At 61.3% G+C, this 56,110-nt stretch carries 55 protein-coding genes and 1 pseudogene (1 of these 56 cut by a window edge); 16 read left to right on the top strand and 40 right to left on the bottom strand.

Translation table 11 applies throughout. From position 1 onward, the window contains the following. From QO033_RS23175 to QO033_RS23155, 5 genes are all read right to left on the bottom strand, one after another. Positions 1-911, bottom strand: partial view of an ATP-binding protein gene (locus QO033_RS23175; RefSeq protein WP_284483205.1) — the 5' portion only. The gene continues 565 nt to the left of window position 1, outside the view; only the first 911 of its 1,476 coding nucleotides appear in the window; it begins with the start codon at positions 909-911; its stop codon lies off the left edge, out of view. Then, positions 869-2,224, bottom strand: coding sequence for an SIR2 family protein (locus tag QO033_RS23170; protein ID WP_284483204.1), 1,356 nt, complete (start codon positions 2,222-2,224; stop codon positions 869-871). The genes QO033_RS23175 and QO033_RS23170 overlap by 43 nt, the downstream gene beginning before the upstream one ends. Before the next feature lie 174 nt (positions 2,225-2,398). Then, a complete protein-coding gene (locus QO033_RS23165) occupies positions 2,399-2,947 on the bottom strand; it encodes a GNAT family protein (RefSeq protein ID WP_142494277.1) in 549 nt (182 codons plus the stop codon). Beyond that, positions 2,937-3,251 (bottom strand): type II toxin-antitoxin system TacA family antitoxin, encoded by a 315-nt coding sequence (locus QO033_RS23160; protein ID WP_142494278.1) that lies wholly within the window; start codon positions 3,249-3,251, stop codon positions 2,937-2,939. The genes QO033_RS23165 and QO033_RS23160 overlap by 11 nt, the downstream gene beginning before the upstream one ends. Positions 3,252-3,403: 152 nt before the next feature. Continuing rightward, positions 3,404-3,619 carry a hypothetical protein gene (locus QO033_RS23155; protein WP_142494279.1) on the bottom strand — a complete coding sequence of 72 codons (216 nt, stop codon included), beginning with the start codon at positions 3,617-3,619 and terminating at the stop codon, positions 3,404-3,406. Between the two features lie 1,018 nt (positions 3,620-4,637). On the opposite strand from QO033_RS23155, the gene QO033_RS25340 reads away from it, so the two are divergent. Together QO033_RS25340 and QO033_RS23150 are read left to right on the top strand one after the other, a co-directional pair. Beyond that, on the top strand, positions 4,638-4,994 hold the full coding sequence (locus QO033_RS25340; protein ID WP_133357971.1) for a helix-turn-helix domain-containing protein: 357 nt from the start codon (positions 4,638-4,640) through the stop codon (positions 4,992-4,994). Then, positions 4,994-5,557 carry an ImmA/IrrE family metallo-endopeptidase gene (locus QO033_RS23150; protein ID WP_204114544.1) on the top strand — a complete coding sequence of 188 codons (564 nt, stop codon included), beginning with the start codon at positions 4,994-4,996 and terminating at the stop codon, positions 5,555-5,557. The genes QO033_RS25340 and QO033_RS23150 overlap by 1 nt, the downstream gene beginning before the upstream one ends. 31 nt (positions 5,558-5,588) lie before the next feature. On the opposite strand, the gene QO033_RS23145 is transcribed toward QO033_RS23150, so the two are convergent. The 3 genes and pseudogenes from QO033_RS23145 to QO033_RS23135 all read right to left on the bottom strand — a co-directional run. Next, positions 5,589-6,530, bottom strand: a complete 942-nt coding sequence (locus QO033_RS23145; RefSeq protein WP_204114543.1) for a DUF2971 domain-containing protein — start codon at positions 6,528-6,530, stop codon at positions 5,589-5,591. Further along, positions 6,527-7,132, bottom strand: a complete 606-nt coding sequence (scpB, locus tag QO033_RS23140) for an SMC-Scp complex subunit ScpB (protein ID WP_204114542.1) — start codon at positions 7,130-7,132, stop codon at positions 6,527-6,529. Before scpB (QO033_RS23140) ends, QO033_RS23145 begins: the two co-directional genes overlap by 4 nt. After that, a pseudogene (locus QO033_RS23135) lies at positions 7,129-7,377 on the bottom strand (DUF1403 family protein); the annotation flags it as partial. The gene scpB (QO033_RS23140) and the pseudogene QO033_RS23135, both read right to left, overlap by 4 nt. Positions 7,378-7,535: 158 nt before the next feature. Between QO033_RS23135 and QO033_RS23130 the strand changes: the two are divergent. The 4 genes from QO033_RS23130 (at position 7,536) to QO033_RS23115 (ending at position 11,344) form a co-directional block, all read left to right on the top strand. Next, positions 7,536-9,149: a Mu transposase C-terminal domain-containing protein gene (locus QO033_RS23130; protein ID WP_107817728.1), complete on the top strand. Its 1,614-nt coding sequence runs from the start codon at positions 7,536-7,538 to the stop codon at positions 9,147-9,149. A gap of 12 nt (positions 9,150-9,161) precedes the next feature. Continuing rightward, a complete protein-coding gene (locus tag QO033_RS23125) occupies positions 9,162-10,043 on the top strand; it encodes a TniB family NTP-binding protein (RefSeq protein WP_067267035.1) in 882 nt (293 codons plus the stop codon). Then, complete coding sequence (locus QO033_RS23120) at positions 10,040-10,891, top strand: TniQ family protein (RefSeq protein ID WP_082852112.1); 852 nt, start codon at positions 10,040-10,042, stop codon at positions 10,889-10,891. The genes QO033_RS23125 and QO033_RS23120 overlap by 4 nt, the downstream gene beginning before the upstream one ends. A gap of 69 nt (positions 10,892-10,960) precedes the next feature. Then, positions 10,961-11,344, top strand: a complete 384-nt coding sequence (locus tag QO033_RS23115) for an enoyl-CoA hydratase-related protein (protein WP_067264167.1) — start codon at positions 10,961-10,963, stop codon at positions 11,342-11,344. Between the two features lie 18 nt (positions 11,345-11,362). On the opposite strand, the gene ugpC is transcribed toward QO033_RS23115, so the two are convergent. From ugpC to QO033_RS23085, 6 genes are all read right to left on the bottom strand, one after another. Beyond that, the gene (ugpC, locus tag QO033_RS23110) at positions 11,363-12,469 is read right to left on the bottom strand and encodes a sn-glycerol-3-phosphate ABC transporter ATP-binding protein UgpC (protein WP_067264170.1); all 1,107 of its coding nucleotides are present in this window, start codon (positions 12,467-12,469) and stop codon (positions 11,363-11,365) included. Beyond that, complete coding sequence (locus tag QO033_RS23105) at positions 12,466-13,209, bottom strand: tyrosine-protein phosphatase (protein ID WP_067267189.1); 744 nt, start codon at positions 13,207-13,209, stop codon at positions 12,466-12,468. The genes ugpC and QO033_RS23105 overlap by 4 nt, the downstream gene beginning before the upstream one ends. Then, entirely contained in the window at positions 13,209-14,072 is an 864-nt protein-coding gene (locus QO033_RS23100; RefSeq protein ID WP_067263926.1) for a carbohydrate ABC transporter permease, read from the bottom strand. The genes QO033_RS23105 and QO033_RS23100 overlap by 1 nt, the downstream gene beginning before the upstream one ends. After that, complete coding sequence (locus tag QO033_RS23095) at positions 14,062-14,997, bottom strand: carbohydrate ABC transporter permease (RefSeq protein ID WP_082852031.1); 936 nt, start codon at positions 14,995-14,997, stop codon at positions 14,062-14,064. Before QO033_RS23095 ends, QO033_RS23100 begins: the two co-directional genes overlap by 11 nt. Before the next feature lie 62 nt (positions 14,998-15,059). Next, positions 15,060-16,373 carry an ABC transporter substrate-binding protein gene (locus QO033_RS23090; RefSeq protein WP_284483203.1) on the bottom strand — a complete coding sequence of 438 codons (1,314 nt, stop codon included), beginning with the start codon at positions 16,371-16,373 and terminating at the stop codon, positions 15,060-15,062. A gap of 45 nt (positions 16,374-16,418) precedes the next feature. Next, positions 16,419-17,261 (bottom strand): metallophosphoesterase, encoded by an 843-nt coding sequence (locus tag QO033_RS23085; RefSeq protein WP_067264461.1) that lies wholly within the window; start codon positions 17,259-17,261, stop codon positions 16,419-16,421. 167 nt (positions 17,262-17,428) lie between these two features. Here QO033_RS23085 and QO033_RS23080 point away from each other — a divergent pair, with 167 nt between their 5' ends. Further along, entirely contained in the window at positions 17,429-17,767 is a 339-nt protein-coding gene (locus QO033_RS23080) for a TetR/AcrR family transcriptional regulator (protein WP_067264464.1), read from the top strand. Between the two features lie 59 nt (positions 17,768-17,826). On the opposite strand, the gene QO033_RS23075 is transcribed toward QO033_RS23080, so the two are convergent. The 3 genes from QO033_RS23075 to QO033_RS23065 form a co-directional block, all read right to left on the bottom strand. Next, a protein-coding gene (locus tag QO033_RS23075) for an IS3 family transposase (protein WP_371931096.1) occupies positions 17,827-18,953 on the bottom strand; the annotation gives its coding sequence in 2 pieces (ribosomal slippage) (positions 17,827-18,683 and positions 18,683-18,953; 1,128 coding nt in all). A gap of 32 nt (positions 18,954-18,985) precedes the next feature. After that, positions 18,986-19,231 (bottom strand): hypothetical protein, encoded by a 246-nt coding sequence (locus tag QO033_RS23070; protein WP_284483202.1) that lies wholly within the window; start codon positions 19,229-19,231, stop codon positions 18,986-18,988. A 106-nt stretch (positions 19,232-19,337) separates the two neighbouring features. Beyond that, a complete protein-coding gene (locus tag QO033_RS23065) occupies positions 19,338-19,619 on the bottom strand; it encodes a WGR domain-containing protein (RefSeq protein ID WP_284483201.1) in 282 nt (93 codons plus the stop codon). Between the two features lie 172 nt (positions 19,620-19,791). Between QO033_RS23065 and QO033_RS23060 the strand changes: the two genes are divergently transcribed. After that, a complete protein-coding gene (locus tag QO033_RS23060) occupies positions 19,792-21,246 on the top strand; it encodes a phospholipase effector Tle1 domain-containing protein (protein ID WP_284483200.1) in 1,455 nt (484 codons plus the stop codon). Here QO033_RS23060 and QO033_RS23055 read toward each other — a convergent pair. From QO033_RS23055 to QO033_RS23035, 5 genes are all read right to left on the bottom strand, one after another. Further along, positions 21,221-23,134: a type IV secretory system conjugative DNA transfer family protein gene (locus QO033_RS23055; RefSeq protein WP_284483199.1), complete on the bottom strand. Its 1,914-nt coding sequence runs from the start codon at positions 23,132-23,134 to the stop codon at positions 21,221-21,223. The two genes, QO033_RS23060 and QO033_RS23055, sit on opposite strands and share 26 nt — an antisense overlap. A gap of 14 nt (positions 23,135-23,148) precedes the next feature. Next, positions 23,149-25,089, bottom strand: a complete 1,941-nt coding sequence (locus tag QO033_RS23050) for a relaxase/mobilization nuclease domain-containing protein (RefSeq protein ID WP_284483198.1) — start codon at positions 25,087-25,089, stop codon at positions 23,149-23,151. Then, positions 25,082-25,702, bottom strand: coding sequence for a helix-turn-helix domain-containing protein (locus QO033_RS23045; protein WP_284483197.1), 621 nt, complete (start codon positions 25,700-25,702; stop codon positions 25,082-25,084). Before QO033_RS23045 ends, QO033_RS23050 begins: the two co-directional genes overlap by 8 nt. Before the next feature lie 411 nt (positions 25,703-26,113). Beyond that, positions 26,114-26,290: a hypothetical protein gene (locus QO033_RS23040; RefSeq protein ID WP_284483196.1), complete on the bottom strand. Its 177-nt coding sequence runs from the start codon at positions 26,288-26,290 to the stop codon at positions 26,114-26,116. A 635-nt stretch (positions 26,291-26,925) separates the two neighbouring features. Continuing rightward, entirely contained in the window at positions 26,926-27,264 is a 339-nt protein-coding gene (locus QO033_RS23035; protein WP_017470241.1) for a DUF736 domain-containing protein, read from the bottom strand. A 919-nt stretch (positions 27,265-28,183) separates the two neighbouring features. Between QO033_RS23035 and QO033_RS23030 the strand changes: the two genes are divergently transcribed. The 3 genes from QO033_RS23030 to QO033_RS23020 all read left to right on the top strand — a co-directional run bounded on the left by QO033_RS23030 (position 28,184) and on the right by QO033_RS23020 (position 30,749). Next, on the top strand, positions 28,184-28,765 hold the full coding sequence (locus QO033_RS23030) for a plasmid pRiA4b ORF-3 family protein (RefSeq protein WP_284483195.1): 582 nt from the start codon (positions 28,184-28,186) through the stop codon (positions 28,763-28,765). A 246-nt stretch (positions 28,766-29,011) separates the two neighbouring features. Beyond that, the gene (locus QO033_RS23025; protein WP_223118422.1) at positions 29,012-29,842 is read left to right on the top strand and encodes a type IV toxin-antitoxin system AbiEi family antitoxin domain-containing protein; all 831 of its coding nucleotides are present in this window, start codon (positions 29,012-29,014) and stop codon (positions 29,840-29,842) included. Further along, positions 29,832-30,749, top strand: a complete 918-nt coding sequence (locus QO033_RS23020; protein WP_284483194.1) for a nucleotidyl transferase AbiEii/AbiGii toxin family protein — start codon at positions 29,832-29,834, stop codon at positions 30,747-30,749. Before QO033_RS23025 ends, QO033_RS23020 begins: the two co-directional genes overlap by 11 nt. Before the next feature lie 178 nt (positions 30,750-30,927). Here QO033_RS23020 and QO033_RS23015 read toward each other — a convergent pair whose 3' ends face one another. The 9 genes from QO033_RS23015 to QO033_RS22975 all read right to left on the bottom strand — a co-directional run bounded on the left by QO033_RS23015 (position 30,928) and on the right by QO033_RS22975 (position 39,894). After that, the gene (locus QO033_RS23015) at positions 30,928-31,524 is read right to left on the bottom strand and encodes a DUF6088 family protein (protein ID WP_107817737.1); all 597 of its coding nucleotides are present in this window, start codon (positions 31,522-31,524) and stop codon (positions 30,928-30,930) included. Positions 31,525-32,065: 541 nt separating this feature from the next. Further along, positions 32,066-32,767, bottom strand: a complete 702-nt coding sequence (locus QO033_RS23010; RefSeq protein ID WP_078572358.1) for a VIT1/CCC1 transporter family protein — start codon at positions 32,765-32,767, stop codon at positions 32,066-32,068. Then, on the bottom strand, positions 32,764-34,677 hold the full coding sequence (locus tag QO033_RS23005; protein ID WP_088726623.1) for a heavy metal translocating P-type ATPase: 1,914 nt from the start codon (positions 34,675-34,677) through the stop codon (positions 32,764-32,766). Before QO033_RS23005 ends, QO033_RS23010 begins: the two co-directional genes overlap by 4 nt. Before the next feature lie 5 nt (positions 34,678-34,682). Next, positions 34,683-35,663, bottom strand: coding sequence for an FAD:protein FMN transferase (locus QO033_RS23000; RefSeq protein ID WP_038147442.1), 981 nt, complete (start codon positions 35,661-35,663; stop codon positions 34,683-34,685). After that, on the bottom strand, positions 35,644-37,851 hold the full coding sequence (locus tag QO033_RS22995; RefSeq protein WP_078572356.1) for a PepSY domain-containing protein: 2,208 nt from the start codon (positions 37,849-37,851) through the stop codon (positions 35,644-35,646). The genes QO033_RS23000 and QO033_RS22995 overlap by 20 nt, the downstream gene beginning before the upstream one ends. Before the next feature lie 12 nt (positions 37,852-37,863). Continuing rightward, positions 37,864-38,334 carry a DUF2271 domain-containing protein gene (locus tag QO033_RS22990; protein WP_078572355.1) on the bottom strand — a complete coding sequence of 157 codons (471 nt, stop codon included), beginning with the start codon at positions 38,332-38,334 and terminating at the stop codon, positions 37,864-37,866. A 38-nt stretch (positions 38,335-38,372) separates the two neighbouring features. After that, entirely contained in the window at positions 38,373-38,780 is a 408-nt protein-coding gene (locus tag QO033_RS22985; RefSeq protein WP_107817729.1) for a hypothetical protein, read from the bottom strand. A 171-nt stretch (positions 38,781-38,951) separates the two neighbouring features. Then, positions 38,952-39,620: a cytochrome b/b6 domain-containing protein gene (locus tag QO033_RS22980; RefSeq protein ID WP_078572353.1), complete on the bottom strand. Its 669-nt coding sequence runs from the start codon at positions 39,618-39,620 to the stop codon at positions 38,952-38,954. Further along, positions 39,613-39,894 (bottom strand): PepSY domain-containing protein, encoded by a 282-nt coding sequence (locus QO033_RS22975; RefSeq protein ID WP_078572352.1) that lies wholly within the window; start codon positions 39,892-39,894, stop codon positions 39,613-39,615. Before QO033_RS22975 ends, QO033_RS22980 begins: the two co-directional genes overlap by 8 nt. A 145-nt stretch (positions 39,895-40,039) precedes the next feature. Between QO033_RS22975 and QO033_RS22970 the strand changes: the two genes are divergently transcribed. The 3 genes from QO033_RS22970 to QO033_RS22960 all read left to right on the top strand — a co-directional run bounded on the left by QO033_RS22970 (position 40,040) and on the right by QO033_RS22960 (position 42,473). After that, on the top strand, positions 40,040-40,699 hold the full coding sequence (locus QO033_RS22970) for a response regulator (protein WP_078572351.1): 660 nt from the start codon (positions 40,040-40,042) through the stop codon (positions 40,697-40,699). Continuing rightward, positions 40,696-42,063 carry an ATP-binding protein gene (locus QO033_RS22965; protein ID WP_284483193.1) on the top strand — a complete coding sequence of 456 codons (1,368 nt, stop codon included), beginning with the start codon at positions 40,696-40,698 and terminating at the stop codon, positions 42,061-42,063. Before QO033_RS22970 ends, QO033_RS22965 begins: the two co-directional genes overlap by 4 nt. 281 nt (positions 42,064-42,344) lie before the next feature. Continuing rightward, entirely contained in the window at positions 42,345-42,473 is a 129-nt protein-coding gene (locus QO033_RS22960; RefSeq protein ID WP_274840669.1) for a hypothetical protein, read from the top strand. A gap of 223 nt (positions 42,474-42,696) precedes the next feature. Here QO033_RS22960 and scpB (QO033_RS22955) read toward each other — a convergent pair whose 3' ends face one another. Both scpB (QO033_RS22955) and QO033_RS22950 read right to left on the bottom strand, forming a co-directional pair. Then, the gene (gene scpB, locus QO033_RS22955; protein ID WP_284483192.1) at positions 42,697-43,311 is read right to left on the bottom strand and encodes an SMC-Scp complex subunit ScpB; all 615 of its coding nucleotides are present in this window, start codon (positions 43,309-43,311) and stop codon (positions 42,697-42,699) included. A 2-nt stretch (positions 43,312-43,313) separates the two neighbouring features. Next, positions 43,314-44,198 carry a DUF1403 family protein gene (locus QO033_RS22950; RefSeq protein ID WP_284483191.1) on the bottom strand — a complete coding sequence of 295 codons (885 nt, stop codon included), beginning with the start codon at positions 44,196-44,198 and terminating at the stop codon, positions 43,314-43,316. Positions 44,199-44,323: 125 nt separating this feature from the next. Here QO033_RS22950 and QO033_RS22945 point away from each other — a divergent pair, with 125 nt between their 5' ends. Further along, positions 44,324-45,421, top strand: a complete 1,098-nt coding sequence (locus QO033_RS22945) for a tyrosine-type recombinase/integrase (protein ID WP_284483190.1) — start codon at positions 44,324-44,326, stop codon at positions 45,419-45,421. 12 nt (positions 45,422-45,433) lie between these two features. On the opposite strand, the gene repC is transcribed toward QO033_RS22945, so the two are convergent. The 4 genes from repC to QO033_RS22925 all read right to left on the bottom strand — a co-directional run bounded on the left by repC (position 45,434) and on the right by QO033_RS22925 (position 50,023). Beyond that, positions 45,434-46,717, bottom strand: coding sequence for a plasmid replication protein RepC (gene repC, locus QO033_RS22940; protein WP_093455151.1), 1,284 nt, complete (start codon positions 46,715-46,717; stop codon positions 45,434-45,436). A gap of 160 nt (positions 46,718-46,877) precedes the next feature. Next, a complete protein-coding gene (gene repB, locus QO033_RS22935) occupies positions 46,878-47,873 on the bottom strand; it encodes a plasmid partitioning protein RepB (RefSeq protein WP_093455150.1) in 996 nt (331 codons plus the stop codon). 103 nt (positions 47,874-47,976) lie between these two features. Next, entirely contained in the window at positions 47,977-49,188 is a 1,212-nt protein-coding gene (gene repA / locus QO033_RS22930) for a plasmid partitioning protein RepA (protein WP_093455149.1), read from the bottom strand. Between the two features lie 496 nt (positions 49,189-49,684). Further along, positions 49,685-50,023, bottom strand: coding sequence for a DUF736 domain-containing protein (locus tag QO033_RS22925; RefSeq protein WP_103911892.1), 339 nt, complete (start codon positions 50,021-50,023; stop codon positions 49,685-49,687). Between the two features lie 578 nt (positions 50,024-50,601). Between QO033_RS22925 and QO033_RS22920 the strand changes: the two genes are divergently transcribed. After that, entirely contained in the window at positions 50,602-50,958 is a 357-nt protein-coding gene (locus QO033_RS22920) for a hypothetical protein (RefSeq protein ID WP_093455092.1), read from the top strand. Positions 50,959-51,079: 121 nt separating this feature from the next. Here the strand turns inward: QO033_RS22920 and QO033_RS22915 are convergent, their stop codons facing one another. The 3 genes from QO033_RS22915 to QO033_RS22905 all read right to left on the bottom strand — a co-directional run. Beyond that, the gene (locus QO033_RS22915) at positions 51,080-51,991 is read right to left on the bottom strand and encodes a DUF2493 domain-containing protein (protein ID WP_093455093.1); all 912 of its coding nucleotides are present in this window, start codon (positions 51,989-51,991) and stop codon (positions 51,080-51,082) included. 299 nt (positions 51,992-52,290) lie between these two features. Continuing rightward, positions 52,291-53,337, bottom strand: a complete 1,047-nt coding sequence (locus QO033_RS22910; protein WP_093455094.1) for a DUF7146 domain-containing protein — start codon at positions 53,335-53,337, stop codon at positions 52,291-52,293. Then, on the bottom strand, positions 53,334-56,110 hold a 2,777-nt coding region (locus QO033_RS22905), incomplete at its 5' end, for a strawberry notch family protein (protein ID WP_284483189.1). The genes QO033_RS22905 and QO033_RS22910, both read right to left, overlap by 4 nt.

Genomic DNA, 56,110 nt, shown 5'->3' with positions numbered 1-56,110 from the left:
TCGTCGGTTTTGGGGAAGTGCGCCCGGCGACGATCCTCGTCAACAACCAGGCCGATTGCCCTTAGGTGTTCGTTCAACAGCTCATGCAGTAGCCTACGCATGATGTTCAAACCATTTCCCTGCTCAAAGAGCTCTGGGATTGTCAGTTCTTCGATGTCTCCATCGTCAAATGGCGTTACATAGTCACTTGTGATCCGCTCCAGATCGTAAAAACTAAAGAAGCGCCCATCTTGGACATATCCTGGAGGAACTGGAAGATCTCCGGCGCTTTTCCGAAGCCCTGATGCTGATCGCGCGGATGTACCGGCGTGCCAAATCTTTTCCGGCAAACCAACAAATTCCAAAAGATTTGTCGTGAACCGTACTGTTTCAGACTGATCTGCTACCGCCGTGCGAGTAATTTCATCTACTGCTTCTGGTCGGGCAAAAATCAGTACCTTAAACGCAGAATTCTGCTCCATCGGATAGAAATGCACATCACCATTATTGTCGATTGTGTATTGAAGCATGTCGGCTAGGCCTGAGCCGCGCCTTTCCATTTCGTTGCTACCGTAAAAGAAACTCGAAATGACTGGGTTTCGATAGCCCTTCAAAACACCCCGCGAACCTCCGCGTACAAGGCTCTCAATCGACTCTGCGCCGGTCCGTAGCGCGACTTCATCTATGAGACCCCCTGGACTTACCGTTTCAATCTCAGTCGGTGAAATCCTGATTTCTATTGGCGCTTCAACCGCATAATCCCGATGCACTAGTGCATTCACAATCATTTCATGGATAGCCAACGGATGATAGGGAGTTACTTGGCGGGATTTTCCATCTTTCAAGAGAAACGGCGAATTGAGGAGAGCGATCGTCTCCTCAAGTGTGTTTAGCTGGTTCCAAAGAGTACCACCAATTTCTCGCTCAACCAAAAAACGTCAGCCTCGCCGGTGTCGATGAGATCAGCGTCATCGCCGAAGGCTCCGCGCAGCCATGATTCCGGACCTACAATGGTTAATTTGACCATTGCCTGGGCGAGGCGCTTGTTAGGAGTTCGAGCGAACATGACCCAAGCAGCGAGCGTAGGCGCCGAACTTTCCGGATCACCTTCAGTTTGATGCAGGAGCTTCTTAACAACCGCGCGTTCTTTGACCCAATCAGAGTTAAAGCGCTCAGGATAAGGTTCGTAGTGCTTGTCGGCGTACTGCTTCAACCGCTGGAAAAGAACCTGTTCATCCAGATCTTCGAACCGCCCGGATTGAAAAGGGCGCATGTCCAAAGGAAGAGAACTCGGGGCGCTGACCGGCCCAAGTTGTTTCAAGGGAGTCTGCCGAGCAACGAGTTGCTCCAGCAGGTCCGTCTTCAATAGTTGATCGAAGCCATCAATTGGAACCCGATTGAAGTTTGAACCAATCTTGTCCGCAAAAGATTGTACCAGAGGCGAGAGGGATTCGCCTATGCTGCGCTTCATATCGCACCAGAAGACCCCGTTTTTGAACCCATTTGCATAGTCAATTTGGTTTTCAAGAAGGTCTTTCATGACCGATGGCTCCATTCCGCGATACCCAACTACAATCAATGGGTGATCACGCAAAAGAGGCTTGATATGCTCGACGGTCTCTTGGTCCAACTTCAATACATCTTCGGCCAAATTCTTGTCGGAGTAGTGCTCAACCGATCCATGGATGTGGATTAACTGCGGGTTTGCTGGCGACGTTTTGAACTGGACCCAATCCGACGCAGTGCGGATCTTGACCAAGAAGGGCGGCACTGCTTCAAGAACGGCCGCTCGATCAATGCAATGATCAAAGTTTGTCGTTAGAACCGTTGCAACCCAACCGTTGTCTAAAATCCGTGCTAGCGCCCGATACCCCTGTCCGGGCTTCACACCACGGCTGATAAGTTGCTCGAAGAACTCTCTTCGATCCTGTCCAATTCCCAAAAGGTTGTCGATCGCAACAGGGTATTGGTCGGGGAGACCAACCCCCCGTTTGAACCAAGACTGCTGTTCAAGCCAAGGTATCCAATCAGAATCAACGACGCCTGGGTCCATCGGAGACCGACCATGCGACTTACAGTATGCCCACTTCGCTGCGCGGTTCACTGTTTCACCGGCCGCTGGCACACCGGATGTAACGGAAGCCCCTGCTCCTAGCAACAGAACCGGCTGGCGGTGCTCGGCGAGCAGTGTTTGCAGGCGTCCAACCTCTGCATGTCTAATTGATGATAGAACCTTGCTGTCCATCTGCTCGAATCGTGTTGTTTTGGTTTTGTTAGTTTATTATGCGGAACAAATTCAGAACATGCTAGACTGTTCACTGTCGCAAACCATAGGGTCAGAATGTCTTAGTCACTTTCCTTTGAGTTCAGATTTTTTGCATTCGCGTCATGCACATGACTTTCGGCGCCCAATGAGCGATCAACCGGACAGCGCCCGCACTGTCTGGATCGGCATGAACAGGCGCAACGGCTGATCTGGCAACGGGGTAAAACCGAACGCCTCGTAGTATGCTTTTCGGCGCGCCACGATTTCGGGGTTTCCGCAGTCGAACACATCGAGAAGGACGGCACAGGTTCCAATTTCGTCTGAGACGCGCCCAATCCGGTTGAGCGCATCGGCAAGCAATGCGCTGCCCAAGCCCTTTACCTGCATCGTTTGATCGACGCCGATCATGGAAATGAATGCAGCTGGCAGCATGCCATGCCTTGGCGCCTTCCTGGCCAGCTCATCAGGCATGTCTTCCGCAACAACCGCATGCATGTTGATCCCGTAGAACCCAAGGGTTCTACGGTCATCGTCTAGCACGACCCAGATCCGGACGACATCAGCCTTGGACCCCTTCTTGGCCGTCAACTTCAGGTAATTGTCGATCTGGGGGACACCACAGGAAAAAGCCGTTCGATCCTGGCTCTTGGCATCGAACGGCTCGATTGTGAACTTGGCGTCTACGGCGGCGTCAGTCGGCATTCGCGATCAGCGTCTCGCGCAATGCAAAAGCCTGCTTCAGCCGATTATTCGGCTTCGGAGGATTTTCGAGCGCGCCAAAGAACGCAGCACGATCCGCCTCGCTCTCCAACGCCGTCAACTTATGAGCTTCAATCGTCGTCTGCGCGGCCTTGTATGCAGCGCTCACAACAAAGGAGCTTACCTCAACACCGCTCAAGGTTGCTGCGCGACTGATCGCATCCTTCACCGAAGGCTGTGTACGCGCTTCCAGCCGAGCGCTCTTGGGCTCGTCGACAGCGACAGTGCTATCCTCAAACGCCAACATGGTTGCCTCCTTGATCCGAAACGACGTCAAGCGGCAAGATGCCACTCACACGCAGCTATGTACGGCATATCGTCGTACATGTCAAGTGTACGGCGAATTTCCGTACGCTAAAACAAAGCCTGACTAACACGTTCTCTGGGCGAGAGGCAAACTCACTTTTCTCGAACGGTCGTACCCGGGTTCGCCTTGCCATGCTTTGCCGTCACGAAGCGCCCGGAAATTGCGCTCCGATAGCTGCCACCGGTAGAACCACTCTTGCCAGGCGCTTCTTTTACCGTCGTGCGCGGATGTGACTTCCCATAAGCCTTTGTCACGTACCGCCCCGATTTCGCGCCGCGATAGCTCCCGCCGTTGCCTTTGCCTGCCATCTGAATTCTCCTTCTCAAGTCTGGCGTGTTATTGGGTCCCTCCGAGGCGGAGGGCTGGTTGGGTTCCAAACAAACCGAAGAACCTCCGCTGGAGGCCTGCGGGTCTTCATTGCAAAATCCAGTAGCTCAGAACCGGAGGTGTTCTTCTGGTCAGATGACCGACAGCACTGGGCGTATTTCCCGAATGGATGTTCACATCCGCAAAACTCATCGTCGCCGAGTTCGAGCAGTCTCTCAGCTGCAATCGGCACAGATTGCCGGCCGGGCCATTTTCCGTATTTCTCGAGGTAGAGATGCCGCACGGCCCAGAGGCTATATAGGTCGAGCAGTCCGGTCACCGAACCGCCGGGAAGCCATGTCTTGTCTCGCGGCTCGAATGCGCAAATCGAGCCATCGGGAAAATTCGTATGCCTCGGCCCGATCCATGTTTTACTGACAGCAGTGGTCCAAAAGCCCCAGGCTTGAACCGGCCTTCTGGTGGTATAGGGAAGTTGAATGGCAAATGCGGCTCTTCTACCTAGGCCTTCGATCAGATCGCTCTCAGCGAAGAGCCACATCTGCCTTTCTTGAGGAAACGCGAGCAGACCCGGGTACGCGTCCCGGCATTCCCCTATGCCTTCCGCATAGCGAGACCGTAGTCCTGGCTGGACGAACGGTGCTCCGGAATCGGGCGCCCGGGATTGTCCGGTCGTCCCTTGCCCTCCGGCGGTCCGTTCCCACGGTCGGGTTGCGGATCGTGTCGATTGGTGCCGTGCATCAGCTATCTCCTGGCCCGAAGGTTTCAAGACAACCGAGGAGCTGTCGGGCCGAATGACCCCCCGATTGAACACGGTCGGCAGGATGCCAGCGTCGAGGCCCAAGCCGATGGCCTTCAGGTCGTCCTCGATGCTCTTCCTCATATTGAACCGCCCCATTTGCCGCAGTGTCTGTGCTTTACGGATTCGCAACAGCGTTGCTATAATGAAATCCTGAAACAACACATACGGGGCCAAAATGAAAATTGCAAGAGTCGAACACCATGCCTAGTGTGCAATTCGACGGGAACGGCTTCTACGCCGCGTTGGACGCGGTACGGGAGGAACGGAAGCTCACCTGGAGAAAGGTTGCAGAACAGTCGGGGGTGAGCGCTTCATCGCTCACGCGGATCTCGCAAGGGAAGAGACCGGATGTAGACAGCCTAGCATCTCTGTGCTCATGGGCGAAACTGAGCGCCGACGATTTCATGCGCGCGCACGACAGCAGTCAGAATGGCGAGCCCTCGTCGTTGACCAAAGCACTGATGTTGTTCCGCGCAGACCCAAACTTAGGAAAAGAACAGGCAGACGCTCTCGAGCGCATCATTCAATCCGCATATGAGGGCCTGAGGACGCACTGATGGCACTAAGGCGGGGCTTCAAGACCGATGCGGAATGGTACGCTCAGGATGTTCGACGCGAACTCGGCATCCCTGAAACCGGAAAACTGTGCCCATGGAGCCTCGCAAAACACCTTGAGCACATCGTTGTTGATCTTTCGTCATTCCAGAAAGAGCACCCACTCGACGTCGCACGCCTTCGGCAATGCACAGGCGCAAAGGGATTTTCTGCAGTCACCATTCACAAGGGTACTGCACGGCTTGTGATCTTGAACGATGGCCACGAGAAGCCACGTCAAACGGCGGATCTTGCTCACGAACTGGCACACGGACTCCTTCATCACGTCCCGCTGCCTTTGAGTGATGAAACTGGTGTACGCATGTTCAATGCCCGAGATGAAGAGGAGGCGCATTGGCTGGGACCAACCCTGTTGGTTCCAGGTCCCTCCGCCCACGCGATTGCGAGACAACGCCTTTCGATTGAAATGGCGGCAGCGCAGTATGGTGTGAGTAAGGAGTTAATGCGTATGCGGTTGAACATATCTGGCGCGTTTAAGCGTGCTAAAGCGGCAGGCTGGCGTTGACGTCTTATCACGTCCTCGCATAAACCTCCGCCTAGCTCGAGCTGTCTCGATCGAGGCTTTCAAATGCCTCGTATAAGGATAGGGATCGCCTGGGCAGGGTAGCCAACATCTCATCGACATCGAGCGCATATCGGTTCAGTAGGAAGGTGTCAGGTTTTCGGCGGATCTCGTAAAATTTCACCGTCGTGGGCCGATCTTCCAACGCCCTAACGACAGCATATTTGACTGCCAGCGGGCACCTCATCCCGAAGACAACCTCCTCCAATTCGATCGGAGAGTCCTGTGCACCACGTCGACCGATAAGCCGCCATTCTTTCTCGTAGCGCCAGTCCTGAGCTTTCTTCAGAAGCACAGCGTCGTCGACGACCTGGCGGGCGCCGCGATCACCATCTAACATCGCGAGAACCATACTGGCCGCGACCATACTGCTGCCACCGTACTTGATCTTGAAGACCTTGTTGGCGGCTTGTTCGGGCAGCGAGTACCCTATGGCGAGGCCTCGGTGCTGATCGCCGTAGTGGCTCCACATCAATGGACAATTATTGCGTTCGGCAAGGGACACGATGCCACCATCGTATCGACGGAGCAGTTCTTGCTGGATGGCTTGACCGAGAAGGAAGGCAACCGGGTTCTCCAATCGCAGATCGGGATCTGTCGCGTTGTACCGGATATTAGAAATGATCTGCTCCGCCTGACGCCGGCTAAGCTTTAAGATGTGATCACGTGTCTTCGGCCCCCTGTATCGTATCGTCGAAGCTGCCGCACTCAACTCGCCGTGCACGCGATGCTCGATCAGTTTGATCAGCATGGTTTCCAACTGATCTTCAGCCAAATCGATCTCGATGCTTGGCTTCGTGTCCAAAGGATCGTTGAAGGTACTGGGGTCAGCGAAATAGAGTTGGTCTTCGACCAAGCCGCTGAGCGTTCTGTCCGAAAACGCCCGATACTTGTAGAGTCGACGGGGGGTTTTCAACTACTTTCACCTCCTAGTTCGAGCTCCGGCAGGTCCCGTAAACTCTGCAGGTCGAACGTCACCAGAAACGTTTCGGTCGTCACGAAGGTATGCGGCGCTCCGGGACGCGGCGACCTGGGTCCGCTCGTAATCAGATCCTTGTAGCGCAGCCGGGCCAGCAGATCGCGGCTCACCTCCTTGCCGAAGATATCCGCCAGGCCCGCCCGGTCGATCGGCTGGTGATAGGCGATGGCGCAGAGCACCCCCATTTCCATCTCGGTGAAGGCCAGCGACTGCTCGCCGAGATCGGCCGCCGCCTTGATCGCCTCGGCGAACTGCGGTCGCGTCCGGAACATCCAGCCACCGGCTACCTGCGTGAGTTCATAGGGGCGGCCTCCCAACTCGGCCTGAATATCCTCGATCAACAACTCGACCGAGGCCCCCTGCCCCACCACGCGCGCCAGATCCTCGCGCCCGACCGGCGACGCACTTGCGAACAGAACCGCCTCGATCCGCCCCATCCATTCGCGCCAGCGCAACTCCGGCGGCAAGTCGTCCAGCTCCCGGTCAAAGGCAGCGCCGCCCTCATCCGCCGGTTTCCGTTTCCTGGTCGCTGTCGTCATGATGCGATCCCGTAGAGTCGGAAACTCGGCCGTCCGGTCAATTCCCGGGCCACGCCCAGCTCGACCAGCCGGTCGCAAAACCGCCGCGCGGCGCGATCGGTCATCGGAATCGAGGTCCCGCGAATTCTTGGAGACAGCACCGACGCCGGGGCCACGGCATCCTCGGTCAGGAACAGGTCAACCGCTGCATCTGACCCTTTCGCCCGCAGCTTCGGCGCAACGGTGCGAAGCGTGTACGCACGACGGGTGTCACTTAGCACTTAAAGATGATAATCTGATCTTCCTTATTTCAATGACTTAGCTTTGCCCCTAAATGTGAGAATTGGCACTTAAATTAATAATGGAGACTGGACTTTAGCCCTTAATTCGATAATTGTGGCTCCGATTTTGTCGGGTTCTCATTGTGACCGAACCACTTCTATACGAGATAGACGACGCCGTGTGGGCAGAAGCCTGTCGCCGTGCGGCTGCGATCCGCAGATTCCTGGAATCCAGTTCCGGTGAGTCAACAGTGGCCGCTATTGCCGATCTTGCCTCCGAACTGCAGGTCAGCCAAGCGACGACCTACCGTTTGCTGAGGCGGTTTCGGGCGGACGGAACTGTCATGTCGCTCGTTGAGACCAAGCGCGGACGCCCGACGGGCCATCGCGCTTTGGATGCTCGGCGCGAGGAGATCATCGAGAAGGCAATCCGCACGTACTATCTGAAACCGACCCGGCCACCGGTCTCGCAGCTGGTGCGGGACATTGAAACGGATTGCGCTTCGGCAGGATTGAAGTCGCCGCATCGCCGAACGATCGAGCGGCGGCTGGGCGACCTGGACCTGCGCCACCGGGCGCAGCGTCGGGGCGAAACGCGGACCGTAAAAGCAACGACGGCGGTCCCGGGAACACTGAGCACCTCCCGACCCCTCGAGATTGTTCAGATCGATCACACGAAGGCCGACATCTTTGTCGTCGATGAGGAAACCCGCGAACCAATCGGACGACCGTGGCTGACCCTGGCCATGGATGTCTTTAGCCGTATGGTGACGGGCTTCTACTTGACCATGGATGCGCCATCCCGGCTTTCGACGAGCCTATGCCTGCTGCATTCGGTCTATGACAAGACGGCCTGGCTCAAAGCGCGCGAGATCGAAGAGCCCTGGCCCGTGGCCGGCCTTCCCGACCGGGTGCATGTGGACAATGGCGCGGATTTCCGGAGTCGCGCGTTCAAACGTGGCTGCGAGAATGCAGGCATTGCGATCGACTGGCGACCGCCGGGTACGCCGCGCTTCGGCGGACATATCGAGCGTTTGATCGGCACCCAGATGGGACGGCTGCACCTGTTGCCCGGTACGACCTTCAGCAACGCTCAGGACCTCGCGGAGTATGATTCAAGAAAACATGCGGCGCTGACCCTGCGCGAGTTGGAGCGCTATATCGCCCTCGACATTGTCGGGTCCTATCATCAATCCATCCACAGCTCGCTGAGCCGCCCTCCCCTCGCCGTCTGGTGGGACCATGAAGGCGAGATCCCTCTGCGGCTGCCTGAGGATCGATTGCAGTTCTGGGTCTCTTTCCTGCCGGAGCAGGAACGGACCTTGCGTCCAACCGGCATTCACCTGTTCGATCTGCGCTACTGGTCAGCCGCACTCAGCGCCGATGTCGGCCGGACTGAGCGGCGGCTTCTCGTGAAGTATGATCCGCGTGATATGTCGCGTGTGTTCGTGCGGCGGCCCTCAGGCAACTTCGTCGAAGCCCGCTACGCGGACCTGACCCTGGCACCCATTTCCCTGCACGAGGCTTTGACGGCGCGTCGCACCCTGCGTGAGAAAGGGCGGCGTGAAGTCGATAGCCGCGCGGTTGTGAGGACCGCACTCGAACAGCGGAAGTTGGTTGATGAGGCCGTAAACAGAACCGCTGCCGTGCGGCGCGGCAAAGCTCAGCCGAGGCGTGCCGACGACCTCCGGGATACGGGCACGCTCCGTGGTGTCGACTCCAGCAAACCGGTGCCTTTTGTTGAGGACACCGAATGAGCTGGAGCCATAATGACGAACGATCACCCTCATCTTACCGCCGACGCGGCAGCCCTGCTGTCTGAACCCCAGGCGGGACGCATTCGCGCCATCAGGTCCCGCCGTTGGGTTCTCTACCCTCGCGCAAAGCAAGCCCTCGATCGCCTCGAGGCGCTCCTTGATCATCCGAGAGGTTCCCGCATGCCGTCTGTCGCGATCTATGGCGACAGCGGGATGGGCAAGACCATGATCATGCAACGCTTCCGCGATCAGCATCCGCCACATCTTGATCGCCGTACCGGGATTCTGAAGACACCGGTCCTGGCCATGGAAATGGTTAGCCGCCCCGGCGAGCGGCGCTTCTATGGTGAACTGCTTTCCCTCCTCGGCGCACCCCAGGCACCGCGGGCCGATATTGCTCAGATGGAACAGGCGACGCTGCGGATTATGAAGGCAATCGGCACCCAGGTTCTGGTCATCGACGAGGTCCACAACATCCTCGCCGGGACCTATCGAGAGCAACGTATCGTGCTCAACATGCTGCGCTTTCTCAGCAATCGGCTCCAAATCTCACTGGTCTGCTTCGGCGTGAACGACGCCCGGGAAGCCATCGGCGGTGACGTTCAACTTGCGCGACGCTTCGAGCAACTCACCCTGAACCGTTGGGCCGCCAACGAAGACTTCGAGACGCTGATCGCGTCGATCCTGCGCAATACGCCATTGCGGCGACCCTCTGTGCTGACGCCGAAATCCCTGCGGCGCATTCTGCAGATTACGGACGGTATCACGGCGAACATCTTCCAGATGCTGGGCAGTCTTGCGATCGAGGCTATCGAGAGCGGGACCGAACACATCACCGACGGCGCCGTCGAGGCTTGGGTGCCTGCATTTGATGCCGAAGCGGTCTTCGCATGACGGGACCCCTGCCCGTCACCTTGCCACCTCTGCGCGGCGAAGTCCTGTCATCCTGGATCAGTCGCCACGCGGACTTCTATGGCGTCACGCCGTTGACCATGTTGCGCCATGGATTGCCGGATGCGACATCCCTTGAGGCAATCGATTTTTCCCTGACCAACGCCCAAGCGAACCGGATTGCGGGGATGTTCGGTGTCAGCCCGCAACTTGTACGCAGCCTGAGCTTCGCGGGTGCCCCCAAAGCGGCTCACCGGTTCATCGCCAAGAGTCCAATGCAGCGTTGCGGGCGGTGCACTCAAACCGATGTCAGCCCTCCGCCAATTCTTAGAAGCGAATTGCAGGGGTGGCGGATCACTTGCTCGCACTGTGGGGAACCCTACCAGGACAAGACCACCAGTGACGGCGAACGGACGCTTGAGCCATATCGCGCGGCAGCACGTCGCGGTGAGACCTTGTTGAACAACCACGCAGAGCGCCGCGTGGAAACATGGCTGCCACCTCTGGAGATCGCGCGGCTTCTGCTCATGCGCCGCATCCCCTGGCCGCCCCCGCGTGACGGCGATCTCTGGCGCTACCGGCTCCTCGGCGCCATCGTCCCCGATTTCGATGCCATACTGGCCAGGGAGACTTCGTTTCCACATTCGCCAAAACACCCCATCCTGCCACTCTGCATCCGACCCGCGCTCCTGGCAGGCGTGGCGATCATTGACCGCGCAGGGCCACCGATGCTGAAGATGCTGCACGGGCACATGATGGGCGAGAACAGAAAGCGCTTTGTCATGGCGACAGACCATTTGGTAAGCCCGGCGATCGAGTGGGGACCACCCCAGCAGTTCCAACTGATATGAAACCCGGGCCAGATGATTCTCAGCTTAAAGTGCCAAAAATCTTCAAATCGACCGCATTCTCACATTTAAGTGCTAAGTGACAAGAGCGCGTATTTCCAGGACACCCATGCCAAGATCGGGCTGCTGCCGGGCTGGGGCCTGTCGCAGCGCCTACCGCGGGTCGTCGGGCCGTCGACGGCGAAGGAAATCTCCCTCACCGCCCGCCGCGTGCCTGCGACAGAGGCTGCTTCGCTTGGTTTTGTCACGCGGGTCGTGCCGGATGACGCGCTGGCCAGTGCCGCGCGCGAGGTGGCCGAGGGGATCGCGCAATGGGACCCGGCCCACATCGCACGGATCAAGGCGCTGATGGACGACGGCTATGCCCTGCCGCTGAGCGACGCGCTGGTGCTGGAAGTTGAGCGCGCCGCCGACCTTAACCGACAGGTCAAGATCGGCGGTCCAGGTCCGGCGTGACGGCAATCGCGCCCCGAATCAGCTGACGAATTCGGGGCCGACGTTCGACGTGGCCATACCGGTGCGGTCGGTCCGCCTGCCGTTGAGTGGGTCGAACAGGTGAAGCGCCTCTGCTGGCCAGTCGAGCCACGCCAGCATGTCTTCGCGCAGGGTGGTCGACTTGGGCAAGGTGGCGGCCACGGAGTCGCCCGACGGCATCCGGCAATGGGCCAGCCGCGCGGCGCCGAAATCCTCGATCAGCTCGATCCGGACTTGGACCTTGCCGGTGGCGGGCGAGAGGGAGACATCTTCGGACCGCAGCCCAAGGATCGTGTCGCCGGAGGCCCGGACGCCCGGCAGGTCGATCCTATGATCCTCCGCGCCGGTCAGATGACCAACACCATCGGCGATCCGGACGGGAAACAGCGACATCGCGGGCGAGCCAATGAAGCTGGCGGCGAAGGTCGTAGCGGGGTGGGCGTAGACCTCGGCCGGGGAGCCGATCTGTTCGATCCGGCCGCCGTTCATGACGATCAGCAGATCGGCCATGGTCATCGCCTCGACCTGATCATGGGTGACGAAGACCGAGGTTGCACCAAGCTGACGGTGCAGGCGCTTGATCTCAAGCCGCATCTGTACCCGCAGCTTGGCATCGAGGTTCGAGAGCGGTTCGTCAAACAGAAACACATCCGGCTTGCGCACGATGGCCCGGCCCATGGCGACACGTTGCCGCTGCCCGCCGGAGAGCTGCGCGGGACGGCGGTCCAGAAGCTCGGAGAGGCCGAGGATGCGGGCGGCTTCCTCGATCCGGGTCTGACGCTCGGGCTTGGGCAGGCGGGCGATCTTGAGCGGATAGGCGAGGTTCTCGGCCACGGTCATATGAGGATAGAGCGCGTAGTTCTGAAAGACCATGGCGCAACCCCGGTCCGAGGGTTCGATATCGTTCATCAAGTGATCGCCGATCCGCAGCTCTCCGCCGGTGATCTGCTCCAGCCCCGCGATCATGCGCAGCAGGGTGGACTTGCCGCAGCCCGACGGGCCGACGATAGCGGCGAAACAGCCATCCGGGATCTCGGCGTTCAGGCCATGAACCACCTGTTTGCCGTCATAGGATTTGCGGATGTCGCGGATGCTGACACCGGTCATGCGGTTGCCTCCATGTCGATGATACGGGCGCAAAGGGCGTCGACCGTCGCAGGCGTCAGGCCGATCCGGTCGAGATAGGGGTGGATGCCGCCGTAGGTCGCGTCCAGATGGGCCAGCAGATGCAGCATCGACTGCGGGTCGCTGCCCAGCACGGCGGCGGCAATGGCCGGGTCGGTGCCTTGTTCCAGAACATGTGCCTGAAGGCCGTCGATGATCGGCTCCAGCAACTCGCGCGTCATGGCATAGTCGGTGGCGATGGTCTCGGCATCCACCCCGCCAAGCGCGAGCAGCAGCGCGGCGATCAGCCCGGTGCGGTCCTTGCCGGCGGTGCAGTGGAACATGACCGCGCCATCGGGGGCCTCGGCAATCGCGGTCAGGGTCCGGGCGATGGCGTCGTGCCGCTTGTCGAGCGCCTGGGTGTAGAGCGTGCGCAGCACCTGATCTTCGGGAATGTCGTGGGGGATCCGCAGGCTCTCGAACAGCGGAATCTGAAGGTAGATCACCGCCGGATGGTCAGCAAAGGGGTTGGGGAAGCGTGCGTGTTCCGCCGCGTGCCGCAGGTCGATTACCGTAGTGAGCCCCATGGCGTGCAGCTGGTCCATCGCGGGGCCGTCCAGCCGGTGCAGGCTGTCGGCGCGCAGGATGCTGCGCCAGCGGGTGCTGCCCTGCGTGCCCGGATATCCGCCGAGGTCACGGATGTTATAGGCCCCCGGCACGGAAAGAATTCGGTCGAATTTCATCAGCGCAACCCCGATTTCATAAAGGATTGAATGACCTGCCTTTGCAGGACCACGTAAAAGATCAGGATCGGCAGGCTGGCCATGGTCGAGGCGGCCATCAGCGGACCCCATTGCGTCCCTTCCTGCGTGATGAACATCTGGATGCCGATCTGGACGACCGAATTTTCGGCCGTGCGGGTCAGCAGCAGCGGCCAGAAATATTCGTTCCAGGTCGAGATGAAGATCAGGATCGCAAGCGAGGCGATCATCCCGCGGAGGTTCGGCACGATGATCCCCCACAGAACCCGCCAATGTCCAGCCCCGTCCATGCGCGCGGCCTCGAGCACCTCTTTCGGGAAGGCGCGGATCGACTGGGTCAGCAGCATGATCGCCAGCGCATGGGCGAAATGTGGCAGGACCAGCGCCGTGACCGTGTCCAGAAGGCCAAGCCGGGCGACCAGCAGGTAGTTCGGGATCATCACGACCTGCAACGGGACCAGCCATGTCAGCGCGACCAGCCCGAAGACCACCCAGTCCAGCCGGAACCGGAAGCGTGCGAAGGCATAGGCCGCGAGCACCCCGGTCAGAAGCTGGATCACCGTGACGGAGGCGGAGACGACAACCGTGTTCCACAGCATCGCGCCCATGGGGATCGACTGAAGGGCCTGGGCGTAGTTTTCCAGCGACGGGGCCGTCGGCCAGAGCGTGCCTTCGAAGATGCGGTTGGCGGGCCTCAGGGAGCTGACGATCATCCAGTAGACCGGGAAGACGCAGATGAGCGACAGAAGGATCATGGCCGCATGGCCCGGCAGCATCCGGGTCGCGCCCGCGCGGCGGACAGCCCGGCGGCGCGGGACGGCGAAGGTCGCGGTTTCAGCTGTCATGGAAAGAATAGCGCTCCATCAGACGCAGCAGGAGGAAGGCGAGGGCGCCGAAGCCGAGGAAGAGGATCATCGCGGCGGCGGAACTCCACCCGACGGAGAGGGAGGAAAACCCGAACTCCCACAGCAGGTAGTAGATGTTCGTTGTCGCGCCGAGCGGGCCGCCTTCGGTCAGGACGTGGATATAGGAAAAGCTCCACTGTGCGCCCAGAAGGATTGTCATCATCACGAGGAAGAGGATGGTCGAACTGAGCAGCGGCAGGCGGATGTCGCGGATGATCTGCCAGCGGGTCGCGCCGTCCATCCGCGCGGCCTCGACCAGCGAGGGGTCGATATTGGCATTGGCGGCCGACAGGATAAGGGTCGCGAAGCCGACGAGCTTCCACCCGGTGATGAAGATGATCGTCCAGATGGCGATATCGGGGTCGTTCAGGAACTGGACGGGTTCGAAGCCAAGCGCCGTGATCCCGACATTCACCAGCCCGTGCCCGGGGTCGAGCAGCCAGCGGAAGACAGATGCGGCGACCACGGGGGCGATGATCATCGGCAGGAAGATCAGCGCGCGATAGATGTTGCGGGCGCGGGGCGGCAGATCTTCGGTCCAGATGGCGATGGCCAGCGGCACGAGCACCGAAAAGGGCAGCATCCCCAGCATGTAGATCGCGGTATTGCCAAGCGCCTGCCAGAGCTTGGGCAGGGCGAGGATGTTTTCGTAGTTCTTCCAGCCCACGAAAGTCTTGGGTGCGAAAGGGAGCATGTTCCAGTCGTAGAAGCTGAGCCATGCCGCCTGCACAAGCGGCGCGTAGATCCAGATGACGAAGGTGGCAATCGCCGGGAAGAGGAAGAACCAGGGCAACGAAAGGCGCCCGATCTTCAGGGATCGGCGCGGCTGTGCGCGGGCAGGGGTGTGGATATCGGCGACGGTCATTTCGGCTCCTCGAAGGAACGGGGGCGGATCGGGCCGACCCGGGGGCCGACCCGAAGTTCAGGTCAGCTTCCGGGCATCATGGCCTGGGCTCGGGCTTGCGCGCCTTGCATGATCTCGGCCACGTCGCCGTCGCCAAAGACGGCTTGCTCGGCGGCCTCCATCAGCGTTGCGGCGACTTGGCGATAGCTGGTGCCGGGGTACGACCGCCACGGCTCCATCCGCTCAAGCTGGGCGAGGTTCGGGCGGACCAGCGGGTTCGCATCGACCCAGTCCTTCAGATACTCCGGATCGTCGACGATGGCGGTCCGCAGCGGCAGGTAGCCAATCTTGGAGGTGATGATCGTGTAGCCCCGTTCGGAGGTGAGGAACTTCATCAGCTCCCACGCCGCGCGCTGCTTGACCGGGTCCTGAGAGAACATGACCAGCCCGCTGCCGGAATTGGTCGGCGACGCGGGACGCTCGCCAAAGCCCGGCATCTGCGCGGCGCGCAGTTCATAGTTGCCTTCGGCCTGGCTCAGCAGGTGGTTCTGCAGGCCAGATGAGTCGATGTACATCGCAAGCTTGCCCGCCGCCATGCTTTCCAGCGCCTCCCCGCGAGAGATATTGCCGTAGACGCCCGCATCCTTGAGACCGCGCAGCATGGCGACTGCCTCGATGGTCTCGGGCCGGTCAAAGGTGACGGCCGTGCCCGCATCGTTTATCACGCTGCCGCCGTTGGACAGGATGACGGATTGCAGCAGCCAGTCGTACGGGCCGACCTGCACGCCGATGATGCCGCCGGCAAATCCGTTGGCCTCGGTCTTGTCCTGAATGGTCAGGGCGTAGTCCTTGACCTCTTCCCATGTCTTGGGTGGCTGGTCGGGGTCCAGCCCGGCCTCACGAAAGAGGTCGGCGTTGTAGAATACCATCGGGGTGGAGAAGGTATAAGCCAGTGCATAGGTCTTGTCGCCGACCTTGCCGAGGTCGAGGCCCGAGGGGACCATGCCCTCCACATGCGCATCCCAGTCGGCCTGTGGCACGGCCTGATCAATCGGCACGGCGCCCAGCTGCTGCCCGGCGTAGGCGAGGTCCGAGAAGATCACCTGCGCGACATCCGGTGGACGGCGGGCGGCGATATCGGTCTGGACGCGGGTGCCCATGTCATTGACGTTCACGCCGACGCCCTCGACCTTGATCATCGGGTTCGCGGCCATGAATTCTTCGATCAGCTGAACGGTCGCGTCGTGACCCTGCCCGGCGGTGGCGAGGTTGTAGTTGTAGAAACTGATCTCGACCGGTTCGATGATCTCGTCGGCCATTTGCGCCCAGACGGGGCCGGTGGCCATGGTGGCAATACCAAGCGCAAGCAGCGCGCGGCGGGATAGGGGGAAGGTCATGGTGTCTCCTGTCGGTTTGTTTGGGTGTGGTCGCGGGCCTGAGGATCAGCCCACGACCTCGGCGGCGGGTTCGGACATCAGGCGGGCGGCGTCTTCATGGCTCATCGCCATTACGGTGCGGCCTTCGGAGGGCTGGGGCAGGAAGTTCACGGTCAGCCCGCTGTCGCGCAGGGTGCAGACCGAGAATCCGGTGCCGTCGGTGGCTTCGATCGCCATGTCGCTGAAGGGCTGCATCCGGGAGTGGTGGCCGTTGCCGACAAAGACCGGGACGCCGTTCCAGATCGACACGCGGTCCTGATGGATATGGCCGCAGAAGAGGCCCAACAGGGGCCGTCCGCTCAGGACCTTGCGGAGCTTTTCGGTATCTTCGGCAGCGAGGCATTCAAAGGCCGGTTCGTCTGCACCCATCATCGGCGGGTGATGCAGGACGACCACCTTTGGCAGGTCCGCGTGACGGTCGAGCGCGGCGGCCAGCCATTCAAGCTGCGCGTCCTCAAGCGTGCCGTGGATCTGATCCGGGGTCGAGCTGTCGAGAACGATGACATGGACCCCCGCGATGACCGCCTCATGATCGTAAGGCGCGTCCAGATCGGCGCTTTCGCCCAGCATCTCGCGCCGGAAATCGGGGCGGCTGTCGTGGTTGCCAAGGGCAAAGAGGGTCGGAATATCGACGTCGTCCCAGATCGCCCGCAGGCGCTGATAGGCGACCGGGTCTTCGTTGTTGGTCAGGTCGCCGCTGACGATGATGAACTCGGGCCGGTCGGGCAGGGCGTCGATCCGGGCAAGCGCGTCCCGCAGGATCGCGGCCGTGTCGGAATAGAGGTGCGGTTCGTCAACATCTGGGTTCGACATGTGCAGGTCGGTGAGGTGAACGAAGGTCTTTGGCATCGCGGGTCTCCTTGGGCATGCCTTTCCTGATCGCGGCCGGTGGCCGCGGCGGGATGGCTGGGTCTGGCTGTTGTCCGGTGAGGCCGGAAAGGTCCGGGACTCACCGCTTGAGTTCGGGTTTTCCATCGACTAGCGTGACTATGTGACAACTGAATGAAGGTTCATTCATGAATTTGGTCAGGGCAGAAAAACCGCGCGGCGACGACAAACGGGCGCGCATTATCAAGGCAGCGGGAGAGCAGTTCGTCCTGTCCGGCCTGCAGGGTCCGATGTCGGAGATCGCCGAACGGGCGCACGTGGCGATCGGATCTCTGTACCTGTATTTCAAGTCGAAAGAAGAGTTGATCAAGGCCGTCTATGCCGATCTGGCCGCCGAGATGACGGCGTTTCTGGTCCGCGAACCCGCCCCGGACGAGCCTCATGAAGAGCGGGTGAAGCGTTACATACGGGACTACCTCGATTTCATCGCGATGGATCCGGATCGGGCGAGCCTGTTCGGTTACTGAAGTGGTCCTATCATTTCGGACAGGTTTGCAGCGTTTCTAAGGTGTATCGGGTTTAGGTTTCATGCTGCTTTTTGCTTTTCCAAGCCTGCCCAATATGCGTCGTCTGGCGTCCGCCGATCAAGCCCGGAATGGGGCCGCTTGGTGTTGTAGAAGGCCATCCAGTCCTTAACGACGCGCCGCGCCTGGAAGCCGTCGGTGATTTCCTCAAGGTAGATGGCCTCTTGTTTCAGGCTTCGCCAGAGGCGCTCGATGAAGATGTTGTCGAGGTAACGGCCGCGCCCATCCATCGAGATGCGCACGCCTGCCTCGGTCAACGTCGCGATCCAGGCTGATCCCGTGAACTGCGACCCTTGATCCGTATTCATGATCTCCGGTGGGCCGTGTTTCGCGATGGCCTCGTTCAGAGCCTCGACACAGAAGTCGGCATGCATCGTGTTCGACAGCCGCCAGCTGAGCACCTTGCGCGTGGCCCAATCCATGATGGCAAGCAGATACAGGAAGCCGTTCTTGACAGGCACGAAGGTGATATCCGCACACCAGACCTGGTTGGGTCGGTCGATCTGCATTTTCCTCAGCAGATACGGATAAACCGGGTGCTGCGGATGCCGCTGGCTGGTTCTGGGGCGCTTGTAGATTGCCTCCAGCCCCATCTTCGCCATCAGTCGGCGCACGCGATGGCGGCCCACGACGGTGCCTTCCCGGCGCAGATAGGCCGCGATCTGGCGTGACCCGAAGAACGGATACTTCGTGAACACGCGGTCAATCTCTTTCATCATCGCCAGCGTCTCGGCATCAACACCGACCGGCGTGTAGTAGAACGCCGACCGGCTCAGGTTCACCAGCTTGCATTGCCGGCTGATGCTCAGTTCGGGATGGTCGCGCTGGACCATCGACCGTTTCTTTGCCGGGCTCACCTCTTGAGCCCTTCCGACAAAAAATCGTTCTCCACCGCCAGCCTCCCGATCTTGGCGTGAAGCTCCTTGACTTCGGCTTCGGTCGGGCCGCTTTGCTTGCCGCCCGAGAATACGTCCGCCATGCCCTCGATGGCCTGCCGCTTCCACGTGCTGACCTGGTTAGGGTGCAGCTGATGCTTCGCCGCGATCTCCTGCACGGTCTTGTCGCCACGCAGCGCTTCCAACGCCACCTTGGCTTTAAACTGGTCTGTAAAGTTCCGGCGCTTCGCCATTCTCGTATCCCTTCAAAGGTTTGGGATACACCTTAGCCGACTGTCCGGATTCCTGGGACCACTTCAGTCAGGCCCTTTAGTGCAGGTGCGTAGTGGAACTTCTTGTTGAACAGAACGCCGCCAGGAAGATCCGTCTTGTTGGTCGAGCCATTGCGCAGCTTCGAGATCGCTGCCTTGGCCGCATCCGTCGCCTCAGCAAAAGCAAAGGGGAATTCATTCGGATCAAATGGCTTGGCCGCAATCTCGGCAAGGGCATCGTAAATTTCAGTCGGGTTCATCAACAGGCCTCAGAATTCGTTACACTATTCGTAGTCAAAGAAGCCACCGGAAACTACCGAAAATAAACGCGAAATACACGCCTGGCGAAATCTAATTTGCCGCTTTTCAATCCATTTTCTGCTCTGCGACCGCTCGATACCCTCGCCGCGTCTTGTTCGCTGCGAGCTTCAACAAGGCGGTCAGAGCATGCCCCTCGTCCGGGTGCTGTTCGATTAGCATCTGCCCTCGAAACCCGATACGGCCCCATTCCCGCACAAGGCATGCGCCGCCAAACAGGTCCGCCTGAACGCTCATTCGATAGAAGCGGCGCATGTTGAGAGACGGGTCGATCCGCTTGAGATCGACGTTCGTCGGGAACACTTCCATTTGCTCCATTGTATCCAACATATTGGGCAATCCTTACTTAGACACCACAATACCAAGTGGACACATGCGTTTCCACTATGTTCTAGTTTTTCTCGATTCGGACGAAACTGTTTGCTGAACTCCTCCCCCAGTAGCAGAACTGCTGCAGGTTTAGGACTTCGACTGTACTTCGTGTTCTTGAATAGGGCGACAAATGGTAAAGAACATCTGCATATTCTCGGATGGCACCGGCCAGATGGGTGGCGCCAGGCCGGACCAACGGCTGTCGAATGTTTACAAGATGTATCGAGCGATGCGCCCGGGTCCAGATTCACCAATTAGCTCTAAGGACCAAGTGGCTTTTTACGACCCGGGCTTGGGAACAGGAGAACGCGGTGGGTTTTTCGGTCGGATCAAGCCGATCCTGGAAAGCGCCGTCGGAACTGGCATCGACCACAACATCATCGATTGCTACGAGCAGATTATTGCCCATTACGAGCCCGGTGATCGCGTACTGCTGTTTGGGTTCTCTCGCGGAGCTTATACGGTCAGAGCACTGGCAAACGTTATGAACCTCTGCGGTGTCCCGACGCAGATGCCGGATGGTTCGCCGGTCCCGCGTCACGGTCCCGGATTGCGCAAGATCGCCAAGGACGCTGTAAAATTCGTGTATGATCACGGTGCTGGAAAACCGCGCGGACAAGATCCTTACTTCAAGAACCGTGAAGAGCTCGGCAAACGATTCCGCAAGAAGTATTCGAGCTTTCCCATTGAAGGTGAAGACAACCAAGGCAACGTTCAGCCAACATTCATCGGGGTCTTCGAAACGGTGGCATCACTGCGAACGGCACTTGTCCGCACCTTGGTCTGGGGCGTCACTTTCGGGGTCGGAGCGGCTTTTGCCGCGGGTGTTGCATTCGGGTGGTCTTGGCTTTCGGTTGTTCCACTCGGCGTACTACTGGCTGCGCTTCTTTGGCAGCTTGGCTCCCTGTTGCTCGACAACTTCAAATATTTCTCCGACGATCCCGATCGCAAACTGAAGCTCTGGCGCCCAACGGATTGGCCACAGATCCTCAAGACGGGTCACTTCGCGGCGTGGAACAAGCGCAACTACGACAAGTGGCTGGATCCCGATGTCCAACACGCCCGTCACGCCATGGCGATCGACGAGGACCGTGCTGACTTTCCAAGGGTTGGATGGGCATCCAAGGCGGCCGCGATTGAGACCAAAGATCGAGAGCCGAAGTGGCTGAAGCAGGTCTGGTTCCCGGGCTGTCATAGCGACATCGGCGGAAGCTATCCCGAGGCAGAGTCCCGCCTGAGTGATATAGCCCTCGATTGGATGGTCGACGAATTGAAAGACTGCGTGCCGTCGATCCAGATCAACGAGAACGTCTTGAATCGCGCCCCTGACCCTCTGGGTTTGCAGCACCGCGAAGACGCGATGGTAGCATTTGGCCCCCTCCGCATCCGCTGGAAGAAGGGAATTCGCGCAGTTGGCGACGACTTCCCGCTCCATCCTTCAGTCGAAGAGCGCATGCGAGCCAAGGCCGTGGCCCAGTGTGGCGAGGTTAAACCCTACCGACCTGCCCAATTGAAAGAGCGACGCGACTTGAAATCCTACTACGACGAATCGACGGCGCTCACCCACCCAACAACTCCTCGATGAAATCCTCCTGCCGGTCGAGCGCTGCCTCCCATTCCCTTGGCACGGCGGCTTCCCGCTCGAGCGTCTCAGGCAAAGGCTGCCCGCGCCCGGCCTCCATCGCCATCACGCTCATCGCGCGCGCTTCGCGGCGCTGCGAGCGGTCCCGGACAGGTGCGCGTTCGGCTGGTTTCGCTTGCTCGTCTGCGCCGGCCTCATCACTACCGTCGCTGCCCCAAGGCCCCACGCCCTGCACGCTGGGCGGATAGGGGAAGGGCTTGCCCTCCTGGCGGGCGAGAATGTCCTTGAAGAACGGATCGTCGTAATACTTGATCCGGCTCGCCTTGATCGGATGCTGGGGCGAGGCGAGGATGATGACCTCGTCAGGGTCCATCAGGCGCGCTTCGGTCTCGGAAAGCAGCGGCCGTTCTTCCAGCCGCGCTGATGTCGAGGTCGCGCCAAGGAACCCCTTGTTGCGGCCATACATCCGGGTGACCGCCTCGCGGGTGGTGCTGCCGACGGCGGCGGAAACTTCCTTCACGGTGCGCTGATCACGCGGGGTGATGTAGAGCTTGAGCCCTGCCCCGTTCTCGAGGCTTTCGCGGCCCTCTGGCCCATAGATCCGGTCGAGCGAGGCCAGCGACTGCGCGATCATCGCGACGCGACCGCCGTAGCTTGCCAGCGAATGGATCGCGCGTTCGAGATAGGGCATCGCCCCCATCTGCTGGAATTCGTCGATCATCATCATTACGGGCCAGGGCTCGTCCGGGCCCGGCTCATTCAGGCGGATCGAGGCGATGAGGTCGGCGAACATCAGGCGCAGGAGCGGCGCCAGCGTCGCGATGTGATCCTCGGAGACGGCGATGTAGAGCGACTGCGGGGTCTTCCGGAATGTCGAGAAATCGAAGTCGCTCGCCTCGGTGGCCGAGCGCACGGCGGGGTTGTCCCATTGCTTGAGACCGGCGGTCATCAGCGCCTGAATGTTCGAGGTTAACAGTCGCGACGAGGCAGAAGCGGCGTTGGTCCAGAGCTCGCGCAGGATGTCTTCCTCGGCCTCGTCGGCATAGGTCTTGTACTGGGCGTTCTTGTACTCGCCCCCGGCGACGATCTTGTTCACCTCGCCGAGGTTCGGTGTGCCGCGCTGGATCGACAGCAGGCAGGCGGCGACGAAGATCGACTTACCGGCCTCGGAGAAGGTGTCGAGCGTCTTGTTGTCCTTGTCGAGGAAGAGGTCGGCCAGGATCGACACCTCGGTGAAGCGCTGCGCGAATGTCGGGGCCTTGGCGATCCGCGCGAGCGGGTTGTAGCGATGCGTGGCATTGGCCCAGTCGAAGGGGCTGAAGCGATAGACCTCGTCGCCATTCAGTGCGCGAAGGCGCGCGGTCTTCTCGAAGTTCTCGCCCTTCACGTCGAGCACCACGACCGAGCCCGCGAAACTCAGAAGGTTCGGGATCACGAAGCCCACGCCCTTACCGGCCCGCGTGGGCGCGACCATCATCACATGCGGGATGGTGGTCGAAGAGATGAACTCGGCCTTGGAGGTCGGCGCGCCGAGCTTGCCGCAGACAAAGCCCTTGCCGGGTGCCTGAAGCATGTCGTTCTTCTTCAGCTCCGCCTTGGTCTGCCAGTGGGCTGAGCCGTAGTCGTCCCGCTCCTTCTTCCAGGTCCAGGCGAGCGCCAGGGCCCCAAGCCCGATGGCTCCGAAGCCGACGGCGCCAAAACCCACCTTGAAGGCTTCGGGATGCGCCGCGCGCGCGCCCGCGCTCGCCTTCCAGAGCGCCAGCATGTCGAAACTCTGAAACCCGGTTTTCAGGGCCAGGGTCAGGTAGAAGGCGGCGACGATGGTGCCGATGACGGCCCCGCAGATCACACCGAAAAGAAGCGCAGCCCAGAGGGGAAGTGTCTTGGTCATGATGGTAATCTCCCTCAGAATTCCAGCTCGTCATCGAGGCCGCGGTCTAGTGTTTTGTTTCGGGCAAGATCACGCCCCAACTCTTGCGCCTCCTGCTGGCCGCGCAACCGCGCGACCTCGGTCGCCTTGTCCTGCTGCAACCCGGCGGCGCGGTCGGTGAACACCTGGTCGCCAGTCTCCTCAAAGGTCATTTCGAGGAATTCCTGCGTGACAGTGATCTGGTCGAGCTTGCTCGGCAGGGCCGCATCCAGCACCTCGTAGTTGCCGCGGCGAAGCTCGGCCAAGCCTTCTTCGCCCAACTCCTTGAAGAGCTCGGATTGCAGGGTCCGCTCGACCACCTCTTCCTGTTCCTCGCTGAGCTTGCCGTCCCGCAACATGTCGGCGAGGTCCTGCAGGTAGGGATTGGGCGTCCGGTCGTCTTCGTCGATAAGCGGCAGGATCTCCTGTTCTTCGTCCGCGAGGGTCCGACCGATCTCGACGCCCATCTCCTTTGCTCTTTCCATCAACGCGTCCATTACGCCGTCGACCTTTTCCAGCGCGGCATCCAGTTGGTCATCATTGGCGGTCTCGACGCTGAGACCGTCCTTCGCCAGCACCGCGTTCATGTCCCGCTCGACCCAGTCCTGCGCCATGCCGTAGTTCCGCGTGCCGCCCGCCGCGATCCGGGCCATCAGCTCCTCGCTGTCCATGCCTGCCTCTTCGGCGCGCTCGAGCACGTCACGCAGCCCCTCGTCCTTGCCGGACTGCAGCGCAGCAATCAGCACCTCGCTGCCCGCCCCCGGCGGATAGGGTTCTTCGAGCTGCTTGCCAAAGCGCGCCCGTAGCTCCGGGTCCGGCACCATCTGCGAGAGATCCGCGATGATCGGCGCGGCTTTGGCCTCGAAGGCGGCCCGCTCGGCCGGGTCCAGTTCCTCGGCCTTGAGCTTCAACGCCTCGATCGTGCGTTCTGAATAGTCGATCGCATCACCGACGGTCTTGATGTCCTTCATGTCTATCTCTCCTTCGGTGAAGTTCCACGGCGTGCCGGAACCAAGCCCGTCCGCCATGCCGCGCACGGCGCGCGCCATGTGGCGCTGGTCCATCCGGTCCAACAGGTCGGCGAGGTTCTTGTAGTCCTTGGCGAAGCCCACGACCTGTGCCTGCGCGATTGCGGATTCCTGGGCCGTCATGACAATCTCGCGCGGCAGGCGGGCCTCTTCCTTGGCGCGGTAGATTTCCTCGATGCCTGCAGGCTTCTCGAAGATGCCGCGCTCGAGCCGGGTGGTGGCGTCGAGCATGACGCCATAGCCTTCCGCGATCTCCGCCTGCTTCTCGCGCATGAGCTGCGGCGACATCACGCCTTCGGCCCAGCAGGAAAACCAGGTGCCCTTCTCGACGCCGCGATTGTTCAGGATGATATGCGCGTGCTTGTGCGCCCGGTCGTCATGGACCGCGAGCACATAGTCCCACTGGTCGCCATATTCGCCGCTCTCGAAGAAATGCTCCGTCCAGTCCATGGCGATGTCGCGCACCTGGTCGACCGTCACGTCGGTCGGGAAGGACAGCAGCATGTGCGAGGTGAAACCGAGCTTGGTCGAGCCGCGCCAGGTCCCGGCCCAGTCCTCGATAATGTCCTCTTTCTGCTCCTCAGAAAGCACCGCGGTATCGGTCAGCGCGTTGGTCATCGTCGAGTAGGTGTAGACCGCCTTGTCATTGATGTAGGAGAGCTGCGCCCCGAGCGAAGCACGCGTCTTGCAGCCTCCGGCCCGGATCCGTTTGAACACCGCCGCCCGGCTTTGCCCCGTCGCCGCCTTCAGCGCGTTACGCGCCGACAAGGACCCCACGCGCGAGAAACTCCGACCCTGTCGACGCCCCGCCAGCCGCGCGTCGATCCGCGCCGCGGCCTGGCCCCGGATGCGCTCATCCTCCCAGAGCCGGCCCATGACCGAGGCATAGAGAGCGAGCGGATCAGCCATTCCTGACGAGCCTCAAACCTGTCACGGTCTCGCGCGGGGTGCTCTCCAGAACCGCGCCATCCGCCCCCTGCCCTTCTTCCCTTTGCGGCCATTCCTGATGACGCAGCGCCCGCGCCGCATCCTTCATCCGGCCCATCTCACGGCTCATGGACTGCGCCAGATCAAGGAGTTCGATCAGCACTGCGCGGTCCGCCTCTGAGACCTCCAGCCGACCGCGATGGACCGCCTTGGCGAGAAACAGTCCGGCGTCGCTCACGTCCTTCGCCTGACGCCACGCGGCGCAGAATTCCGCGACAAGATCACGCGGCACATCAAGGAATCCGCAACGACCGCGCAGCACCGCGTTGAGCGCCTGCGACCGGTTGGCATACCCCCGTGCGCGCCACTCTGCATCGAAGGCGTCCAGCTCTGATCGGCTTGCCCGGAACGCCACCGTCTCGCTTGGATCGCGCACCGCGATCCCCTCGCCCGCCTCCTCTTTTGCGAGCCGGTTTACGTGGCGCGGAGAGATGCCAAACGCCGCCGCCAGCTCCTTCGCGCTCTCGCCCGCCGCAAAGCGCCGCGCAACTTCGATGCGCTGTTCAAGCTTCAGGTTTTTCGCTGGCCTCGGCATGGGTCAGACCCCTCGGACAAAATGTGCAAACATTGGCCATATCCTGCCAACGTCTTCCTTCTCTCCTTCGCTTGTACTTCAATTCATCAGATTGCGCAATATTACGTTTTGCATGTTGTGTATTTTTGCTAGCATTGGACGCCATCAAGACCGCGCGGCGCGGCGCGACATGGAACGGCTCCCGCCCTCATCGATGCAGGAAAACCAGGTCGAAAAAGCTTCCGAAATTTGCGCTCAAACAGCACGCGACGAGAGGCAAACTGAATGCCCGAGCCGGTCACAGATCGGGCGCGAGGAACACGAAAACGGCCCGCGCGGAATGGCGTGGGTCGCACCCTCTGAGGGCGTCACGAACTTTTGAGAGTCGACGTCTGACCCCTGCGAATCCGAAGACCCGCAGGGGCGTCTGGGTCAGTGACCCAGTCCCTGAGAGCGCAGGTCGTCGTAGCGGCTGCGCGCGATCAGAGCCTCGGTCTCGAGGCTGTCGAGAGTCTCGGGATGGGCGTCTTCATCGAAGGCGGCGAGGTAGGCCTCGAAGGCCATGTCGGCTTTAAGTTCGGCGAGGTCGATGGAATGTTCGAGTGTCATGGTGTGATCCTTTCCGTTGATCGTCGTTGGACGGATCGTGGAAAAGACCGGGGGCATGAGAGCGGGCTGCACCCGGCACGGGGCGGAATGAAATGGAGCACGCCGGGGGCAGGTTTGTTGTGAGCGATGCCCCCGCAGCGCTCAAGGCGCCAGCCGTCCAGAAACCTGCCCCCGGCGTTGCTGACCACTCGACCCCGGGCTAGCGATCTCTGAGGCCAACAGGTCGACGGAAAGGCGCACGGCGGTGACCTTCACGTGAGACGTTGCCCTCTGTAGCATGACGTTGGTTCGCGGTTTCCACCCTCGCGGCACAGGGTGATTTCGGCGCCTCTGGCAGCTCCGCCAACACGACCCAAGCGCGGGTTGCTCGACTGAGAGAAGGAGTGAGCTTGTCTCGCTGAGCGGTCTGCCAGTTCTCCCTGCTGACATTCGATTCCGCCTCGGCCGCGCGTGATCCGCACTGTCACGGAACAGAATGATCGGAGCCGCTTCTGCGACCTATCCAGTCTGACTACCCGCCTCTGCGTGCACGTCCGAAATATGCCGCATTCTTCGGACACCGGCATCCGGCCCGTCCTTAGGGCGCACCTAAGAACGAGAAATAGCCAGACCGCCGGAGCGGTCTGGCCGTTGGCTTACGCGGCGTCTTTCGGACCCCAGGGAATGACGGCCTGCAGGGACAGATCGTCCTGGTTTGCGGCCTTGCCGAGGTTGGCGTTGAAGCCGTGGTCACGGATGGTCAGCGTGTAGTAGTCGGCGCCGGTCTCCTTGTTCTGTTTCTTCCAGATGCCGCCGCACTCGACCAGCTTGCCGCGCGGGGAGCGGCCGAGGACGCGGTGCGTGGGGGCCATCGGGTTCGTGCTTGCGACGGGTTCGACCGTGATGTCGAGGTCGAAGGTCAGGGTCGAGATGGAGCCGACGCCCTTGGCGGTTTCGATGTCGGCGCTGGTGAATTTGATGCAGTTCGTGGTCATTGCTCTTCTCCTTGTTTGCGTTGCAATGATGGTCACCTTGCAGCTGGCCAAGGCCCGGCCACACCGAAGGCGAAGCGCAGCGGAGAGGGGCAGGCGCCGGTCTTTTTGCCTCGCGAGGAATGACCCGGAGGGTCAGGGGAAAAAGATCGGCGACAACCTTTGTGGACGGGACGACAGCTGCGACCAGCATGTCATGCAACTCAGACATCGGGAGAAGTGCGGTGGCCTCGTAGGAAAATGAGTGAACAGCCGAGGGAAATGCCGGGGGCGGTGACTTTTCTGTCCTCTTGCCCCGATCCCCACCCGGACGAGTCGGAACTTTGCCTGACCCAGCGTCAAGTGCTGCGACGGCTGGTTTCCATGGCAACGCGATGTGTGTTGTCTGGAAGAGCAGCAGGGATACCGTCGAAGCCTCGACACCCTGCTCGGCTCACCCGGATTTCGAACGGACCCTCTACGACAGCCCGATAACCTGCGATTTGCGCATCACGACTATCACCGGCCTTATGCCAGCTGCGGCCAATGCGATTCTGCGGTCGTCGAACATCGTTTACGGCCAATGATGCCGCGGCAGAACAGCATATCCAGCAAGGCGAGGAACAACACCGGCCGAGACGCGAGGTACAAGAACACAGATGTAGCGCGCGCCCCAGCGACCGAAACCGAAACGGCCGAGATGAAGCGTTGCCACGACCATGCGACGGCTGGTCGGGCTGGCTCCGGAGGAGACTGCGCGGCCAGCGGCACGTCGCAGGGAGAGGCGGCGTTTCAGCTCGGGGAGGGCGGCTGCGTGCAACCGACCGAGTAGGGCGCGGTCCTGACCAAAGGGCAGGAGGGGCCAATGTTCCCCTTGAATGCTTCAACTTAAGAATCAAAAGTTACATCAACGGCAGGGCCATTGAGACAGGCGGAAAACACTTTGATTGAGCTGAAAATCGAACTTGTTGCTATTAAACCACCGATCTGGCGTCGGATCCTCGTGCCGAATGACATCAGTTTAGACATCCTGCATTCCGTTCTCCAGGGCGCGATGCCTTGGCAAGACTACCATTTGCATGAGTTCGAGATTGGCGACGACAAGTTCGAGGCCCGCGACGAAAGTGACGACAGCTGGGACCCAAACGATGGCCGGAAGGACGAAAAGAGGTTTACTCTTGGCGAGCTAGTCAAGAAAGGCAGTCAGTTCACATACACTTATGATTTTGGCGATGGTTGGCGGCATCTCGTCACTGTTGAGAAGGTTAGAAAGCCAACCGGAAGACCAGATCAGGACTTTCCTGCTTGTGTTGCCGGAGAGCGCGCGTGTCCGCCAGAGGACAGTGGCGGGCCCTACTCTTACGAAGAGTTTCTCGACGCGCTGACCGACAAACACCACCCGGAACATCGTGATACAAAGCAATGGGCGGGCGCGTTCGAACCGGAAGTGTTCAGCGTGCAGCAAGCCAATGCTGCCGTCGGTGCGATGTTTGTATGGGCAAAAGAACGCCACAATCGAAAGTGAAACTTGGCTTTGGTTTGGCGCAGCGGCTTCGCCATGGGCACAAAGCTTCAACTTTTCGATCCGAATGGCCGAGCGTCTCCTCGGCCAATCTAGGGCACCCACGCCCTGCTTTGCTGGTGAGCTTCAGAGCTGACAGCCACCAGTCTCTTTGAGAATTTCAGAGTTTGTCGATCCTTGGCGGACTATCTCACAGGTTTTCAAAGAAACAAGTGGCGGCCTCTTTAAAAATATATCATTGTGTCGCCTATGAGCGGACAAGAACACGAAAAACTAAAGAGCCTTCTTGAGGCTGTCCCGACGGGGTTCCTCGTGGACTCCGCCTGGCTTGAGCACCACGGGATAGGCCGACGTTCATCCTACGCCTATGTCCAACGCGGCTGGCTAGAACGCCTTGGACGCGGAGTCTTCCGCCGCCCGGCACCAGGCAGCGCCACCACGAATACGCTCGATTGGAAGACCTGCCTGCTCTCGCTCCAGCACATCATGCATTACCCTGTCCATATCGGGGGCGCGACGGCATTGGGCCTGCAAGGCTATGCGCACTATCTCTCCCTCGGCGACAAAAGCACGGTTTGGCTCTACGGCTCAAAAATCCCCAACTGGCTCGAAAAACTGCCGCTCAACGCCGAACTCCGCACACGCAGCGTATCGCTGTTCTCCGATCCAGAGTTGGGTGTCAACGACGCGCGAAATAATCTCAACGAGACAGCATCGTCCCTGCCATGGGACTGGAAACTGGTGATGTCCTCGCCGGAACGCGCGATCTTTGAGGCGCTGGACGAGTTGCCGGATCAGGAGAGCTTTCACAACCTCGACATGGTGTTCGAAAGCCTGACGACGTTGCGCCCAAGAACCCTCTCGGCACTGCTCAGAAGTTGCAAGAAGATCAAGGTCAAACGCCTGTTCTTCGTGTTCGCCGACCGCCACGACCATGCCTGGCGCAAGCGACTCGATCCGGAAGAGTTCGACCTCGGCAGCGGGGATCGCGCATTGGTCAAAGGCGGCAAGATACATCCGCGCTACAGGATCATGGTGCCCGAAGAGTTTGTAAGAAAGGAACGTGGTCATGGCGCGTGAAGACTATGCCGCCCAAGTGGCCCTGCTCGTGCGGGTACTTCCATATGTCGCGAAGGAGGAGATATTTGCGCTCAAGGGCGGGACAGCCATCAACCTCTTCTATCGCGACCTTCCGCGGCTCTCAGTCGATATCGATCTGACCTATCTGCCTGTCAAGGACCGCGCCGAAAGCCTCGCTGAGATCAACGACGCGATGGACCGGATTGCCGCTGCCATCGAAGGCGGCATCACCGGCGCCAAAGCGCAGCGCATTGCCGGCGGCGGCGGCGGCGCCACGCGTGCGCTCGCACGCCTCGGCGCAGCCGAAATCAAAATCGAAACCTCCCCCGTTACCCGGGGCGTCGTGCATGATCCGGAACAACGTGAAGTCTCCGAAGCCGTCGAGCAGGAGTTCGGATATGCGACGATGAACATCGTCGCTTTCGAAGATTTGTTCGGCGGTAAGCTACATGCGGCCCTCGATCGCCAGCACCCGCGAGACCTCTACGACGTCAAGCTCCTCTACGAGAATGAAGGGTTTACCGACGAGTTGTTCCGTACTTTTCTGATCTACGTTGCGAGTTCACCCCGCCCGCCGCACGAACTTCTGAACCCAAACCTGATCGATCTGGATCAGCCCTATGCCCGGGAATTCGAGGGCATGACGAAGGGAGCGGTCGACCTTGCGGAATTGGTCTCAACGCGCGACCGCCTGATCGGTGATATCCAATCCCGCTTGGATGAGAGCGCGAAGAGGTTTCTGAGAACCCTGCATGAAGGCGACCCCGACTTCGACGCGATCGACCGCCCTCAAGCGGCCGAGCTTCCGGCGGTCAGATGGAAGCTCATCAACGTGAACAAGCTGAAAGCAGAAAACCCGGAGAAGCACGCCGTCCAAGGGGAAGAGCTGGAGAAGCTCCTCGGCTGAAGATGGATCAGAGATGACTGATTTCGAGAACGACCCCGACTACGAAGAATGCTTGGTCACGTTTTTTGATGTGCTCGGCTTTCCAACAAGTCTGCGGGCCGCCCCAGTTTCGAGGCGGCCACTTCCAGAGCGTCAATCTTGTCTTCGCGCGACAACGAAAAATAGGTTTGGTTTTCTGTCATTGCGACGACGCAAGCGCGCTAAGTTCCTTGGCCATCCAGGTTGGCGCACCGGCACGAAGGCTCAGAAGCTCGCGCTGCTCCTCTTCGTTCAATGTCGCCTTGATACGCCTCAAAGCCTGCGCAGCTTCGGTTTTGCCGAAATATGCAAGCGCCCGAAAAGCGTGGCCGGCACGACTGTTGGGTGCACGAAGCTGCCAGCTCGGCACATGTTTAAGCTCGACGCTTTGCGCTCCGAGTTTCAGATGACGGCTCGGCCCGGAAGTCCAATAGACTTGACGGGATGGATTCTGTGTCGAAATACCGAGCAGGTTCGCTGCCGACGCCCCGCTTTGCGACACACGCTCACCGGTTGATTTCGCAATGTGCTCAACCACGGCCTGAACCGAGGGTGCCCGGCTCCCGAAGCGGGTTTTCACGGGCAGTGCGAACAATCCGCGTCTCACACGCAGAAGCTCCCCACGTCGAACCAAACGCGACAGCGCCTGGTCGACCGCGGCACGCTCTCCGAGGTGCAACAACTCCCGCGCCGACAGGGTCGCCCCCTCCGGCAGCGCTTCAGCATAGGCCTTGATCGCTTGAGATGTGGTTTGCATGCTCGCCTCCATGTGTCAGATATATAGCTTAGTTTCTGACGGTTTTCAAGCTGAAGCTTCCGTGGGTCAGTCTCGCTTAGGACCAGATCGCACTATTGGGACACCTTCCCCGAGCCTCTGAGGCACAAGGAGGAGATTCATGACGACGGCAAATCATGACCAATTGGGTTCGCGTTGTAAGGCCCATATCGACCAAGCGACAAGAACGGCCCAAACCAGCCATGGCCGCTGTCGTCAATCGCTGCGCTGCAGCTTCACCAGACCGGACTTTCACTGCAGATGCATGATCTCGGTGCCATCGACCTCACAGCTTGCAGCAAAGCCTGCCGTTCGGCCAACGGCCGTGAAGGTCTGCTTCCCACCCGTTAGCAGACTTTAGGAGGCGCTTGTACACAAAAACGCACACTGGACGCCGTAACACCTTGATAGCGAATCAAAATCGCTCCTTGGGTTTAATTCAAGACCGACGCGATTGCCGAACGGAGTGGCCGAACCCGGGGGGCTGACATCCAACGTCTACACCCTCTGCTGCCATCATTTCCTACCCGACAGTCACACCAAAGATTGTGCCGACTGCCGCTGTCGCGGCCATCGCGAGGGCGCCCCAGAGCGTGACCCTGGCGGCCCCTCGCGCGACGCCAGCGCCGCCCGCCGAGGCGCCCAGTCCACCGAGAACCGCGAGGCCAATGATCGTCGATGCTGCCACCAAGAGCGCGATCAACGTTTCCGGCACGAGCAGCACCACGATCAGTGGAAGCACCGCGCCGACGGCAAAAGTCAGCGCCGAAACCAATGCCGCCTGGACCGGGCGGGCCGTCACGGTCTCGGAAATGCCCAGCTCGTCGCGCGCATGCGACCCAAGCGCGTCTCGCTCGGTCAGTTGAACCGCGACCTTCTCGGCCAGATCCCGATCAAGACCTCGATCGACATAGATCAGGGTTAGTTCCTCAAGCTCAGCCTCCGGTGTTTCCTCAAGTTCGCGCGTTTCGCGCGCAAGGTCGGCTTGCTCGGCGTCGGTCTGGGAACTGACTGACACGTACTCGCCTGCAGCCATCGACATCGCACCGGCCACGAGCCCGGCCAACCCCGCGATCAGGACCTCGGGCTTTTCGGACCCCGCTGCGGCGACGCCGACGATAAGGCTCGCGGTCGAGACGAGACCGTCATTGGCCCCAAGTACGGCCGCCCGCAGCCAGCCGATGCGGTGCACCATGTGGATTTCGGAATGCGAGAGACGGCTCATGGCGTGGCTCCTTGAACAATGTCGGCCTGCCCTGACGTTGCGGGCTGTGGTTTGGCCATAGCAGGCTCATGCGGCACAATGCGCAGCGCCCGCAGGGCGTTGAGGATCACGGCGACGTCTATCACCTCCTGTAGAAGCGCTCCCTGCACAGGGGTGAGGTAGCCGAAGGCGGCGGCAATCATGCCAAGAACCGAAAGGCCGATCCCGGCGACAACACTTTCGACGGCGATCCGCCGGGACGCGCGGGCGATCTCAATGCCGGGCCCAAGCCGGTCGATCCGGTCGACAAGCAGCACCACGTCAGCGGCCTCGGCGGAGGCAGCGGCGCCCCGAGCACCCATGGCCACACCGACATCGGCTGCCGCGAGTGCCGGCGCGTCGTTCACGCCGTCGCCCACCATCATGACGGGTCCGTGCTTGCGCTCTGTGAGAACAAGGAGAACTTTCTGATCCGGCGTCAGCCCGGCGCGCAGACCGTCGAGACCCAGCCCCTCGGTCACGCGCTCGGCCACATCTGCGCGGTCGCCTGTGGCCAACAGTATACGCCCGATACCCTCGCGGCGCAGACCTTCCAGCATGACGCCCGCGCCCTCGCGCAATGGGTCGGACATCACCAGATGCCCGACCATGTGTCCATCGACCGCTACGGCGACAAGGACCGATCCGGCGCTCTTGGCGGTGGCGGGGTGATCGCCCGTCATCCGCCCAACCCGGGACGCCACGAAACCGTCGCCGCCGACGATCACGCTGCGGCCCTCGACATGGCCCACGACCCCTTCCCCCGGAAACTCGGCAACCTCGGACGGCACGGGCAGCGTTAAGCCCTGCGCCTTCGCGGCGGCGACGACGGCCTGTGCCACTGGGTGCTTGGAGGCCTGATCGAGGGATGCCGCAAAGAGCAGGATGTCGTCCTCGTCCATGCCATCCGCACTATTTATCGACACGATCTTCGGGCGGCCATCCGTCAGCGTTCCGGTTTTGTCGAGGATGAGCGTGCGGATCCGCGCCATCGTTTCGAGTGGCCCCGCGCCCTTGATCAGCACGCCGAAATGCGCGGCTCGCGACAGGCCCGCGACCAGCGCCACAGGAACGGCGAGGATCAGCGGACAGGGCGTCGCCACGACCAGAACGGCGACGGCCCGGATGGGGTCGCCGGTGAACCACCAGGCAGCGAAGGCTATGGTCACGGTGACGGCCAGGAATCCCAGAGACCATCGGTCGGCCAGCCGTGACATCGGTGCCTTGGACGCCTGCGCCTCCTCGACCAGTCTGACGATTCCGGCATAGGTGCTGTCCTTGGCCTCGCGGGTCGCCGTGACGTCGAAAGCCTCGCCTGCATTGGTAGAGCCGCTCATGGCCTCGGCCCCGCGTGCAAGCCGCACCGGTAGCGACTCGCCGGTCAGCGCCGAAGTATCGACAAAGGCCGCGTCAGAGGCCACCGTGCCGTCCACCGGCACCACGTCGCCCTGACGGATCAGCAGCCGATCGCCGGGAGCGATTTCCTCAAGCGGTATATCTTCGAGGCCGCCATTGCGATGCCGTGTCGCTGTCCGCGGAACTCGGGACAACAGGTCGTGCATCTCGTGCCGGGCGCGGCCTTCTGCGAAGCTTTCGAGGAAGGTGCCACCGGAATACATCACCGCGACGACCGCCGCGGCGAGAGTCTCACCGAAGACGAGCGCGGCAGTCATCGACAGCGCTGCGACGATATCGAGGCCCACCTCGCCGCGTCCAATGCTGCGCAGGATCTCGACTGTGAGCGCGGCAAGGGCTGGAACAACCCCGGCGAACCAGACGATGTTCGCGATGTCGCGCCTGCCAGCGAAATAGAATGCAAGACCCGCGATCAGACCAATCACGGCCAGAAGCAGAATTGCGGTCTTGAAGCGATCGGTGCGGGTCTGGTCCATTCGGCTTATCTCCCCTCTGCTGGGGTCATCGCCGCTGGCTCTTCGGAAAAAAGTCGTCCGACTCCTACGCCCCTCGCGCTCCCTGCATCATCGCGCAGGAGGAACAGGGCGTCGAGCCCTTGTTTTCTTGCGAGTTTCGCTCCTTTGTCGAGACCGAGCACCATAAGCACCGTTGCCCAGGCATCGGCCTCGGCACAGCTGCGGGCAACGACGGTGACGGAGGCAGGCGACGCGATCAGCGGCGCGCCGCGTCTCGGATCCATTGTGTGCGAGAGACGGCGACCCTGCACCTCGACCCAGTGGCGGTAGTCGCCCGAGGTCGCGACGGCCGCGTCCTGCAGCGCGAGGATTGAATGCGGCCTTCGGCGCTCGGAGTCCGGCGCCTCGACCGCGATGGTCCAGGCCTCGCCGTCTGGCCGCACACCCATCGCCCGCATCTCGCCGTCAATCCCTATGAGTCCGGCGGAAATCCCATGATCGCGCAGGGTCTCGGCCAGGCGGTCGACGCCATAACCCTTGGCGATACCGTTGAGGTCGAGCGCGACGGGCGCGGTCTTGCGAACGTGGTCGCCGTCGAACTCCAGGACTTCATGCGCCGGGCAACGAGGGTTTTTCATCGCTGCGCGGATGCCATCCGGCGTGACGTCTCCTGGCCCGAAGCCCCAAGCTTTAACCGCGTCGCCCATGCCGATATCGAAGGCCCCGCCGGAGGCGCGCCCGATCTCCAGGCCGAGGCGTATCACCTCGCGCAATCGCGCGGGAACAGCGATCCATTCGCCGACCGGCGCCGCATTGAGCCGCATCAGGTGGCTATCGGGTTTCCAGGTGGACATCTGTGCGTCCACCTCATCGACAGCCGCCTGAAGCGCCACGCGGACCGTGGCCGGGTCGAAGTCCGGTTCCGCGAAGAACAGCGTGGACCAGCGTGTGCCCATGGTCGGTCCGTTCAGCGCGACCTTCACCAGCTCAGTAGACATCTTCGACATACCGCCCCTCCGCCTTCAGGACTGCCGGCGTGAGCCCGGCCGGCGCGAGGATCTCGGCCAGCGTATCGGCCACGCCCGCCGCCATTTCACGACCGCCGCAGACCATCACGCGCGCCCCGTCACGGATCAGTCTGGTGACCTGGGCCGCGTCGTCCCGCAACGCGTCCTGCACGTAGTGCGGATGCTCCACCCGCGAGACCGCCATGACCAGACGCACCAGGCGTTCCTCATCCTGCCAGGCGGGCAGTTCCTCGCCGTAGAAGAAATCGCTTTTGGGATGCCGCATCCCGAAGAAGAGGTGGATGGGCCTGCGGCGCGTGTTGCCGCGCACAAAACCCGCGAGCGGCCCGATGCCGGTCCCCGCGCCGATCAGGATCAGCGGTGCCCGGCTCGGCCCCGGACGGAAGCCAGGGTTGCGGCGGAGGAAGGCGGTGACCGTATCGCCCGGCTCCAGGGCCGTGAGCTGACCCGAGCAGAGACCGCCGGGGTGCTTTTTCACGACGATCTCGATGAAGCCGTCGCAGCGCGCGGAGGCGAGCGAATAGAGCCGCGGGACGGCGCTTCCTTCCGGCAGGACGCCGATCAGGTCACCGGCCTCGAACCGCGCGAAGCCCGCCCCGACCAGCCGCTGCCAGAGCGTGACGCGCGGAAGCGCGAAGCGGAGGATCGCGGTCGGGGCCTGCACCTCGGCGCCGTAGTCGCGGCGCGAGACGAGGGTCAACGTTTCAGTTTTCGGCAAGACGGGCTGGTGCGACAGCTCGAGGTCGATCCTGAGAGCGTCGCCCAGTGCGCGGCCCCAGCGGGCGAAATCCTGCGGCGATTGGCGGTCGACGGTTTCGAGCGGAAGAAGCTCGGGCCAGCCCTTCGCCTGCGCCGCTGCTGCGACGTCCTTGGCGAAGGCGCAAAAGGCTGGAAAGCTGCGGTCGCCGAAGCCAAGCACCGCAATGGGCATGTCTGGCACCCGATCGAACGCGTTCAGCCGATCGAGAAAGCCCTTCGCTGAGGCGGGCGCCGCCCCGTCGCCGTAAGTCGCGGCGAGCAGGATGATCCGCTCGGCCCTCGTGTAGCGCTCTGGCGCAAAGCCCGACATCGGGCCGACATGGACGCTCTGCCCGGCTTGCGTCAGCGCGGCATGAAGCGTCGCGGCAAAGCCCCAGGTGCTTCCCCCCTCGCTGCCGACGAGCAGGATCGTCCCGGCGCGGCCTGCGGGCTGGTTGCCCCGGATGCGCGGCCGCGCGCGCCGCCCGGCGAGCCAGATCAGGACGCCGGTAGCGCCCATCGCGGGCACGCCGAGCGCCATGAGCCCGAGCACGAGACCGAGCACCGCCGCACCCTGTCCGGTGTGCAGCATGTAGATCGTCTCGGAGACGCGCTCCCATCCGGTCAGGTCGGCCCAGGCCAGGAGGGCACCGTCGCCCTGATCGAGATATCCGGTGCCCCGGTCGGTCTTGAGCGTGAAGACATCCGTGGTGTCCCCGGGATAGGGAAAGCTCAGCTCGCGCAGGTCTGCGACTGGTATTTCGCTCAGACCGGCAAGGCGGTCGAGCGCAACGCCCGTCTCATTGCTCACCTCGGCCGGAAAGGCCGGCGGGGCTCCGCCATCGGGAAGCAGGTCGAAGGTCGACGCCGTCATCCACAAAGCCGTAGTCGAGGAAAGCAGAAGGCCAACCACGGCGATCCGGGCGATTTCGACGTGAAGACGACCAGCGAGCGGTCCGCGCAGAGGCGCAAACCAGTGCCGCCATCCGCCCGTCCGGCGCGCGACCAGTGCCGCTCCGGAAAGGGAGAGGACCAGCATCGCGGCCGCCCCTGCAGCCATGGCGATGCGCCCGCCGTCGCCCAGAAACAACGAGCGATGCAGGTTGGTAATCCAGCGTTCAACTTGATTGGGATCAGCCGAGGCCACGCCCTCACCCGTGGCGGGGTCGATCACGGCGGCGCCCGGCGTGCCTTGATCGAACCAGTAGGCGGTGATCTGTCCCGATGGCGACCGGCGGATCTGCTCGACGCCCGGATAGACCAACTGGATGCGATCCGCGAGAGTGGCGACCGTCAGTTCGGTCTCTGCCTGTGGCGCGGCAAGCCGCTCGGCCGCAGGAAAGACAGACAGCGCCGCGCCACTCAAGCTGAGGATGGTGACGAGCACGAGGGCCAGCAGACCCGGCCAGCGATGGAGTGCACGGATCATGGCCCTCACTCCTCACATGTCGTAGGCGAAGCTGGCGACGTAGCGGCGCCCGGGCACAGAAGTCCCCGCACCGTCGGTCGTGAGTGGCACCGCCACCTCGTTCGGACTGTCGCGCATATCCTCGACGGCTGCGTCGATGTGAAGCGTGTACCCCGCATCGAACAGCGCATCGGCGAGGTCGAGAGTGATCTCCAGCGTGCGGCCCGCGCCAATGCTGGCGCCGGTGATGCCGTTCACTTGCGCGGTGTCGCCACCCGTGGCGCGGTACCAGTCGGTCAGATGCTCGTAGTATTTGGACTTGCCGCCAGCCATCCAGAGACTGCCGACATAGGCTCCAGAGGTATCTGTGACGTAGAGCGCAAGATAGGCGCCGTCGCCGCCGTAATTATTGAGCGTTGCGGTCAGTGTCACCGGCCGCGCCATGGCGAGGCTGGGGAGCGTTAGCGCGGTGGTGAGAGCGAGCGTTGCGAGAAGCGATTTCATCGGATGTATCCTTATTCGGAGAGGGGCTGCGGAGTGGTTCAGTTCACCTGAACCTGCGGCGGGGCACCGTTCCCGAAAAGGCCGTTCTTCGGCGGTGCGACGGTGCCCGCGGGCGCGGGATTGCGGGCGCCACCGCGACAGTCATCATCGTCATCGTCATCATCGTCATCGTCATCATCGTCATCGTCATCGTCGTCATCGTCATCGTCGTCGCAGTCGTCGTCATCATCGTCGCCATAGCGGCTCCGCGAGCCGTTACGGTAGCGGTCATCGTCATCGTCGTCGTCGCTTGCAAGAATGAGCGGCATCGCTTGCGCGCGCTCTTCGAAGAACGCAGTGAACGGCCGAAGGCCGCCGTCGGGCGCCTGCATCGCGCTCCAGGCAGGGACGCCGATCGCTGTCGTCAACGCGGTTGTGGCGGCGAGAAATGTCAGGGTCTTTTTCATGGCAGGGTCTCCTTTCGTCTGCTGAGGACAATCTGGAGAGCCGACCTGAGGGTTTCCTGACAGCGCGGCAGTTTCCGCTTCAGCTTGCTGTCAGGAAAGAAAAAGACCCCGCCGATCAGGGCGGGGCCAGGTTCGGCCGATGGGACGATCGACCTTGGGGGACTCCTCCGGTCAGGCGATGTCGCCCGGCTCGGGCGCACGTTTGGTACCGGTGACCATGGACCGCGCAAGGTTTTCGCGATGCCGGAACGAGGTCAGAACCACGCCGCCTATATGTACCGCGATCAGCAGAAGCATCAGGTTGGCAAGGGTTTCGTGCACCTCCCCCACTGCGCTTTCACCGCCTTCACCATATTCTGAGCGTTCGTCGCCATCCTCGTCGGCCCAGGCTGTCGCCACGATCTGCGGAACATCGGGCAGCATCGCCATGCGGGTCTCATCCTCCATCAGCCACCCCGTGAAAGCGGTTCCCGACAGGGCGATCAGCAGTGCTACGACCATCACAGCACCTGCGGGATTGTGGCCCAGATAGCGGCGCTCACGACCACCTACCATGTCGCTGAGATACCGGACTGTCGCCGACGGCCCTTTAAGAAACTGGGAAAAGCGGGCATAGCGGCTTCCGACAAATCCCCAGATCAGACGGAAGGCCACCAGCCCGGCAACGACGTATCCCGCCACCTCATGGACCGTCGAGAGCTCTTCGGCGCTCAGGTATGCCACCACGAAGGCCACCACGAGCCCCCAGTGGAAAATCCGCACCAGCGGGTCCCAGACGCGGACCGGACCATCGGCATCATGTCTTCCGGCCTCGCCTTCGGTCGCATAGGTTTCAGTCATCGTCGTCATCCTCGTACTCGAATTCAATGATTTGCAGATTCGACGGGTGCACCGTCACCTCGATCCGGCGGCCCTCGGCGTCGCGGCCGTCAATTTCATAGCAGCCGTCGTCGATCTTGATGCGCCGCACGGTCCAGCCGTTCTCTTCGGCCAGTCGAGTGACGGCATCGCGCGGTTGCCAATCGGCCATCGGTACAAAGCAATCATCGTCCGCCAGTGCGGAGCCGGCCGGGAACACCGCGAGAAAGCCGAGAATTGTCAATGTCTTCTTCATAGGCCAAACTCCTCATGGGGCGCGTCTCGTTGCAAGGTATGCGCCACGAAGCTGACAGCAGGCTGAAGAAGTTCATCCGCGCGCGTAAGCTTTGCGTCAGCCGTAGCCGCCAAAAGAAGGTTAGGGACAAAAGGAAAGAACAAATATGCGCATCCTGCTGATCGAGGACGACACGGTTCTGGGAGCCGCAGTGCGCGACCAGATTGCCGCCGATGGCCAATCGGTGGACTGGGTCACGCGCCTCGATACGGCCGGCGATGCGGTGAGGGTCACGTCCTATGACCTGATGCTCCTGGATCTGATGCTTCCGGATGGCCGGGGCATCGGGTTCCTCAAAGGCCTGCGCGCGCGGGGAGATGTGACCCCGGTCATCATCCTGACCGCGCTCGACCAGGTCTCGGATCGGATCGAAGGGCTGAACGTGGGCGCCGACGATTACCTCGTGAAGCCCTTCGACCTTGCCGAGCTGTCTGCCCGGATCGGCTCTGTCGCCCGGCGTTACAGCGGCAACCCGAATCCCATCCTCACCCATGGGTCATTGGACATCGACCTTGCTGCACGCAGTGTTCACCGCGACGGCAAGCCCGTTGCGCTGACGGCCCGCGAATGGGCGCTGTTCGACGCCTTCCTCGCCCGGCCCGGTCAGCTGCTGTCAAAGGCGCAACTGGAGGAGAGGCTCTACGCCTTTGACGCCGAGGTGGAGAGCAACACGATCGAGGTCCATGTCAGCCGCCTGCGCAAAAAGCTCGGGAGCGAGGTCATTGAGACCGAGCGCGGCATGGGCTACCGCCTGGGCAAACCATGAGGTGGCCCGCGAGCCTCATGGCGCGGCTGGCCCTGTCGGTCGGCCTTGTGCTGACGGTACTTTGGCTGCTCGCTGCGAGCGTCACCGGCGTGATTGTCCGGGGCGAGATGGACGAAGTCTTCGACAGTGCCCTGCGCGAGACCGCTGAGCGGATCCTGCCGCTGGCCGTGACCGACATTGTCGGACGGGAAGATGAGGGGGTAACGCAACGGCTCGCCCCGATCCGGGAACACGACGAGTTCTTTACGTATCTCGTCCGCGATGCCGAAGGGCGCGTCCTGCTGCAATCCCATGCGGCGGACCCCGCTGTGTTTCCGCCCTATGACGGGCCGGGGTTTCGGCAGACCGCCACCCATCGCCTCTACGGTGACGCAGCGCTTCAAGGGACGATCCGCATCACTGTGGCCGAACCGCTGGCACATCGTGCGTCGACCGCGCGTGAAATCCAGATGGGCCTTAGTCTGCCGCTGCTGATCGTCCTGCCGGTCGCCTTGACTGCGATCATCCTTGCTGTCCGTTTCAGCCTCGACCCGTTGCGCCGGTTCCGGGTGCGGCTGGAGTCGCGCGGCGCGCGCGACCTTTCAGAGGTTCCCGCTGACGATCTGCCAAGGGAGATCGGGCCACTGGCCGACACGCTGAACAGCCTGCTGGGCAGGTTGCGCGATGCGTTCGAGGCCGAGCGCAGCTTTGCTGCGAATGCCGCGCACGAGCTTCGAACGCCGCTCGCGGGTGCCATTGCGCAGGCGCAGCGGCTCCGCTCGGAGACGCGCGACCCGGCCATTGACGCCCGGGCGGCCGATATCGAGGCGTCCCTAAAGCGGCTGACGCGGCTTTCCGAACGGCTCATGCAACTTGCGCGGGCCGAAGGCGGGCGCCTTCGGATGGACCAAAGCGCGGATCTTCGCTCCGTCGTGCGGATTGTGGTGGACGATATCGGACGCGCGGGCACGCCGGGCCGCATCGTGCTGACACTGCCGGAAACGGCCGTCATGTCGGACATTGACCCCGACGCCTTCGCCATCCTCTGCCGGAATCTCCTGGAAAATGCCCTTCGCCATGGCGAGGAAAATGCTCCGGTTGACATGACGCTGACGGCGGAGGGGCGGCTTGTCGTCGCGAATGATGGTCCTGTTCTCTCCCGTGACACCCTTGACCGCCTCACCGCCCGTTTTGAGCGTGCAAGTGCAAGCACCGACGGCAGTGGGCTGGGCCTCGCCATCGTCGCCGCCATCGCGAACCGGATCGGTAGTCCGCTCAGCTTGGCATCTCCGCGTCCGGGCAGGTCTTCCGGTTTCGAGGCCTCCATCAAGCTACCGGCAGCCCCCGCCGGAGACCTCGCGCAAGGCATGATGCTAAGGGAGTGACAATTCGAGGAGCATCAGCACCTTCGCGCTTGCTGGCATGTTACCGCATAATCGCTCACCATCAGTACGATCGCCGAGCCATGCAGCAACGAGGCCGGTGCTTTGGCCACCCAAGCCCCAGAACCGCTTAATCAAAAGACTTTCCGCCGCCCACGCAACACAATGCCGATTTGCGCGATCGAAGCATCTACACAAACTGCCCTTCGACGTCCGTCGAAATACTGAATACTCGCTTAAATCGACACTATCCATCACGAGTTAGATGCAAAGATCGTTTTCGCATGACCGCTTCCACCGGCTTTCAGACGTCGGTTCAAATCGCCGCATTGGTCAATCCAGGCTCCGGTCAGCCTTGCGACCGCGCAGAAAAATTCGCGGTGCAACGCAATCTGAATGTCAGCTCTCAATGAAGCTGCCGCGTCGCATCGCGGTTGCAGCGAACTTCCGGAATCCGCCGACAACGACGAGGAGGGAATACCCTGTCGCCAATAGATGCATGAGGCTTCGTTTGGAAATCCTGAAACGATTATCACATTGTAATCGTGCGGCTTTCTTGGCCCGCGGATGAATCGGTGCACCGCAAATGAAACGATAAGCAGAACGGCGGACTTCACCCTCTGCATCGGCAGCTGGTTACCCGAAATCGACTTGTGGTGCTTCGTCGACAACCCCCGCATCCGCCAACTGCTCCCGATCCGGAAGATCGCGAAGGCTCTCTAACCCGAACGCCACGAGAAACTGCTCGGTCGTCACAAAGGTGTAGGGAGCCCCTCGCCGGGGCGACCTTGGCCCGGTCCCGATCAAGTCGCGCGCATGCAGCCGGCCGATCAGGTCGCGGCTGATCTCCTTGCCGAAGATGTCCTTGAGCCCGTCGCGCGTGATCGGCTGATGGTAGGCGATGGCGGCCAGAACTGCGACGTCGAATTCACTCAAGTCCAGTAATTGATTACCGACATCTGCCGCCGCGCGGATCGCAGGGGCGTAGGCAGGTAGGGTCCGGAAAATCCACCCGCCGGCGACCTGCGCGATTTCGAACGCCCTCCTCTCCAAATCGGCGCTGAGGTCCTCGACCAGCAGGTCAATCGACACCCCCTGCCCCACGACGCGCGCGAGGTCGTCGCGCGGCACCGGCGCGGCAGAGGCGAAGAGCACCGCCTCGATCCGGCGCATCCATTCGCGCCAGCGCAGCTCTGGCGGCAGGTCGGCCAGCTCGCGATCCAGTTCGGGGTCAGAGCGATCCTTCGCCATCGCTACACCCCGTAAAGCCGAAAGGTGTCGCGCCCGGTCAGCTCGCGCACCGCGCCGAGGTCGACCAGCCGGTCACAGAGCCGCCGCGCGGCGCGATCCGGCAAAGGCAAAGCCGAAGGTGCCATCGCATCACGGGTCAGGAACATCTCGACCGCTTCTCCTGCCCCCTTGGCCCGCAGCTTGGGTGCGACTGCCTTCAGATGCGCCGCCCGGCGCGCGAGATCTGCCGCGAGGCGCACTGCTTCGACCACCGAGGAGACAACAGCGCGATAACAAGCAAGGCGAAGGTCATCGCCCTGTTTGCGCAATTCGGCGCGTTTCAGGCCTGCGGCCAGCAGCGGCACGACATGATCCCAACCGAAGGTTTGGGCGAGGGCCGCGTCCGCGAAGATCAGCGCAGGCACTTCCGCACGCGGCGCCTCGCGCAGCACGGCCTCCAGCACCATCGCGGCAGGGCCGACCGGCACGCCCTGCCCCGTATCGAACCATGTAGCAATCTGGCCCGGCTCAACGTTCGGCAGGGCTCGGCCCAGAGCCTTGACCGACACCGGCTTTTCCACAGCGCGCTGCCAGGCCAGGTAGGTTTCCCCCGCCGGGCCGGGCAGATCGTCGGGGCGCAGAAGATGTACGGCGTCGCGCAACTCCCCTGCCCTCTCTGGGCGCCCAGAGAACGCGATACAAGCCTCGGCCGCGCGCAGCGCAAGCCTGTCTCGCAACAAGGTTTGGGGAACGTCCTCGCGGCTCAGCACTACATGCAGATGGCTCAGCGCGGCGCCCGACAGAAAGGCCACAGTTTCAAGGGTTTCCACACGCCCGGAGGTGACCCAAGCGGGCATTCGGGGTATCGTGTCGAGGTCGCTCATGTGATCGGGCCGGGCAAATGTCATGCCGGAAGCCTACATCGTCGCGGCGCTTTCCACCAGTAAATAGTACATAAACCGCCCCGCCTTGTCGTTCCTGTTTATGTCCAATAAGTTTGCATTATCGGACCTCAAAAGATATGCTCAGCGACATGTCAAAAATGAATGAGAAATCGATCTCAGACGCACCAATCGGGTCTTCCATCAACGAAGACGACGCGAGAGACCCGACATCCAGCGAGGCTCTGACCCTGCCCTCCCATGTGGCCGGCTCAGGTACGCTGGATCGACTGGCCGAGAACGCACGTGATTACGCCAAGGCCTCGACCGCCGAAAACACCAACAAGGCCTACGCCGCCGACTGGAAGCACTTTGCGCGTTGGTGCAGATTGAAAGGCGCGGAGCCCCTACCCCCGTCTCCAGAGATGATTGGTCTCTATCTGACGGACCTGGCCGCGCCGACCAATGGGTCCCCTGCCCTCTCGGTGAGCACCTTAGATCGCCGCCTTTCTGGGCTTGCCTGGAACTACGCGCAACGTGGGTTCGCGCTGGACCGCAAGGATCGCCACATCGCCACCGTCCTGGCCGGCATCAAGCGCAAACATGCGCGGCCACCGGTACAGAAAGAAGCGATCCTGCCGGAAGACATCCTCGCAATGGTGGCCACCCTGCCCTACGACCTGCGCGGCCTGCGTGACCGAGCCATCCTGCTCTTGGGATATGCTGGCGGGTTGCGCCGTTCTGAAATCATCAGCCTCGATGTCGGTAAAGACGATACGCATGATTCAGGCGGTTGGATCGAGATCCTCGGTGACGGTGCTGTGCTGACTCTGAATGCCAAAGCCGGTTGGCGCGAGGTGGAGATTGGCCGCGGTTCTTCGAACCAAACCTGCCCCGTTCATGCGCTGGAACAATGGCTGCATTTCGCGAAGATCGACTTCGGACCGGTCTTCGTCCGCACATCCCGCGACGGAAAGAAGGCCTTGGAAAAACGCCTCAACGACAAGCATGTCGCCCGCCTCATCAAATCCACCGTCCTGAAATCCGGCATTCGCGCCGAGCTGCCGGAAAAAGACCGCTTAGCGCTGTTTTCAGGCCATTCCTTGCGCGCCGGTCTCGCCAGCAGCGCGGAAGTCGACGAACGCTATGTCCAGAAGCAGCTCGGACACGCATCGGCCGAGATGACCCGCCGGTATCAACGCCGTCGCGACAGATTCCGGGTGAACCTGACCAAGGCCGCGGGGCTTTGATCCGCTGCCCCATTACGCCGCCTGCCCGCTGAGCCTACCGTAGAAGCTACGCTCGAGGTGCAACTCCCCTGCCCCGGCCTTCTGGACAATACCACGGAGATAGCCGCCCGGAGACGCGACTTCGCCGGCGCAATGCTTATCGAAGGTCAGAACCAGCGCGGCGGTTGCAATTTGAGGCCCAAGACGAACCTGCGCGAGGTTCCAGGCATGCTCCGAGACGCCAATCATTGGCCTCAACTGGCCAGCAACCCGGTGCAGATCGCCCCAATCTTTGAGATACCCGCCCATATTGCGCGCCCAGGACGCGAATTCGGGACAAGCCTGCATCACAGTCGGCAAATCAAGCGCTGCTCCACGTTTTTTGCGGGTCTCAGCAACCCACTCTTCCAACTCCCTATCAACCTGCTCTTCCGGTGGCGCATTTGGCACCACGCCCGCCGCTTGCTCAGTTTCTGAGCGATTACAGGTTACAGGATTTAGTTGGGTTGTAATTAGTATATGGGGGTCAGAAATGACCTCCCTGGGGTTCATTTTTTGAGTCTTTTCGAAGACTTGTGCCTTGGTTGCAGGCGTGTTTTCCACAGGTTGGACAGCCTCAGTTGCCTTAAGGTAAGCTGCCTCGACACGCTCCTGAAGCTCTTTGAACCAGGTCAAGAGCCGGACAAGCTGTTCGGAAGCTTCGTGGCGGCGCGGAAGCCGGTCCAAAAGCTCTTCGAAGAGCCCCGTGAACTGCGCCCAGGGCCCGCGCAGCGCGTTGCTGACGGCAGCCTCGATCCGCGCCCTGATCATCCGTCGTGCCACCGTGATCTGGCGCTTCAGGCGCTGACAGAGCTCACGTTCGGCCTGTAAATCGGCATGCAACTCCTCGAACTCCTCGACACGGGCCGACAGCGGCGACAGATCGAAGCCGTAGGCCTCGATAATGCGCCCATCGGCGTCCCTGCGCCCCCACCGCTTGCCGTTCGGGCTGTCCTGGAAGGAGATCACGCCGATCTCGGCCAGCCGTCGCGCATGGCGTTTGAGAGCCGAGAGCGAGAAGCCCGTCTGCTCCATCAGATAGGCGTTTGATGCCCAGACGATCGGGCGCTGCCCCTCCTCCCAGTCCTGGGCCTGAGTAAAGGCCCCGAGCGTGTCGAGGAGCATCATGTCTCCGGCCTTGAGGCCAATGTATGCACCGACCCGCTTTACGGCCACGAAGGCCCGCGTCTTGGGTACAGCTAACTGTTCACCGGCTTGGGCAAGCTGCTCTGCAATGCCAAGACCCGGTGTCGGCTTGCGCCAACCTGTATGTTTCATGCCTGTTTCTCACCTCCAGTTATGTGGAGGCAAAAGAAAGCCGTTCGCCGAAGTGGCGTTCTTGTTGACAGTGATTCGCGGGAGAGATATCTTCTAAGCGACCAAACTTTTCAGATTAGCTCTCAGGCCACGCTGCTTGGGGGCTTTTCTTTTGCCTAGATCATTGTTCTGACTGCTCCTCTTTCGTCGCGAGGAATTCACTGTACAGCTGATCAAGCCGGCCCGAGAGAAAATCCCCGAACTCGGTCGAGTCTTGCGCCGTGAGTGAAATGCTGAATGCCTTTCCGGATCGGCCGATGACGCCTTTGATGCGGCCTTTGCCGGCGGTCCAAGTACGTTTCTTGGGCGCGGCACGCGCTTTTCGGCTTTTCGGCGCCCTGCCCGCTTCTGCTAGCTTGCTGTGCAGGAACTCGAAGCGTGCATCGCTGTCGAGACCCTGAAAACCGTCGAACTCCAAAGCTCCTTTGAGGATCTTCTCATTCTTGGGCTCCGAGGCCAACTTCTTGAAATCCTCCCAACGATCGCGCCCGATCTGCTTGGCTGGGCCAATCTGTTCGATGACGTGCCGCGGGACGTTCTGCGCCACTGACAGCATGCGCGAAAGCAAAGTACCGTCAATGGTCAGGGCGGACTGGATCACGTCCTTTGCTTGCCCCATATCCAAAAGGCTCTTCGCAAATAGGGCCTTCTCAATAAATGAGAGATCTGCGCGCGCAGTGTTCTCCTGCCCTTGAGCAAGAATGTGGGCCACGTCGTCCATCGGCTTTACAACTGCGCGAACCTTACGGCCGAGCGCCGATGCAACTCGCACACGGCGATGCCCGAAGACGATCATGTAACGACCATCTGCTTCTGGATGCGGTCGAAGTAAAACCGGTGTGTCCTGGCGACCGGCCGCGATCGATGCTTTCAGTTCGTTGAAAGCAACATCGTCATCACTAAGCCGATCCGAAACGAATGACACATCGATCAATTGCGGATCAATCTCGACTATTGTTTCGCCTTCAAGGAGACGCTTCGAGTTCTCCGCAAGGCTATCAATCGAAACCTTCATCGACTTCGAAGCTCCGCGCATTGCGTATCCGGAGCGCCCGGAATCCTTGGGCTGCTCCGGCGAACCAGCCATGACGCTCTTCAGGAGGTCTTTGCGAGCCATCAAGTCATCTCCACTTCGTTAGAATCCAACCGGCGCGCAGTCTGCATTTCGACAGTTGCACGGCTGTCAAAATTGGCGCTCTGCACGGCTGTCAAAACCACAGTCATTCTCGCCCCCAAGCCTTGTGGATCAATTCGGCGATTTCGTCGTTGACGTCGTTCAGGGAGGTCACTGCACGGTCATAAGTGGTTCGAACGAACTGAGAGCGCTCAACTTCGTAAAGCGTCTGTTTGGTGATCCCAGCGTCGGAGATCGCCGTCGATTTCAGTACAGGAGCCGAAAGCATCTGGTTTGGAAACATCGCCTGGAGGAACCCGACCATCTGCTTTTGAGGACCATCTGTTGGCTCAAACCGCGTTACGAGGTAGCGGAACCACTTCAGGCGCATGTTTGCTCCGGCGTCACGGATCGTCTTCATGATCCCGCCCAGCATCAAAAGAAACTGGCTCATCGACATGACGTCCAGCATCTGAGGATGGACCGTCACAATTACCGAGGAAGAAGCCGTCAGAGCAGTGAGCGTGAGGTAGCCCAGCTGAGGAGGGCAATCGATTACGACCACGTCATAGCGGTCATCAACTTCACTGAGCGCCTTGGATATCCGAGTGAAGAAGGTGCGGCCCTCATGGGGATCGCTGCTCGTCAAAGCAACCGGCGTATCGTATTCGTACTCCTGAAGTTCGAGGCTTGCCGGAACGATGTCTAGGTTTGGGAAGTTTGTCGGCCGGATTACTTCAGAGATGGGCTTGCGCTCATCGTCATACCGGAGCGTCTCATAAAGCGAGGGCACGTTGTCGAGCTCAGGCTGGATACCGTGCAAAGCTGTTAGTGAGGCTTGAGGATCCAAGTCGATCGCAAGAACACGATGGCCCTTCAGCGCTAAATGCTGAGCGAGATGAGCTGCGGTAGTGGTCTTTCCGCTGCCCCCTTTGAAGTTTACGACAGAAACAACGTGCAGTTCTTCGCCAGGCTGTCGATAGGGGACATAACGGCGCCTTCCGGGACGGCCATGCTTGTCCAGATAGGCTCTCAATTCCAGCATTTGCTCAGCCGAGTAGCTGCGCCTGCCGGAAGACGACGTTTCGGGCTCGGGGCCTTTGCCCTCGAGGTGAAGCTTCTTGATCGTCGATTGGGTCACGCCGAGATAGTAGGCAACCTCTGCCAGAGAGAACTGACGTAGACCTTTCTGGGCGTCTGGAGGATACTGTTCCTGTCGCAACATGTTGAGACGGTCAGAAATCAGCTCTCCCTGCTGAAGGATGATCTCGTCGAAGGGTTGATCCTTCGTATCAGCCTCAAAAGACCGTTGTCGCATCTGACTGCCCTCTAAATATCGCTTTTTCAGCGATTTCGCTCATTAAAGTGTCATCTACACGGAAAAATGAGTCTTAACAATGATTTTCGCCCGGCGGCTCGACCCCACCCAATCTGCCAGCGGGCCTAGATGCCTCGACAAACTGTAGTGATCACGGATGGCTCCTACCCAATATCTTGGGATGACCTGTCGCAAGCTCTGACTTCCAGCCAATTAGCGCGTCACATGACCACGACCGCAACCTTATGTTATTATTTATTTTTCCTCCATTGCACGGCTGTCAAAATGCAAGAGGTACTAAGCCTTAAAGTGCGTGGGGGACGACGGAAAAGTCTTCTCCGAAACGGATTGCGTCATCATCTCCCTTATGCCCGATCAGCTTTCAGTTGCTTCCACCAAGCACACCAACCAGTGCGCGCCAACATGCAGGCAATGCATGTCAATGCGAAGGGACGCGGGGGGAAATCGGCTGGGTTGCCCCGGCCGATTCTTTGCGTCACGCGGCGTCTTTGGGGCCCCAGGGGATGACGGCCTGCAGGGACAGATCGTCCTGGTTCGCGGCCTTGCCGAGGTTGGCGTTGAAGCCGTGGTCGCGGATGGTCAGCGTGTAGTAGTCGGCGCCGGTCTCCTTGCTCTGCTTTTTCCAGATACCGCCGCACTCGACCAGCTTGCCGCGCGGGGAACGGCCGAGGACGCGGTGCGTGGGGGCCATCGGGTTCGCGCTCGCGACGGGTTCGACCGTGATGTCGAGGTCGAAGGTCAGGGTCGAGATGGAGCCGACGCCCTTGGCGGTTTCGATGTCGGCGCTGGTGAATTTGATGCAGTTCGTGGTCATTGCTCTTCTCCTTGTTTGCGTTGCAATGATGGTCACTTTGCAGCTGGCCAAGGCCCGGCCACACCGAAGGCGAAGCGTGAGCTGGAGAGGGGCAGGCGCCGGTCTTTTTGCTGCGCGAGGAAAGACCCGCAGGGTCAGGGGAAAAAGATCGGCGACAACCTTTGTGGACGGGACGACAGCTGCGACCAGCATGTCATGCAACTCAGACATTGGGAGAAGTGCGGTGGCCGCGAAGGAAGGTGGGTGAACTGCCGACAACTAAGAACGCCGAAACGATCCTTTCACAGTCACACCTGATCTTTCGATACATACCACGACCCGTCGCAACGCAACACCGGCCCGTCTTGAGGTCCTCGGTCGAGTTACCAATGGCCTAGAGCAGAAAGTGATCTCACAGGCTGGAGAAGTTGAAATGCCCAGGCGAGGACGCGCACATCTTTTCCCGACAGCTTCAATCCCGGCCGCGTTGCGAACTTCGAAGATGTCCCGTATGGCAGCGCAAAACTGAGCAAACGACGTGTGCGACTCGGAAGATCAGGCAAACGCCCGAGCCCGCTCCAATCCCGACACGTGTCGGGATGAGTGAAGAGGATAAGCAGTTGGACGGCGCAACACAGAATGTGGTCACCGAGGATGGCCTGCGCGATCTGCTCTCAGATGGCTACCTCATCGAGGTGATCTGCAACCAGACTGCCGAGAAGCGCCATAACAGTTGGTATGGCGCGTGGATCGTGCACGCGGTGACGAAGGACGGCCAGGACGCGAAGATGCTTGTCACGAGCCGCAGCGTCTTCAAATTGCGCGAGTTCAAGACGATCGTCGGATTGGTCAGTTTCCTGGCCGAAATGGGGCGCCTTTCGGCGAACATCCCGCTGATCCCGGGACGACGTGAGCGTCACGAGGCTTTTGGAAGTCCCGCGACAGCGACAAACTAGAAATACTCATCCACACACTCAGCAGTCTGACAGACCAAATCCTGCAATACTGCGCACCTCCGCGAACTCAAAGTGCGAACCGCACTGGGCGCTCTGACTGATGTCATTGTAGAACCGGGGCCTAAGCCCCGATCCTCTTGATGCGGATCCCGAGCTTGCGGGCCTTGTCGACGATGTTCTCTGTGATACCCGAACCTGGGGTGGCGATCAGCCCTTGGGGCATGGTCTCCAGCATCTTGTCATTGCGCTTGAAGGGGGCGGCCTTCCCGTGGCTCTTCCAGTCGGGCCTGAAGACCACCTGGGTGACACCTCGGGTATCTGCCCAGCGGGCCGCGATCATCTCGGCGCCTTTGGGCGTGCCACCGTGCAAGAGCACCATGTCGGGGTATTTCGCAAGGGTGGCATCGAGGACGGACCAGATCAGGTCGTAGGCCTGATAGTCGCCGCCCGAAAAAGCGATCCGTGTGCCTTCGGGGCAGTGCACCTCGGTCTCCTTGCGGCGCTTGGCCGAGAGATAGGCCCGACTGTCCACCACGGCGGAGATCAGACCCCGATGCGAGACCTTGGATCCGGTGCGGGGCAGCCAGGGCGAACCGGTGGCGGCCGAGAAATGGTCCACGGCCAGATCGCGCATCTGCTCGAAAGCGTCGCGATGGTCCCAGAGCTTCAGCCCGATCATCTGGAGGCGTTCCAGCTCGACCGAGGCGACCTCAGAGCCGTCCTGGATCGCGAGGCTTTCCCGGACCTCGAATTCGTTGTCGTCGAGAAGCTTCTGGATATGGGTCAGCCGGCGATGGAAGATCGAGGTGAGGGACCAGAGCATCTCTTCAATATTGTCCTCCAACTGGCTGCCGGTGAGGAGGCCGATGGTGGTCTCAAAGAGGGTCGCCATGGCGAGTTCGACCTCGTCGGGTTGGGGCAGGGGGCGATGATCGGTCTCGCCGGGTCCCGGTGTTGCGCCGTGAAGTGCGAGGTGGTCGAGGATGGCGGAGGTCACGCCGGTCTCCTCTTGGATGTCTGTCTGATGGGGCATTGTCTGGTTCCTCTGTTTGATCTGACCCGATTTGGATGGGGCGATGTCAGGACCGGCGGCGACCGGGCCGCATCCGTCAGGATCGGAGCGAAGCGGAGAATGTGACCCGGACCGGAAAATTGGTCCCGCGAGGAATGCCCTGAAAGGGGAGGGGAATTTTCCGGGTAGCGGGCGCATTGCTGCCCGGGCGAGGGGCACTCAGCCCCGACCCGCTGGTCCATCGCTCCCCTTGTCCAAACGGGATCAGATCGAACCGGCGGAACCTTTGCCCTGTCGGACATCAATGGGTAGGCAGGCGGTCATCCGCCCCCAATCTCCAGACCTTGCGCTTTCATGGCCTCTAAAAGGGACCGGCGCAGCGCATCCTTGCCAAGTGCCCGCAGATCGTCGTTGAAATCGCCCATTGCCGGCACGAGATCACCACAGGCAATTCCTCGCGATTCCAGTTGGTTACGCAATCTCTTTGATGCATTGCGTCCTGCTTCATCATTGTCCCGCGCGATCCAGATACGCTTGATCCCCGGCGGCGGGATGAAGAGGCCGAGATGGGTGGCGGTGAGACAAGACGCGAGGTCGAACTCAAGCAGAGCCGTGCCAACCGAAAGGGTGTTCTCGAGACCTTCGCCGACGATGAGATCAGTGCGCCCGGTGCCAGACCAGAAGCGGATGGCATGGCCATGAAGCTGCCCAAGGATCCGCTTCGGGTTCTCGATCGCGGCCAGACCGCCGGTGGAGGGGTCGAGATAGGTGCGCGCGCAGCCAGTGATCTGGCCCCGATTGTCCGTGATCTTCGCCAGCAGGGCAGGGGCTCTGTGCGGCGGATCAGGCCCGTCCTCGCCGTGGCGCAGGAAGACCTGCGGGTGATAGCGGAGCGCTGGACCGAAGCGCGAGATCCCGCGCCCCTGCAAATAGGTGGCCGCCAGAGTGCCGAGGACCGGCTTGCCTGCGGCAAAGAGCTTCCGCGCCCGCGCGATGCGTTTGCTGGAGGCTGCATCCGGGCGCTCAGCCTTTCGGGTTTCACGAGGTACGGCAGCGCAGGGGGCCTCGCCGAGAAAGGACTGCGCCTCCCTCAGCGTTTCCTTGAGCGTGACCGAACCAAGCCGTTCCTGCAGCAGGTCTATCAGATCGCCATATTGCCCCGTCGCAAAGTCGGCCCAGGATCCGGCCTTGCGCCCACCTTGAGCTTGCAGCCGGATGGCGAGGCTTTGACCTTTGGCCCCCGAGGTATCGCCAACCTGCCAATAGTTGCCCTGCTTGCGCCCCTCGGGGAAATACTGGCGGCAGAAGCTCTCGGCCCGATCTGCCAGATCGGCCGAGAGGTCTGCGATGCTGCGCCGCGCGTTCATGCGGCGGCATTCGCAGCGTTTGCGCCAACCGGATGCTCGCCGAGCACGCGCGCCAGCACGTCAATGCCGTCCACCGGGATGAACACCCGCGTCTTCCACTGGATCACCTCGGTGAAGCAGCCCAAAGCCTTCAAACCGGGCAGGGCCGCACCGGACGCGCCGATCAGCTCACATCTCGGCTGCCCCATCACGAGCGACCGGCGCAACTGGTAACCGCCGAGCAAGCTGAGGGTCGTCTTTGCGTCCATCACCGCGCCGAACACCTCCTGCGGTGCCATCTCGATCTGACAATCGAGACCGAGGCGCGCGTAGACATTGAGAAGCTGATCCTGGCTGACCAGACGGCCGATGGCGCGTTCCCCATCCTCGGTCTGCAGGCGATAGATGCGCATGTTGTCAGCGGGCAGCCGATCCCAGATCGGCAGGAGCAGCCCGCAGATCAGCGTGATCTTCGAGGTGGTGAACTCCGGCACGGCGGCGACTTCGGTCTGCCAGAGATGTTCGAACATCGAGTCATCAATCTCCTCCCAATGCGAGGTCGAAAATTCGCTGGCCGCGAGGATCTCGGTTCCCATGGGCCGCAGCAGTTTCACCCGCAGGATCGGCACACCGTCTTCGTCCATGAAGGCGGGCGCCTTCACCATCAGCGCCGCGCGTTTGGAGGTCGTGTTCCAGCAGAGCGTCGCGCCCTCTGTGTTTGCGCAGATCGATTTGACCCGGGGCAGGGCGAGAGGATCGTTGCGGTCTGTGCGCTCCACGGTCAGCGCAGTGGCCGTCGCCCCCGTCGCCTCATGCTCGAAGATGACCTTGCGATCGACGATCTCGAACTTCTCCGCGCGCAGGGTCTCGAGGCCGACATCCAGCGTGCCCGCCTGCCGCGCGTCTTCGATGATCGCCGAGAGGAACCCGCCGAAGGCCTCGAAAATTGCGTCTTGCACGTCAATCCTCAGAGCAAGGCAGCGGTTCAGGAACTGCTGGATCGGCGGCAGGGTTTCCTTCATCGTGCCGTCCGCGTCATCGAGCGTCAGCCCGGTCATCTCCTGGAATTTGGCGTAGGAGCAGGCGTCAATCTTGCCCGCGCGCAGCTTGTAGAAGAACTGGCGCCGCGCCGCGCGTGCGTAAGGGCTTTCGAGGTTGTCCTCGGCGCGAAACATGTTCTGACCGCCGGTCTCGCGTTGCCCCTTGGTGATCGCCCCGAGCGTGTCGAGGCGGCGCGCGATGGTGGAGAGGAACCGCTTCTCGCCTTTCACATTGGTGGCCACCGGCCGGAACAGCGGCGGCTGCACCTGATTGGTGCGATTGGTGCGCCCGAGCCCCTGGATGGCATTGTCGGCCTTCCAACCGGGCTCGAGCAGGTAATGCACCCGGAGGCGCTGGTTCTTTGCCCCAAGGTCGGCGTGATAGCTGCGCCCGGTGCCACCTGCATCTGAGAAGATCAGGATGCGTTTGGCGTCATCCATAAAGGCCTGAGTCTCGCCGAGGTTGGAGGAGGCGGGGCGGTTCTCGACCTTGAGCCGCCCTTCGCGCGTTTTCACGATGCGCCGCTTGCGCCCCGTGACCTCGGCCACCGCATCGCCGCCAAAATGCCAGAGGATCTGGTCGAGCGCGCCCTGCACCGGGGCGAGGGCACCCAAGTGCTCGATCAGATCGTCCCGCCGCCGCTCCGCTTCGCGGCAGATGATGGGATTGCCGTCAGCATCGAGGGCGGGGCGCGACCGCAGATCGCCGTTCTCGTCGGTGTAGGGCTCGAAAAGCTGCGTCGGGAAGCTGTGCATCAGGTAGTCCATGATGTTTTCACGCGGTGTAAAATCGACCTGCAGATCGTCCCAGTCCGAGGCCGGAATCTCCTCGAGACGGCGTTCCATCACCGCTTCGCTGGTCGAGACGACCTGAATCACTGCAGAATGCCCCGCCGCCAGATCCGCCTCGATCGCGCGGATAAGCGAGGGGCATTTCATGGCGGTGATGAGATGGTTGAAGAAGCGCTGTTTGTTGCTCTCGAAGGCCGAACGCGCGGCGGATTTTGCCTGGGCGTTCAGCGTGCCGGTCTCGGAGGAGATGCCAGACGCCTGAAGCGCGGCCTCAAGATTGGTGTGGATGATCTGGTAGGCATCGGCATAGCTGTCGTAGATCGCGATCTGAGGGGGCGTCAGGTCGTGCACCAGCATCTCGTATTCGACCCCGGCGTAGGAGAGCGAGCGTGCCAGATATAGCCCGAGCGCCTTCAGGTCGCGCGAGATCATCTCCATGGCGGCAATACCCCCGGCCTCCATCGCGGCGACAAACTCTGCACGTGTCACGAAGGGGAAATCGCCAGTGCCCCAGAGCCCGAGGCGGGAGGCATAGGCGAGATTGCCGACGACCGTGGCCCCGGTGGCCGAGACATAGAGGACGCGTGCATCAGGCACAGCGTTTTGCAGTGCGAGGCCAGCGAGGCCCTGCTGTGAGGCCTTCTTGTCGCCGCGGTCGGACTTTTCGCCAGCAGCATTGGCCATGGCGTGGCTTTCATCAAAAGCGATGACCCCGTCGAACCCTGCGCCGAGCCAGGACGTCACCTGGTCGAGACGGGAGGCTTTGCCTTCCCGCTCGGCGGAGCGCAGCGTGGCGTAGGTGACGAAGAGGATGCCTTCGGGCAGGCGGATGTCGCTCCCTTGGCGGAATTTCGAGAGCGGCACGATATCGCTTTCACGCCCCCCGAGGGCCATCCAGTCGCGCCGCGCATCTTCGATGAGCTTGTCGCTCTTCGAGACCCAAACGGCCCGGCGGCGCCCTT

The organism is Pseudodonghicola flavimaris (assembly GCF_030164425.1).
Taxonomy (GTDB): Bacteria; Pseudomonadota; Alphaproteobacteria; order Rhodobacterales; family Rhodobacteraceae; genus Pseudodonghicola; species Pseudodonghicola flavimaris.
This window is presented reverse-complemented; position numbering and strand designations above follow the sequence as displayed.

Coding starts and splice junctions, on each gene's coding strand:
- QO033_RS22925 (WP_103911892.1), bottom strand. CDS start 50,023: ATGACCACGAACTGCATCAAATTCACCAGCGCCGACATCGAAACCGCC.
- QO033_RS23070 (WP_284483202.1), bottom strand. CDS start 19,231: ATGAACCCGACTGAAATTTACGATGCCCTTGCCGAGATTGCGGCCAAG.
- QO033_RS23170 (WP_284483204.1), bottom strand. CDS start 2,224: ATGGACAGCAAGGTTCTATCATCAATTAGACATGCAGAGGTTGGACGC.
- ugpC (WP_067264170.1), bottom strand. CDS start 12,469: ATGACCGGTGTCAGCATCCGCGACATCCGCAAATCCTATGACGGCAAA.
- QO033_RS22945 (WP_284483190.1), top strand. CDS start 44,324: ATGTCAAAAATGAATGAGAAATCGATCTCAGACGCACCAATCGGGTCT.
- scpB (WP_284483192.1), bottom strand. CDS start 43,311: ATGGCGAAGGATCGCTCTGACCCCGAACTGGATCGCGAGCTGGCCGAC.
- QO033_RS22975 (WP_078572352.1), bottom strand. CDS start 39,894: ATGAAGAAGACATTGACAATTCTCGGCTTTCTCGCGGTGTTCCCGGCC.
- QO033_RS22920 (WP_093455092.1), top strand. CDS start 50,602: ATGAGTGAAGAGGATAAGCAGTTGGACGGCGCAACACAGAATGTGGTC.
- QO033_RS22990 (WP_078572355.1), bottom strand. CDS start 38,334: ATGAAATCGCTTCTCGCAACGCTCGCTCTCACCACCGCGCTAACGCTC.
- QO033_RS23100 (WP_067263926.1), bottom strand. CDS start 14,072: ATGACAGCTGAAACCGCGACCTTCGCCGTCCCGCGCCGCCGGGCTGTC.
- repC (WP_093455151.1), bottom strand. CDS start 46,717: ATGAAACATACAGGTTGGCGCAAGCCGACACCGGGTCTTGGCATTGCA.
- QO033_RS22915 (WP_093455093.1), bottom strand. CDS start 51,991: ATGCCCCATCAGACAGACATCCAAGAGGAGACCGGCGTGACCTCCGCC.
- QO033_RS22980 (WP_078572353.1), bottom strand. CDS start 39,620: ATGACTGAAACCTATGCGACCGAAGGCGAGGCCGGAAGACATGATGCC.
- QO033_RS23125 (WP_067267035.1), top strand. CDS start 9,162: ATGACGAACGATCACCCTCATCTTACCGCCGACGCGGCAGCCCTGCTG.
- QO033_RS22985 (WP_107817729.1), bottom strand. CDS start 38,780: ATGAAAAAGACCCTGACATTTCTCGCCGCCACAACCGCGTTGACGACA.
- QO033_RS23010 (WP_078572358.1), bottom strand. CDS start 32,767: ATGAGCCGTCTCTCGCATTCCGAAATCCACATGGTGCACCGCATCGGC.
- QO033_RS22995 (WP_078572356.1), bottom strand. CDS start 37,851: ATGATCCGTGCACTCCATCGCTGGCCGGGTCTGCTGGCCCTCGTGCTC.
- QO033_RS22960 (WP_274840669.1), top strand. CDS start 42,345: ATGACCGCTTCCACCGGCTTTCAGACGTCGGTTCAAATCGCCGCATTG.
- QO033_RS22970 (WP_078572351.1), top strand. CDS start 40,040: ATGCGCATCCTGCTGATCGAGGACGACACGGTTCTGGGAGCCGCAGTG.
- QO033_RS23045 (WP_284483197.1), bottom strand. CDS start 25,702: ATGCCGAGGCCAGCGAAAAACCTGAAGCTTGAACAGCGCATCGAAGTT.
- scpB (WP_204114542.1), bottom strand. CDS start 7,132: ATGACGACAGCGACCAGGAAACGGAAACCGGCGGATGAGGGCGGCGCT.
- QO033_RS23155 (WP_142494279.1), bottom strand. CDS start 3,619: ATGGCAGGCAAAGGCAACGGCGGGAGCTATCGCGGCGCGAAATCGGGG.
- QO033_RS23095 (WP_082852031.1), bottom strand. CDS start 14,997: ATGACCGTCGCCGATATCCACACCCCTGCCCGCGCACAGCCGCGCCGA.
- QO033_RS23105 (WP_067267189.1), bottom strand. CDS start 13,209: ATGAAATTCGACCGAATTCTTTCCGTGCCGGGGGCCTATAACATCCGT.
- QO033_RS23000 (WP_038147442.1), bottom strand. CDS start 35,663: ATGTCGAAGATGTCTACTGAGCTGGTGAAGGTCGCGCTGAACGGACCG.
- QO033_RS23080 (WP_067264464.1), top strand. CDS start 17,429: ATGAATTTGGTCAGGGCAGAAAAACCGCGCGGCGACGACAAACGGGCG.
- QO033_RS23020 (WP_284483194.1), top strand. CDS start 29,832: ATGGCGCGTGAAGACTATGCCGCCCAAGTGGCCCTGCTCGTGCGGGTA.
- QO033_RS23040 (WP_284483196.1), bottom strand. CDS start 26,290: ATGACACTCGAACATTCCATCGACCTCGCCGAACTTAAAGCCGACATG.
- QO033_RS22965 (WP_284483193.1), top strand. CDS start 40,696: ATGAGGTGGCCCGCGAGCCTCATGGCGCGGCTGGCCCTGTCGGTCGGC.
- QO033_RS22950 (WP_284483191.1), bottom strand. CDS start 44,198: ATGACATTTGCCCGGCCCGATCACATGAGCGACCTCGACACGATACCC.
- QO033_RS23165 (WP_142494277.1), bottom strand. CDS start 2,947: ATGCCGACTGACGCCGCCGTAGACGCCAAGTTCACAATCGAGCCGTTC.
- QO033_RS23005 (WP_088726623.1), bottom strand. CDS start 34,677: ATGGACCAGACCCGCACCGATCGCTTCAAGACCGCAATTCTGCTTCTG.
- QO033_RS23085 (WP_067264461.1), bottom strand. CDS start 17,261: ATGCCAAAGACCTTCGTTCACCTCACCGACCTGCACATGTCGAACCCA.
- repB (WP_093455150.1), bottom strand. CDS start 47,873: ATGGCTCGCAAAGACCTCCTGAAGAGCGTCATGGCTGGTTCGCCGGAG.
- QO033_RS23160 (WP_142494278.1), bottom strand. CDS start 3,251: ATGTTGGCGTTTGAGGATAGCACTGTCGCTGTCGACGAGCCCAAGAGC.
- QO033_RS23060 (WP_284483200.1), top strand. CDS start 19,792: ATGGTAAAGAACATCTGCATATTCTCGGATGGCACCGGCCAGATGGGT.
- QO033_RS23025 (WP_223118422.1), top strand. CDS start 29,012: ATGAGCGGACAAGAACACGAAAAACTAAAGAGCCTTCTTGAGGCTGTC.
- QO033_RS23015 (WP_107817737.1), bottom strand. CDS start 31,524: ATGCAAACCACATCTCAAGCGATCAAGGCCTATGCTGAAGCGCTGCCG.
- QO033_RS23035 (WP_017470241.1), bottom strand. CDS start 27,264: ATGACCACGAACTGCATCAAATTCACCAGCGCCGACATCGAAACCGCC.
- QO033_RS23150 (WP_204114544.1), top strand. CDS start 4,994: ATGGCACTAAGGCGGGGCTTCAAGACCGATGCGGAATGGTACGCTCAG.
- repA (WP_093455149.1), bottom strand. CDS start 49,188: ATGCGACAACGGTCTTTTGAGGCTGATACGAAGGATCAACCCTTCGAC.
- QO033_RS22910 (WP_093455094.1), bottom strand. CDS start 53,337: ATGAACGCGCGGCGCAGCATCGCAGACCTCTCGGCCGATCTGGCAGAT.
- QO033_RS23120 (WP_082852112.1), top strand. CDS start 10,040: ATGACGGGACCCCTGCCCGTCACCTTGCCACCTCTGCGCGGCGAAGTC.
- QO033_RS23050 (WP_284483198.1), bottom strand. CDS start 25,089: ATGGCTGATCCGCTCGCTCTCTATGCCTCGGTCATGGGCCGGCTCTGG.
- QO033_RS23055 (WP_284483199.1), bottom strand. CDS start 23,134: ATGACCAAGACACTTCCCCTCTGGGCTGCGCTTCTTTTCGGTGTGATC.
- QO033_RS25340 (WP_133357971.1), top strand. CDS start 4,638: ATGCCTAGTGTGCAATTCGACGGGAACGGCTTCTACGCCGCGTTGGAC.
- QO033_RS23090 (WP_284483203.1), bottom strand. CDS start 16,373: ATGACCTTCCCCCTATCCCGCCGCGCGCTGCTTGCGCTTGGTATTGCC.
- QO033_RS23065 (WP_284483201.1), bottom strand. CDS start 19,619: ATGTTGGATACAATGGAGCAAATGGAAGTGTTCCCGACGAACGTCGAT.